Below are 49,199 nucleotides of genomic sequence, written 5' to 3'. Positions count from 1 at the left end.
ATAAATGTGGGCTATCTGATAACCCGTCAGGCTATGGAGCGCAAGGAGAGTCGTGGTCTGCATTATACCATTGATTATCCGCATCCAACAACAAAGAAGTAATGAAAAAATACAGCTCTCTTCTTTTCGTAAAACGGAAGAAGAGAAGCCTTACTCCAATAAAGACAAAGATGACAAACGAAACCTTTTTCCGTTTCCAGCAAGGGGATGAGACTGCATTCAAGACTCTTTTCTATGTATACAGTCCCAGCCTGCTCGCCTTTGCACGCCGTTTTGTGCAGGAAGAAGAAGTAGAAGATGTGGTACAGGATATCTTTATGCAGATATGGAATCATCGTCAGGAGTTCAAGAATCCGGAGGCGATAAGAACTTATCTGTTTACTTCGGTCAAGCATCGTTGTCTGAATATTCTTCGCAGTGAAGACACTCATCATACCTATCTGGAGTCTTTGTCAGAAGAAGACTTTTATGATCAGATGCTCGATGTGGAAGTATATACGTTACTGTATCGGGCCATTTCGGAATTGCCCGACAATTATAAGAAAGTGATAAATTACTCTCTTGACGGATACCACATTGATGAAATTGCCGAGCAGATGCATACGACAGTCGATGCAGTAAAGGCCTATAAGAAACGGGCAAAGGAACAGCTTCGCAAAAAGATGGGAACCTTATCTGGTTCAAGTTTTACGGCAATGCTGCTTCTGGATGTTTTTCTGGAGAAACTTTGATGGATAACTTTTCATTTGTTCTACCTCAACTGTTTGTTCATCAGTGCATAGAATATATTTTACTGTTTCTGTATGTATGTTTGCTTGTTCGATTAACTGTTTAGAAAATACTTCTTGTGTATAAGTTTTCTATTTTCTTTTGTATTGCTACTGTTTATCAATTGATTAATATTTTTTTAATTGCCGAAAAGTTGTCCAAAACGGGAAACTTTCCTCTGTATATGCTACCTTTGCTTGCAAATTTAGCATAATAGATAATTAGAAAAACAGTAGGAAATGATACAGACAGTAATCAAGCGTGACGGACGAATTGTGGGCTTTAACGAAGAGAAAATAGCCACTGCTATCCGTAAGGCAATGTTGCATACAGAAAAAGGAGAAGACTTCAGACTGATACATCAGATTACCGACCGTATCTCTTTTAATGGAGATGCACAGATGACCGTTGAGGCTATTCAGGATGCCGTGGAAATGGAACTGATGAAGAGTAGCCGAAAAGACGTGGCACAGAAATATATTGCTTACCGGAATCAGCGCAGTATAGCCCGTAAGGCAAAGACAAGAGATATTTTCCTGGAGATTATCAATATCAAATCGAATGATATTACCCGTGAAAATGCAAACATGAATGCCGATACACCGGCAGGAATGATGATGAAGTTTGCCAGCGAGACTACCAAACCGTTTGTTGACGACTATCTGCTTAGTGAAGACGTGCGCGAAGCCGTTGCGGGTAACTATCTGCACATACATGACAAGGATTATTATCCAACTAAAAGTCTTACCTGTGTGCAGCATCCGTTAGATCATATCCTTCAGAATGGTTTTTCGGCAGGACATGGAGAGTCCAGACCGGCCAAACGTATTGAAACAGCCAGCATATTGGGATGCATTTCGCTGGAGACTGCCCAGAATGAGATGCATGGCGGACAGGCTATTCCTGCCTTTGACTTTTATCTGGCTCCATATGTGCGCAGCAGTTACATTGAAGAAATAAAGAATCTGGAAGAACTTAACGGAGCAGACTATTCGCATCTGTATGCAGAAGAACTTTCAGACTATCTGCAAAAACCGCTTGACGGCCTGTCGGGCGACGAACGCATCGTGCAGCATGCCGTAAACAAGACGGTAGCCCGCGTGCATCAGGCTATGGAGGCATTCATACACAATATGAACACCATACATTCACGAGGAGGAAACCAGGTAGTGTTCAGTTCCATCAATTACGGTACGGATACTTCTGCTGAGGGACGCTGTATCATACGTGAGCTGTTGAGAACAACTTATCAGGGAGTGGGTAACGGTGAGACTGCCATTTTCCCTATTCAGATATGGAAAAAGAAAAGAGGAGTCAGCTATCTGTCGGAAGACCCCAATTATGACCTTTATGTACAGGCATGCAAGGTGACGGCACGACGCTTCTTCCCTAACTTCCTGAATCTGGATGCCACGTTCAATCAGAGTGAGGACTGGAAAGCCGATGACCCTCTGCGTTACCAGCACGAAGTGGCTACAATGGGTTGCCGTACGCGTGTGTTTGAAAACCGTTTCGGTCCGAAGACTTCGATAGGACGTGGAAACCTCTCATTCTCTACAATCAATATTGTCCGCCTGGCCATCGAGTGCATGCAAATAGAAGACAAGGAACAGCGCATAGCCCGTTTCTTTGCCAAACTCGATGCGATGCTTGAAGTTACGGCCCGTCAGCTGCATGAGCGTATGGAATTTCAGAAAACAGCTTTTGCCAAACAGTTCCCTCTTCTGATGTCGGCTTTGTGGATTGGTTGTGAGAAGCTGAAACCCAACGATACGATAGCTCTTGTTATCAATCAGGGAACATTGGGTATAGGGTTTATCGGACTGGCTGAGTGTCTGGTGGCACTGGTGGGCAAACATCACGGTGAGTCGGAAGAAGCTCAGGAACTGGGATTGAAGATTGTAACCTATATGCGTGACAGAGTGAACCAGTTCTCTGAACAGTATCAGCATAATTACAGTGTGCTGGCTACGCCGGCCGAAGGTCTTTCGGGCAAGTTTACACGCGTTGACCGCAAGGATTTCGGAATCTTGCCCGGTATAACCGACCGTGACTATTATACCAATTCCAATCATGTGCCCGTATATTATAAGTGCAGTGCCCGTCATAAGGCTGAGATAGAGGCTCCTTATCATGACCTGACACGTGGAGGCCACATCTTCTACGTAGAGATTGACGGAGATGCCACACACAATCCCGAAGCCATTATGCGTGTGGTGGATATGATGGACCGTTACAACATAGGTTATGGCTCGGTAAACCATAACCGTAACCGCTGTCTGGACTGTGGTTATGAGAATGCCGACCCCCATATGGAAGAATGTCCCAAGTGCGGAAGCAGGCACATTGACAAGCTTCAGCGCATAACCGGATATCTGGTGGGAACAACCGACCGATGGAATCAGGCCAAACTGGCAGAACTGAATGACCGTGTAATACATAATTAAGCGTAATCATCATGTTATCTATCCTTGATATTCTTGAAGATACGACGGTAGACGGACCGGGATTCCGCACCGCTATCTATGCCGCCGGATGTCCTAACGGATGTCCCGGCTGTCATAATCCCGAATCTTGGGATATTAATCGCGGACATTGGATGAGTACGGACGAAATTCTTCAAAAAGTTCTGGCTGACGAGTTTGCCGACGTAACCTTTAGCGGCGGTGACCCGATGTTTCAGCCTGAAGGCTTTGCCGAGCTGGCTTGTGCCATCAAGCATCAAAGCAATAAGAGCATATGGTGCTACACGGGGTATACGTTTGAAAATCTGTTGAATAATCCAAAACAGGTTCGTTTGTTGAAATACATAGACGTACTGGTAGACGGCCGTTTCAAAAAGGAACTGAAAGACGAAAGCCTTTGTTTCAGAGGAAGCAGCAACCAACGGCTTATTGATGTGCAGGCTTCACTGAAAAGCAAGCAGACTGTAGTTTATTCATACAGTCACTAACTGATAATCTGCTTTTATACAGGTTGGAAAGTTTATCCTTAGGCTGAGTACATGTATCTTTAACTTAAGTACATATATCTTTAGGCTAAAGATAAACTTTTTGTTGGGTATCAATAAATTATGGAGCCAGTAGAAAGTGACTTTATTCAAGGAGGCTGATAAGCATACAACCCGATTGCAGGACCTCTGCAGTCGGGTTGCTTGTTGTATATACTTACTGATTGTCTGTCAGTTAGTAATCATCTTATTTTACTTCTTTATTTTAGCTGTTCCAGCATTTCTTTTGTCTGCGGATTGCTGGGGCGGGTAGCATCAATGTTCATGAGCTTGCCTTCTTTATCATACAGAAGAAATCTTGGGATGGCATTTATATTCAGGAAGTTTGATATTTCATTGCCTTTGTTGAACCATTGGTTTCCGTGCAGATTCAGTTCTTCTATTTTCTTCTTCCAGTTCTTTTCATTCTGATCGATGGATACAGACAGGAACTTTACAGCCGGATTGTTCAGTTCTTTTTCCAACTTTTGCAGATGCGGAATTTCCTTACAGCACGGAACGCACCACGATGCCCAGATATCAATGTATACGTAATATCCCTTGAACTCTTCGAACGTATGCTCTTTTCCTTCAGAATCGTAAAAGGTTATGTCGGGAAATGGAGCCTTGTCTAGTATATATCTTCTTTTTTTGAAGTCATTTACATATTTTTCCGGAAGATTGTATTTGCTGACGCATTTTTCCAAGACGATCAGTCCGTTAGAAAAGTCTTTGTTGTAGTTGTAAGATGAGATATACTTTCTCAGAAGATATTCCGCTATACTCTTTTGCAGGTTTTTGTCTTCGGCTTTTTTATAGATATAGTCCATTTTTTCTTCAAGAGTCATTCCCTTAGGCATATTTGCGCAAAAGAACATCGGTGTTTCATTAAAGCATATCGCATACTTGTTGTTTAATAAAGCTGTTGCATTATTGGTTTCGTTGTCTAATTCTTTGGGAGTGGTTTTACCGTTTCTTCTATGCATAAATTGGATGTCGTTTATAGCTTTTGACTTTTCAATAAAGTTCCAGGTCCGTGCATATAATTCTACCTCTTTTGAAGGCTTGTACTGAGTCAACAGCTTGTTTAGTATGTTGTCATATTGATTTATAAGTTTCAAAGAGTTCTCAGGCAAGGGAGTGTTGGTCCATACTTCCTTGTTCATGACGTTTGCCTGATTATAATATTCTCCCAGAAAGGTATTGTCGTTGTCAAAGCCGTACTGTATCTTTTCATTGTCAATTTGTATGTCAAGGTTGTATATACGGATGGAGTCGGGCATATACAGCGGAATGTTGAAAGGATACTTGTTTGAATCTCCTTTTCGGACAATGATGTTAAGTTGGTAAAATCCGTTATTAGCCGATGTAAGCTTTATATTGAACTGATTGTTGTCAGCTTTTACAGGAGTGTATGATGAGTTTCCCATCATGATGTTGTTGATGGCTATTTCATGTATGCTGTCAGTTTCATTCTTTACTGTTATGTGACCTTTGACTGTTAACTGTGCATTCATGGTGCAGGCATAAATTAAAGCCAATAGAATAGCAATATGTAGTTTCATGACTGATGTTTAAATGGTTACTTGGTTTGTAATAGAATTAAATGGGAGTATGTTCTTCGCCAAGACATACCCCCATTGAAAGAAGAGAGAGGGTTAGTTTTTGTATCTTATATCAGAAATTTTATCTGTGCATTGTTTGAACTCGTATTTAGGCTCAAATTTATCGCTGGTCAGATCTTCTGTGCTGTAGATATATACATTTCCACGTTTTGTATCATTACTGTAAGTACCTACGTATAAATCCTGAGTTGCTTCATTGTAACCTATACAGGTAATCTCTTCATTAGGATAAGAAATAATGGGTTTTGTAGGAAGTTGGGGTGATGCGTTGAAAAGGTAGTAAGCGTACAAATCTCCTCCAATACCATAAAATGCTACTTGACTACTTCTGGCAAGAGTGAGTCTTGTTCCTTGTGAAGGAATTCCCTGTGTGTCCGTTACTTCATAAGAAGTTTCTTTACTGCTTTCATAAATATATGTCCAATCAGGATATTCACCTACAGTATTTGAAGAGATAGTATATTGTGAAATTTTGTTAGGATTGGCTTTGTCTTTTGTTACAACATAAATGTCTCCACTATTTTGTTGTGTGTTATGAACAAGCATCAGTATATCCTTATCTTTGAACAAGTCGCCTGATGTAGCCATACCATTACTAGAATAAGCTTGGAACTTGATAATTTCAGAAGTACTGTAGTTTACGAATACTGGTGTCGTACTCCACGAATTTATACTTGCCATATAGTTATATCCGGGAATAACGTCTTCATAGCTTTGCTGATAGAATTCATGCGGATATTCGTACAGATACCAATAAGCCTTTTGGAAATGTATAGAATGTTTGGAATTTACATCATATACAAAGGGGTATGATGCATATCCGTCATTCGAGAGAAAATGGGTAGCCTTAAATCCTTCGAAGATGCTTGAATACTCAGAAGAAGATATGATTTCGAAAGTTGTAGAGTTTACAAAGAAACATTTGTCTTCCAAGGCGACAATCATTATCGGAGTTTGTTCATAAGGGCTGGTTGCAGCATTGGTACGGTCTGCTCCGATAAGTTTCGTCATTTGAATATCAGGGTTCATTTGTTCTAGGCAATGTTCTTCTACCTTGTATTCCATTCCAGATGCAATATCTTCCGGAGTGAGGTCTTTGATAAATCCCAGATTTCCTTTTCCGTCTTCCGAGTTGGCTATGACCAATATTCCCTTTTCAAAGTAATCGTTTACATTTACCTGATATTCCATTACATCTCCAACGATATCATCGGTAACGGTAAGATGTATGTAATATGTACCTTTCTTTTCAAAAGAATAATTCAGTATCGGTTCTGAACTGATTTTGGTAAGTTCTCCTTTTGAATCGGATGTGGTATTATATTCTCCTACAGACCATTCATATTTCAGGTTTTTGGATGTAGCTTTTACCTTTGGATCTATTACCAAAGATTCCGTTCCGAAATAGACGTTGTAAACAGGCATCTTTTCAGAATCGCTGCCTTCTATTGACAGTTCTGGCAGCAGCTTGTTTGCATCTCGTGAATCATCGTTGATGCATGATGTGAGAGCAAAGAATAAAAAAATGGTATATATTATATTCTTCATATCTTTATTTTTATAACGGTTAGATATAATTACATAGCGGATGGTTTTTCCCATCCTTCAATGGCTGATGGGTCATGTACTTCATAATATTCGTATAAGGGTATCAGTACATATTTGTTCATGAAGCTTGAATACATAGATAACGGACCCATCATGCTGCTGGCATTTACGAAATAATCTCCGTATTGTGTTACCATCTCGTCTATAACAGCGGGATTAACATCTTTCATTGCATAGAAAAGCTCAAAAAACTTTTGTGCTACATCATATCTGTAGGGTGGCATAGCCCATGATACCCACCAGCTAGGAGCATATTCTGGGTGTATGTCAGAGTAAGTGATGCTGAATTTATTCTGTCCTACTACGGCAAGGTCTTCAGACTCTTTTAGAATCAGGTTTAAAGTGAATTCCTTTTGTTGCAGTTCAGGATCATTGTTGCGCAAAAGCGTGATTTTCACTTTTGTCTCGATTCCATTGGCTGGAATAGACATAGCTTCCTTATCAATAGTATAATGCACTCCTTCCTGCATGGTAGTACCTTCTGTCGGTTCAAGAGTGAAAGTACGTGCTTTGTCCGATGTCATTCCCATAAGTTTTACAGGTAGCTCTACAACGTATTCTGTAGCGATGTCAAATCCAAAACTATAGGAAACCGAAGTTGCTATTTCATCTTTGTCATTGATATATTCAATGAACGCAGAATCTTTTTGGGTCGTATCATAGAGCTGGTAGTCTTCATTTGTGCAGGCTGTTCCTGCTATGCACAATAGAGCGAGCAAGGCTTGTTTGATATATATTGTTTTCATACTGTACACATTTACTTGTTGTCATTTCTATATTCATATTCACTGTCTGGTATTGGAACTACATAATATGTGTCACTGGCCGGTAATACACGGTCAAGGCTATTGCATATGATGTCTTTGTTCAGGCGTTTCATATTATACCATATTTGTCCCTCGCCAAAGAGTTCCTTACAATATTCATTGTAAATGTTTTCTTTGGTAAGTTGTTTGCCCTGAACTGCAAATCCTCTTAATCCGCGTGAGGTAAGTTCTGCGTCAAAGTAGCTGACTGCCAGATCGTAATTTGTTTCCAGAAGTGCTTCTGCCGCAATCAGATACATTTCAGAAACGTGCATCAGGGTAAATCCGGAATATCGGGCGTCCCATCCGCTAGGACCACTTTCTCCTTTCAGTGTATAATAATCTATGATTTTTCTCCAAAGTCTGTTGTCCAGTTGTTGCATGCGGTAATCGGCTGCAGTGTTGTCATTGTCCAGTGCATAGATATCTTCGAAGGTTCGTAAATCATTGCCACCTGATGATTCCAGATAAGGTTGGAATGATACAAATGAGGTTTGATTGAATATAAGAGCACGTACAGATTCAAGATACGAGTTAGAATAAACTCCGAAAATCGTTTCTTTTTCAGATAACTTTCCTGCCAGATAGTCTGCCATTTCCTGTCTGTATGCGAGCGGGAATTTCTCGCTTTTTATTACTTTTTCGGCATAAATAGCAGCATTGGCCATATCGCCTCTTGTCCAATATACACGTGCCTTAAGTGCCCATATGGCATAAAGATTGAAATGTGTAGTGCGGTAGTTCAGGAAGTTGCGCAGGTTGTTGTCTGTTCTCGGATAGTCCATGCTGTTTTCTTCTTCGGCAAGAAGACTTTCAGCTTCGTTCAGGTCTTTGAGAATCTTGTCATATACTTCTCCTACCTTATAAAAAGGTTTCACATCGTATGAATAAGTTTCTACGTAAGGAATACCTTCTTTGGTTTCGTCAGTAGGAGCAAACAGGCGCAGAAGGTCAAAATGCAGGAAAGCTCTCATTGCAAGCATTTCACCTCTATAGTAATTGTAAAGGGTCATGGAGTTTCTTCCTTCCAGGTTTTCAAGAATATTGTTTATGTATCCGATATTCTTGTATGCTTCTTCCCACATGTTGGCTATTACTTCCTTTACGGCATCTGCTTCGTAATCAAGTTCAGAAAGAGGCTGTCCTATTTCTGCCTGATCCTGGTAGCATGCAAGGTTCTGTGCAAGTACTTCAGTAAATCCCCAATACATGAAACGTCCGTATGAATAGGTATTCTGAAGTTCACCGTAAACTCCGTATATGGCATCTTCAAATCCTTGTGCGTCTTTAAACTGCTCGTTTTCTACCTTCTCAGATTTTGGGCGTACATCCAGGAAATCGTCGCATGCATTGAAAAGGAGCAAGGAACATAGTCCGTAACAAATGTATATTAGTTTTTTCATCTTATTCATGTTTTAAAGTGTAATATTGAATGACATATTAATGCTGCGGCTATAAGGATAAGAGGTACCTCTTTCATAGCGTACAGTTGACAGACGGAATAAGTCTGAGGCTCCAAGAGTCAGTCGCAAGCGTTGTATTCCCCATGATTGGATCAATGATTGTGGAAACTCATAGGCAAAGTTGATGCTCGACAACCATATTTCATTCTCGTTTTCAACAAATCGGCTGGAGTGTACGAACTGTTGTCCACCAGTTGCACTGAGGTTCAGGTAAGGTACCAAGTCACCCGGTTGTTTCCATCTTTCGGTGAATGCTCTTACGTCTGCATTGTATTGCGGATTGATGTTTTCAATCTTGGCTGCACGGGTTGAGTTATAGATATCTCCTCCGAAAGTATAGCTGAAGTTTACACCCAGATAGAAATTCTTATACATGAAGTCTGTTGAGAAGTTACCTTCAACATCCGGATTGGTATCTCCTACTACGACTTTGTCTTTTACGTCATATGTATAAGTGTAGGTTCCATCTTTCTTAATGTATATTTCTTTTCCTGATGCAGGGTCGATTCCGGCAGAACGTACGGCATAGATTGCTGTAGGAGAACCGCCCTCTTCGTAAAGTATACGTGGAACTGATTCATCAGATACGGCATTGTTTTCATCATTCTTGCGTTGCAATGCTTCAGAGATATTCTTGATGACGGTCTTTGAATGAAGTCCGTTTACAGAAACCGTCCAGCTGAAGTCTTTAGTAACGATAGGTTTACCCCATACGGCAAATTCGATACCGTTGCTTTCCTGTGCGCCGTAGTTATCTTTTACAGTGCTGGCTCCGGATGATGGGGGTAATGATATGTCGATAAGCATATCGTCGGTATATTCGTTATAGTAGTCAAAGTTGACATTCAGTCGTTCATCAAAGAATGAAGAAGTGATACCTACATTCAGCTTCTTGGTAGTCTGCCAGGTTAGATCTGGATTAGGCATGGCCATAGGCACTGCACCTACGCCTCCAAGGTGGATATTACTAATGTAATATTTATAAGTAGAGATAGCCTGATATGGTGAGAATTTTACGCTACCTGTATATCCGTAACTTCCTCTCAGACGTAACATATCTACCCATCCTAGCTGTTTGATGAATTCTTCGTTATGCAAGTTATATCCGGCACCTACTGACCAGAACGGTGCATATTTGTTGTTCTCTCCAAACTTGGAAGAACCAGACATACGGTATGAACCATCAATGATGTAGCGGTTTTTCCATGTAAAGTTTGCTGCAGCGAAGGCACCTACGCTGGTGGCAAGGTCTTCACTTCCGTATGGGGTAGTGTCAGAGTAAGATGCTGCGTATCCGAAATCGGTCAGGTTATCAGACAAGAAACCTGAAGCGATGCTTGTGCGTGAAGAACTGTTCTCTTTTTTGATTTCACCTCCCACGTTCAATGTAAACAGTGTACCGTCATTATCGAAGCTGTGTATCCAGTTACCGACTACTTTGAACGAATAATTGTCTTCGTCATTGTTGGTTAATGTATAGCTTCCTTTTTTCAACGGGTCTGTTACGTCTTTGAACTGCATGGAAAGAGGAGATACAAAATCATCGGCCGTACCTTTTGCCGTGAGCAATGAACCTTGTGCCGTGATGTACAAATTCGGTTTGAAGTTATAACGTGCACTCAAAGACAGGTTCTGAGTACGGGTTTCTTCAGTAGAGAAGCTACTTAGTGATGCCTCATAAAGAGGATTGGTCATATCCCATGACAATAATGAACGGAGTTCTCCGTTTTCATCGTAAGGAGAGTCATAAGGATTCATTTGCAACCATGTGTCATAACTTCCGTATTTGGAGTTGCGGATATTGGTTTGCTGGTGGCTGGCTCTTAAGGTAAGCACCAGTTTTTCTTTGAGACGGTATGCCAGGTAGAGCTCGAGACCATAATTCTTTCGTCCGTCATCTTTCATGACACCGTTCTTGTCGGTAAAGTTTCCGGTAATGTTATATTCAATGCTTCCTCCACGTCCTGATACAGAGAGCGAATGAGTCTGTGAGAATCCTGTACGTATTGGTTTTGACTTCCAGTCGGTATTGATGCCGCTGCTTACCAGAGCCAGTTTCTCATAATAGGTATTATCCATGCTTCCGTTGCTGCTGTCGTATAATCCGGCCAGTCTTTCCAACTCCAGTTTTTGTTGTGAGTTGCATAAGTCATAACTTGACAGGTCAGCAAAACTGAAATCTGGAGTAAATGTATATCGGATACGTACTGGTGCCTGTTCCACTCTTTTACGTTCAATAACGATAACACCGTTTGCGGCATTTTCACCGTAAAGTGCGGTAGCTGAAGCATCTTTAAGGATATCTACACGCTCAATATCGTACATGTTGATATCGTATAAGTCCTGTAATGTAGATTCCACTCCGTCTATAACAATAAGAGGAGCATTCAGTCCGGCTTCATTGTCAGTAGCCAGTGATGTAGTACTACGTATTACAAGATCTGGAATATTGTTGGGGTTTGATCCCATTGCATTGTTCTTGTTTATTTTGATAGAAGGGTCAAGAACAGACAATGCCTGTAATACATTGTTGGGTGATATGCTCAACAACTGTTCAGAGGTTACAGTGCGTGCAGCACCTGTATAAGTTTGTTTGGAACGTGTAAAGAAACCGTTGACTACGACTTCATCCATCGTATTGGCATCCTCTTTCAACGCTACTTTTATATCGTTTCCTTCCGGACTGATTACTTGTTCGCTGTAACCGACGAACGAGAATTTAAGCTGAGCGCCACGGGGAATATTTACGCTGAACTTACCGTCGATGTCTGTAACTACGCCAGTAATCATTTTTCCACCTTTTATAACAGATACGTTGACACCAATCATAGGTTCACCGTTGCGCTCGTCAGTTACGATACCTTTTATTTCCCCGGCTTGTGTAGTAGGAGAGATGACGATTGTATTATCTTTTATAGTTGCAGAAAGCCCTGTATTTTTCAGGCATTGCTTTACTGCCTCAAGTACCTCCATGTCTTTTACATTGATGTTGACAGGCGGTATGTTTGCTATGTCCTCATCGCTGTAAATGAGCCGCATGCCCGTTTGTTCCTTGATAGTAGACAATACTTTCTCCAATTGGGCATTCTTTAACTGTAAAGTTATTCTTTTTATGTTCTGAGCCATTGCATTGCCTAAAGTCAATGAACCCAGAAGCAAACACGCAAAGAGCCTTTTGCTAAAGCCCGTTGCCCTGCCTTGTCGCAGGAAAAGATTCTCTCTGTTTTTCATCTCAGTCTGTATAAAATTAATAATATGATTACTTTTGTTCTTCTATAATTATACCGTTTCGGTTAGCCTTGAAACGAATCATTTTTGTCAGTTCAAACATACCGGCAATATCAATAAAGTTGTCATAGCGTTTGACTTCACCCGTAAATGTTATGTTCTCAAGTTCTTTCTTTGCAAAACCGATAGGGATGTTATACCATCGTGAAAGGTCATTCATAATGGCCGAGAGCGGAGTTTGTCTGAAACTGTATATTCCGCTTTTCCATGATGTGTATATGCTGATATCTGTTTCTTCTGTAGTGATTTGCTGTTCGTCTACATGATAAGTAAGGAGCTGTCCCGGAGTTAGTACATAGGTGTCTTTATTGTGCAAGGGAGTAAAGTGTACACATCCGTTTTCGAGTGCTATTTGCAGTATCTTTTCGTTTTCATAACAACGGAGGTTGAATGATGTACCTTTTACTTCTACTGTTCCGAATTCTGTATGGATTATGAAGGGTTGCTGATTTTCCATTTTTGCAACGTTGAAGTAAGCTTCTCCCTTGAATGCCATTTCACGCTTGTCTACTCCATATTCGGGTGCAAACTGAATATCGGACTCTGAATTCAGATAAATATTGCTTTGGTCTTTTAAAACAACGTTGTATTCGCCGCCCCGTGGAACAATAATACGTTTTATATCATTCAGTTTGACAGCCGATTGTTGTATAATACCTTGCGGCTTGTCATTTTCATTATTCAGACTTTTATTGTTGTCCGGATAATTGATGATAACTTTTTCGGTTTGTTTAGGCATAACCGTTTCTTCATCTCCGGAATAAGTATACAAGGTAGCCTGTTGTGTTCCCGGTTTTAAATCAGCCAGGACAATAACATTTTGCTCTTGCCTGTAATTTGTATATACCTGATATAGAATAACAGACAATAACAGACATGCGGCAATAGCACCAGTCCATTTATACCATGCAATTCTCCGCTTGCGAGCCGGATGCATCTTTTTCTGAAGCTGTCTGTATAGTTCTGTTTCCTCTCCGGGAGTGTAGAGAGGTGTCATATCCTGTAGAAAGTCTTTTCCACTGTATTTTTGGTACAGGTTTTCATTATGCCGCGATGACGAACGCCATTGGCTAAGTTCTTTCTTTTCCTGTTCAGACAGGTCGGAAAGAATAGACTTTACTATCAGATATGCTATGTGTTTCATGTGCTTTATAAGTGTTATTACATTATAAAGACACACAGCGTTTGAAAAAGGGTCGCAGGAAATTAGATTTTTTTGCAGAAAAATTAATTTCTATTATTAAATAACGTGAGTTCGAAATAAAATCAAAAAATAGCAAGTTGTCCGTCATTGACAAAATTCACGTCAATGGCGGGCTTCTTTTCAAAAAAACAGTATGCCGCGATAGCCGACAAGGAGTTGGCTATAAAGTTATTGAATGAACGATGTCTTGAGTGTTCAATCTGTGCTATGTTCTTCAGTTCGTCATTGACCGTTTCAATCAAGGCTCTTTTTCTGAGCAGAATCTTGTCAGCGACACTCATCAGTGAGTTCTTCATATTATTTTTAACTTTAGTGACAAGCTGTATGCCATTAAGGAAGAGGTTCTCAAATAAAGCCTGACCGATATATTCTTTGTCTGCGCATAGTTTTCCTTTGATGTTTTCCAGAAACTTTCCTTGTTTCAACGGTTCCCGGTCATCCACGTTTCCAGGCGTGAACATGAAATTGAGTATTTCCCCTTTATCATTGATAATCAGATGTAGTTTAAAGCCGAAGAACCATCCCATGGAACATTTGCCACGCTCGGCAAGCCCCTTAAAAGTCTTGTGAATCAATATACGTTGGTTACGGCATACACGCAGCGGAGTGGAATCCACGAAACTGATTCCGGTGCAAGTACCCAGCAAGACCTCTTTAATGAAAACGGTTAGTTGCAACAGCACTTCCTTTTCCAGTTCCACAAAACGGTTATAGGACACGCGTCTGGGAAAAAGGTGTATCAGATGCTTGCAGACATATTCCTGATAATAATGCTTGAAGCATCTGAAACCACCAGAATGGAACAAAATCAGGATGACCATGATTTCCGCATCACTCATCCGGTTCGGCTTATTCCGATGCTTATGTTTCCTGTCTTCAACCATATATTTTTCCTGCACCTTAGCAAATTCCTTACAAAAATCATCCGCCATACAATAAATCTCCGTAACTTTAGCCTCTGAGAACATAGTGGTAATCGCTTAAATGTTATACTTGGACACTATAAATTTAATGCTTTTATCGCTATGTTCCTAATTTTCAAACAACTAATTTAAGCTCTTATATCGAACTCACGTTAAATACGTTTTCTGAGCCTTGTTTTCAAGAAAATAAAAAAGGAAGTAAAGCCAAAGGAACATACAGTCTTAGTGATGAACTCTCTTACTTCCCAGGGCAAAGATGTGCAAACACAATAAAGGCTACGACGCATAGGACAATGATCGCTTATACGGACAGTGCTTTCTTTAAGGATTTCGGGTATTTGAAATAGAATTCAAAATGAACAGACCAGAAAACGGTATTATCTCTTTTTGGAAGAGATTTGCATCATCGGTACATCAATACCGAATATTTGATGGTCCGTTAAATTGCGAAATCACTGATTTCGTAATTGACTGTGATGGCCCATTGAATTGCGCAACTGCTGGTTGCGTAATTGAGGACATGGTATCTGTTACCATCGTCAGCTGTTGATAGAAGTTGCGTTCACGGCTCAATGTTGCGCTTTACCTGTCGATTGCCCTCTTGGCGAACTAACAAGAATTTCTTGTTAGTTGCCCCTGTGGAATGTTCTCCATCTTTATATATTATCTATATGTTGGATGATATTCTATTAGGTAGTACAATATATGTCCGCTAACTGACCTTGTGTCAGCCATAAATCTTCATCTGCAAAGATTGGCAAGAGTGAGGGTGACAAAGATAGAGGGTTCGTTCGGAACGCAGCAGGAGCACTATGGTTGGGAACGAATCAAGGCAAGGATGAGATTGACCGAGAGAGACCCTGTATATTTTCTTCGGCATCCCCACGGCGAATGTAGTGTCTCCAGTTGTGGTGGAAAATGAAAAAATCTGCTTCCCAATGAAGCCGATGATATAAAAAATGATGAGTTCAAACGGAAAAATACAGGGACTGTCTGCCGAATTACTCATAATGGTGGAATGAAATGATAGTTTATAAATAAATTGGCCGGCAGCAAATAAAAATGGTAGGAGATGGGGAATTATTACGGAATTTCTTACTTTTGTAGCTGGATGGAGTACGACTCCTTCCAAGACATATTGAAAATAAGAGGCGTTATGTCTTCTTCCTGCGTGTACAAAGCCTAGGAAACTTCAACCACGTAAACAGGAGAAGGTATGATGGTCTCCACGCATATGCGTTGGGCTGTTATTTCCACATCTGTTTACGAAGGTTTTCCTAGCACCTGTACACAAGGACGTGGCATTGCAGTTCCACGCATCTTCTTTTCATTCTAATCCCAACTTTTGCAAGTGCAAGTGATTGTTTACAAGGGGATGAGCGTCCGGTAAACAGGGTCCTTGTGAGGAATTGCCCATCGCGGTAATCCTGAGACGGAGACTTTCTCCCTTGCCTGCCAATGTCTTGTCAATTGCTGAGTTGTGTGCTTGTGTAATACTTAAGTAATAATATCGGGGAAATTTTGGCACACTTTTCGAAGGGGGTATAAAAAAAGCGCGACTTCCGGTTCAATCACGAATGGGAAGCCGCTAAGTTTAGTTTCAAGTCTCTTTAGGAGAATTTTTAATCATATGAAGTTGTGTGTATGTGGTCTTCACTAAGTTCACCAAATCGTATTGGTAGCAAAGGGGAGAAGCAGGGTCGGCTTCGTTCGGCACTCGTCCGTGTTTCACACGCTCACAATCGGTAGCAAGTGGTAAACGCAGTGTGATGAATGACCGTTTTAGTGGGGACGGCTTAAATATCTTTCAGTGCTGCGACTGTCAGCGTATTTCCTAGCCTGCCCTCCTCATGCTTGCCAGATACTTTCTGATGCTTTTTAGTTGTTTACGTAAGCAAGGTCCTGTCGGGGTATCCTTTTCAAGCCTCACTCGATAATTATATTGCAACCCATGTGCCAAAGCCGGACTTTGTGCCAACCTGTCAGTATAAAATACATATTTTTGGCTTCCGACTACGAAATATAGCTTCTTTTAGCTATTTGTCAGGCGCTTTGTCGGACCTGTAGTACTGTACTTGCGTTTTCTGTTTATTGAAAACTTCTAACAAAATAGCTGTCAGACTACTAAAAGTGTCCTGCTTCTTCCTGTCTTAAACCTTCCGCTTGTGAAAAGTTTTAAGAGATGCCCCATGAAGTGTCCCTGGAAATATAATTGTTGAGATATATTGTAAACGGATGTCAAGGAACATTGCTTTTTAAAGAATAGGAAGTCTTGCCAGTGGCACGCCTGTACGGCAGTGTGGAAAAGTGTGGAAAGTGTGGAATAATGTGTGGAATTATTCTACACTTTCATTCCGCACGGACGGTGATTACAAGGATTCGAGCATGCGTTTCAGGACGACAGTAGCCGAAATTTCGCGGTTGGCGGCTTCGGGAATGACAATCGACTGCGGACTCTCGATGACCTCGTCGGTGACAATCATGTTGCGGCGTACAGGGAGGCAGTGCATGAAGTAGGCATTGTCCGTCACTGCCATCTGACGTTCGCTCACGGTCCATGAGCGGTCGGTGCTCAGGATTTTTCCGTAGTTATCGCCGCTGTAGGCTGCCCAGTTCTTGGCATAGATGAAGTCGGCGCCCTCGAAAGCTTTCATCTGGTCATATTCCACCCGTGCCTTGCCCACAAATTCGGGTGCCAGCTCGTAGCCTTCCGGATGGGTGATCACAAACTCATAGTCGGTGGCGTTCATCCATTCGGCGAAGGAGTTTGGAACAGCCTGGGGAAGTGGACGGGGATGGGGCGCCCATGTCATGACGACCTTGGGACGTTCCTTCTTCTTGTACTCCTCGATGGTGATGAGGTCGGCAAAGCTCTGCAACGGATGGCGGGTAGCTGCCTCCATGGAGAACACCGGACGTCCGGAATATTTGATGAACTGGTTCAGGATGACCTCGTTGTAGTCATAGTCCCGATTCTCGAAGCGGGCAAACGAACGCACACCGATGATGTCGCAGTAGCAACCCATCACGGGGATGGCTTCGAGCAGATGTTCGGGTTTGTCGCCGTCCATGATGACGCCACGTTCGGTCTCCAGCTTCCACGCGCCTTGGGCGATGTCGAGCACAATGACGTTCATGCCCAGGTTGAGCGCCGCCTTCTGTGTGCTCAGGCGGGTGCGGAGGCTGCTGTTGAAGAAAATCATCAGCAGGGTCTTGTTACGTCCGAGTGCGACGTGTTTGAAGCGGTCTTTCTTCACTTCGAAAGCTTCGCGGAGGGCACTGTCCAGAGGCCCCAGGTCTTGTACGCATGTAAAGTTTCTCATGTCGTTTCTTAGTTTATGTTGGTGTGAATAGTTATCTGTTCGGGTGGGGCGTTCATCGCGGACGTATCTGTCCGTTGCCGCGTATCACCCATTTATAGGTGGTGAGCGCCTCCAGTCCCATGGGACCGCGGGCGTGCATCTTCTGCGTGCTGATGCCTATTTCCGCTCCCAGTCCGAACTGTGCCCCGTCGGTGAAGGCGGTTGACACATTGGTGTAGACACAGGCTGCGTCGGTCTCGCGGATGAAGCGTTCGGCGGAAGCTGCGTCTTCGGTGACGATGCACTCGCTGTGGTGCGAGCCGTAGCGGCGGATGTGTGCCAGTGCTTCATCCAGCGAGGCGACGGTGTGCACCGCCATCTTGTAGTCGAGGAATTCCGTGCCATAGCTGTCGGGCGTTGCCGGTCGCAGCAGGTCGGCAGGATAATGTCCTGCAAGGGCGGCTGTGGCCTGTCCGTCAGCATAAAGCACCACCCGGCTCTCGGCAAGCGGACGGCAGAGCTCCGGCAGGTCGGCGAGGCGTTCGCGGTGAACCAGCAGGCAGTCCAGTGCATTGCAGACGCTCACCCGGCGGGTCTTGGCATTGCAGACGATGGCTGCCCCTTTGGCAGTGTCACCGGCACGGTCGAAGTAGGTATGGCAGACGCCTGCACCGGTCTCGATGACCGGGACTGTGGCATGCTCGCGTACGTGGCGGATGAGTCCGGCACTTCCGCGCGGGATGAGCAGGTCCACGCAGTCATTGGCACGCAGCAGGGCGTCGGCGCTCTCGCGGTCGGGAGGAAGCAGGGTCACCAGGTGGGGCGGCAGTCCTTGCCGACGGAGCACATTGCCGATGAGCGACACGGCTGCCGTGTTCGAATCCCGGGCATCGCTCCCTCCCTTCAGTACGCAGGCACTACCGGCCTTCAGGCAGAGGGAGAACACATCGAAGGTCACATTGGGTCGCGCCTCGTAGATGATGCCGATGACGCCGAAGGGGACGCTCACCCGTGTCAGCTCCATGCCGTTGGGGCGGACGCTGTGTTGCAGGATGCGTCCCAGCGGAGAGGGGAGAGAGGCGACCGTACGCATGTCGTCGGCTATGCCTTGCAGGCGTTCTGCCGTGAGCTTCAGCCGGTCGTATTTCGGGTCGTCGGGGTTCATGCGTGCCAGGTCGCTGCGGTTGGCGGCGAGGAGGGCGTCAGTCTGTGTCTCAATCTCGTCGGCGGTTAGGCGCAGGGTCTCGTTGACGAGTGCTTCGTCCTGTATGCCGGGGTTGAAGGAGGCGTCTTTAGCGGAAGCCAATAGGGAATGTATGTCCATGTGGGTTCTTTTGTTAGCGGGTTCTTGTGTGTGAGGGTTGCCTTCCTGTCAGCAGACGGAGCTTTCCACGTAGAGGAAGTCATAGTGCACCACGGGTTTCTTGTCCTTGCAGCCCAGTTCCCGTCGCAGGGTCGTGGCATCACAGTCGGCTTTTCCCACTCCGACGCGCTGTCCGTCGGCGCCGATGATGCGGATGAGGTCGTCCTCCTCGAAGTCTCCCTCTACCCGGGTGATGCCTACAGGCAGGATGCTTGCCACCTGCCCTTCCGTCAGCCGGCGGGTGGCTTCCTCGTCGAGCTGGATTTCTCCCTTGCAGAAGTCGTCGCTGTGGGCAATCCACTTCTTGACGCTCGACGGGGCGACGGGTGAGGGGACGAACCGGGTGCAGGGTGTCGTGTCCGGATGAGCCATGAGGTCAGGCAGGATCCGCTCACGCTTGCCATTGGCTATCCACACGGCGATGCCCTCCTCGGCAACCTTGCGGGCGATGCGGGTCTTGGTAATCATGCCGCCGCGTCCGAAGCCTGACTTCTCTTGCCGGATGTACTCTGACAGGTCCTCTCCCGGCCTGATGTCGCGGAGCAGCACGCTGTCCGGCTCGGATGGCGGACCGGTATAGACGCCGTCGATGTTGCTCAGGATGAAGAGGGCGGATGCATCCATCATGGTGGCGATGAGTCCCGAGAGCTCGTCGTTGTCCGTGAACATCAGTTCGGTCACGGAGATGGTATCATTCTCGTTGACGATGGGGAGCACTCCGTTGCGTAGCATCACCTCCATGCAGGCACGTTGGTTCAGGTAATGCTGGCGGGTGCCAAAGCTCTCCTTGGTGGTGAGTACCTGTCCGACGGCGATGCCGTGTTCGCGGAACAGCTCGTAGTAGCGGTTGATGAGTTTGGCTTGTCCCACGGCGGAGAACAGTTGTCGGCTTGCCACGCTGTCGAGTCTTCCCGAAGGATGCACCTCGCTGCGTCCTGCCGCCACGGCACCCGAAGAGACCAGAATCACCTCCGTACCGTCCCGGCGCAATTCCGCCACCTGGTCGACCAGTGCCGACATGCGGGTGACGTCAAGTGTCCCGTCAGTCCGGGTGAGCACGTTGCTGCCCACCTTGACCACGATGCGTGTATGGTTGTCCTTGCTCATAGTCGTATCTTTGGATGATATGTGTCAAGGCAAATGTAGGCATATTTAATCTTTATGCCACGCTAAAACGCCTTTTTATGACAAAAAGGAGCGAATAAACCGCCTCTGACGTATAAATATGTATGCCGTATGAGACGGGCCCGCCGGCGGGAAACGAAAGAAGGTGTGCCCCTGCGGTTCTTGCCGGGCACACCTTCCAGTCTCTTTCCGACCCGAACAGGGTCAACGGTTCTCCAACTTGGGCTTGTTCTCTCGGATGATTTTCTCCGCGAACACCTGTTCCTCGTGGTTCACCAGGACGACAACGCCTTGTCCGCCGCTATTGTACGGACCGGTAACCAGACCGACCGATTCGTCCTTTGTCATGGCTTGTACACCATTTGCTGCCAAGAAGCCTTTCACCAGTTCTGCCTCCCAAAGGTCGCCTCTGAAGACTTCGACCAATGAGCCGTAATCTTTTGTTGTTGCCATAGGTTTGAGCTTTTAAGTTTGTATGTGGTTCCGTGGATGTGCGGCGGGGCAGGGGAGCTTCCGCCTGAACACACTCACGCTTGTCTCTTTTTCGCTTCGTTCTGACGGATTTCCACGCGCCGTATCTTTCCGCTGATGGTCTTCGGCAGTTCGTCGACAAACTCGATGACGCGGGGATACTTGTAGGGGGCGGTGACGCGCTTCACGTGGTTCTGCAGTTCCTTGACGAGCGCATCGCCGGCGCGGTCCTTGTAGTCCTTGGCAAGGACGATGGTCGCCTTCACCACCTGTCCGCGGATTTCGTCCGGAACTCCAGTGATGGCGCATTCGACCACAGCCGGGTGGGTCATCAGGGCACTTTCCACTTCGAAGGGGCCGATGCGGTAGCCCGAGCTCTTGATGACGTCGTCGGCACGGCCTACGAACCAGTAGTAGCCGTCCTCGTCGCGCCATGCCACATCGCCGGTGTAGTAGATTCCGTCGTGCCATGCTTCACGCGTCAGCTGCTCGTTGCGGTAGTACTCCTTGAAGAGTCCCAACGGCTTGCCTTGGTCGGTGTAGACCACAATCTGTCCCTGTTCGCCGTCTTCTGCCGGGCGTCCGTCGGGAGTGAGCAGCCCGATGTGGTATTGCGGGTTGGGGACACCCATGCTGCCGGGCTTCGGTTCCATCCACGGGAAGGTGGCGAGGGTCAGTGTCGTCTCGGTCTGTCCGAATCCCTCCATCAGGCGGATGCCCGTGAGGCGTTTGAACGTGTCGTAGACGGCCGAGTTGAGCGCTTCGCCTGCTGTCGTGCAGTACTCCAGCGACGAGAGGTCGTACTTCGTCAGGTCTTCACGGATGAGGAAGCGGTAGATGGTCGGCGGTGCGCAGAGCGACGTGATGTGGTATTCGTGTATCTTTTCCAGAATGTCTGCCGGGGTAAACTTCTCGTGGTCGTAGACAAAGACGTTGGCTCCGGCAATCATCTGCCCGTAGAGCTTGCCCCACACCGCCTTGCCCCAACCGGTGTCGGCGATGGTCAGATGGAGGCTGTCCTCGTGGAGGTTGTGCCAGAAGCTTCCCGTGGCGATGTGCCCCAGCGGGTAGGTGAAGTCATGCGCCACCATTTTCGGCTCGCCCGTGGTGCCCGACGTGAAGTACATCAGCGAGATGTCGTCGTTCGTGTTGACGTGTGCCGGACGGACGAACGGGGCGGCATGGTCGATGCCTTGATGGAAATCCTCGAATCCGTCGGGGATGTGCGGTCCCGTGCTGACGAGCCGTTCCACGGTGGGTGACTCGGGCATGGCATCAATGATGTGTTGCAGCACCACGTCGTCGCCCGCAGCCACAATCATCTTGATGCTTGCGGCGTTGCAGCGGTAGACGATGTCCTTCTTCGTGAGCAGGTGTGTGGCAGGGATTGCTACCGCACCCAGCTTGTGAAGGGCTATGATGGCGTACCAGAACTCATAGTGTCGTTTGAGGATGAGCATGACCATGTCTCCGTGGCCGATGCCCAGGCTCTGGAAGTACGATGCCGTACGGTCGGTCTTCTCCTTCAGTTCGGCGTAAGTGTATTGGTGGTGCTCTCCGCGGTCGTTGGTCCAGAGGAGGGCGTTCTTATCGGGTTGTTCAGCAGCCCATGCATCCACCACGTCATAGCCGAAGTTGAAGTTCTCCGGCACCCGCACGTGGAAGTGCTTGATAAAGTCTTCTTGCGAAGTGAAGCTCGTCTGTGTAATGAATCTTTCTACCATTGTATTTGTTACATGATTATAGCCAAGAATTTCACCGGCTTGCCGTCGAGGGCAAGCATCCCGTGGGGCAGTGCTGAATTGAAGTAAAGGCTGTCGCCGGGATTGAGGAAGAGTTCCTTGCCGTTGATGTTGAGCAACAGCCGTCCTTCGATGACGAGGTTGAACTCCTGTCCCTGGTGTGAGTTGAACTGTACGGGTGTCCCTTCCGGCTTGGGCTCGACGGTCACGATGAACGGGTCTGCGATGCGTCCGCGGAATCCCGATGCCAGCGACTGGTACTTGTAGGCTTTGCGCCGTTCGACCGAGATGCCCGTTCCGGCGCGTGTCAGGAAGTAGGAGCTCATCTTGGGCTCTTCGCCGAACATGAGCACGTCGAGTGCAATGCCGTAGTTGCGTGATATCTTTTGCAGGGTGCTTACCGAGAGGTCGCGTGTGCCGGCTTCCATTTCGCGGTATTCCTCCACGTCGAGCTGGCAGGCATCGGCTACCTCCTGCTCCGTGAGTTCCAGCACATCGCGCAACCCACGGAGCCGTGCAGCAATTTGTTTGATTTGTTCGCTCATAGTTCTTAGATTGTTAGTTTGTTCTTTACCTGCTTGCCTTCAGTGCGCGTATGATGGCGGAAGTGAAGCCGGCGTGTTCGAGTTCGTTCAGTCCCTTGATGGTGATACCGCCGGGAGTCGTCACCTTGTCTATTTCCACGGAGGGGTGCGTGTCCTGCTCCAGCAGGATGGAAGCCGCGCCGGTGAGCGTCTGTGCCACCATGCACATGGAATTTCTGGGTGAGATACCCATCTCGATGCCTGCCTGCATGGCAGCCTGCACATATTTCAGCACAAAGGCGATGCCGCACGACGAGAGCGAGGTGGCTGCTTCCAGCTGTTCCTCTTTCACCATCATGGCAAGTCCCATCTCATTGAAGATGTCCAGCAACATCTGTGACTGTTCCTCCGTAGCATTCCGTCCGCAGACCAGCGTCATGCTGGCACGCACGGCAATGGCGGTGTTGGGGATGATGCGGAAGATAGGCATCTCGGGGTCGACATACTGGGCGAGTTGCTCCATCGTCACTCCGGCAGCGAGCGAGACGAGAATCTGCGGACGCTGCGGATGGATGGGCTTCAGCACCTCGCTGACTTTCCAGGGCTTCACTGCCACAATGATGATGTCCGCACCGCGTGCGGCCTCCTTGTTGTCGTTGGTCACCTGAATCTCCGGGAAGCGGGCCTGCAAAGCCTGCAGCTTCTCGTTGTGCGGGTTTGCCACGATGACTTCCCGTTTCTCAGCCTTGCGGCCCTGTACCAATCCGCATGCAATGGCTCCACCCATGTTGCCTGCGCCGATAATAGCTATTCTCATATCAGTAGCGTTTTAATGTGATAGGATGCTAGCAAAGTTAAGAAAGAAACGCTAACATAGGAATTAATTGGACAAGAATATTTCGTATTTTTGTAACATTGCCTCTTTAGTCAGGCCGGTTCATGGAATATAAAAAGACAATCGCTTTTCGAAGTTGCAGAGATTGCCAAGTTTACATGATGTATGCTTGAGAAACAAAAAAGGCACGAAAAGAGGGCATTTTACCGCGCGACATCGCGCACCTTCTTTTTGTGCCTTTTGCTTTGCTCTTACTCTCCGAGCGTGCCGTAACGGTTCACGGCGCGCACGCGCAATGCCTCGTCGCCAACAGGGGAAGACAGGGAGAGCAATGCCTCATCGGTGATGCCTACTATACGGTCGCCCGAGAGAACGACGTAGCCAATGGCTCCTTCCACCGGCTTCCACTCGACGGACTTGCCTTTGGCTTTCACATCCTGCGGGGCTGGCAGACGGTGCATCATCTCACGCGGATTCCAACCGTCAGTGCCGGGGATGATGTTTTCATAGACCATATTGTCGGCTTCGGCCTTTGTCACCGTCGTGGGGCAACTGCCGGTGGGCGGGTTGTCGCCACGGCTTTTGTAATAGGACTTGCGCCGGCTCAGGTCGACGGGATTACCCTGCGCGTCGCGGCTGTCATACTCGGCAAAGAGGGCGGGGATGGCACCCATGTCAGTCCATCCTTCGGGGGCGATGGGAATGCGCATCGTGGTGTGGATATAGACGGCGCGGGGTGAGTCGTGCCATGGGCGCCCCAGTTTGGTCTTGGCATCGCGGGCAGCCTCGGCATTGCCGTCGATGGTGCAATGGCGGAACACGTAGCCCCACTTCGCTGTCTTGTGGCAAGGAGCCACGATGACGGAACCCCGGCGCACGTTGTAGAGCGTGCAGTATTCGAGCAGCGCGTTGCCACCTCCGTAGAAGTAGTCCACGGCTCCCTCAATGAAGCAGTTTTTGATGTAATGGCGATAGGCATCTTTCTGGGTAGTCATCCACGTGTCTTGGAAGGAGCGGAAAGCGCAGTCGAAGAATGAGGCTCGGTCGCCCTGCGACTTCATGGCGAGAGCTTGCGGTCCGCTCTGGCTCTCCACGCCGAAATCATTGGTATAAGTGATGCCGGATGTGTAGAAATCGCTGGCTTTCACCGTCACTACGCTGCCCTCGGCCCTGTAGACCGGTGACTGCGGGTTGTGCACGGAGCAAGCCCAATAGGACGAGTCCTTGCCTGCTTCTGGCCGTCCGCCCACATTAAGGGCACGATGGATAGTGGTCGTTGCCTTGTCTTGTCCGATGAGATGAATGAAAGGCTTGTCGACTGGCACCGTGACCGATTCTTCATACGAGCCGCTTTTCACGAAGATGAGCCAGGGGGCTGTGCGCTCTGACGGAGCGGCGTCGATGGCCTGCTGCACGGAGGTGTAGTCGCCCGTGCCGTCGGCAGCTACCACGGCATGGAACACGTCGCCTCCCGCAGCCGGAAGTGTCAGACAGACGGCTAAGGCAGCCACGAGGAACGAGCTTCTTTTCTGTAATATATTTCTCATAAATAACTTATTCATTTGATGGTATCCAGTGTTAAGTTCTGTTCTATAAAAAGGAGGACTCAGAGTGAGGGAACTCTGTCCATTCCCAAAAAGTAGTTTTCGAGAAGGCAAGTGCGCCATGACAGGTAGCCGTGCTACGCGGCTACCTGTCATGGCTCTTTCTATTGAATTGCCTGAGAGGCTGTCAGCACATACGTGCCGCCAGTCGTGGTCGGAATGTCGTATTCATAATAAGTCCGGGCGGGCATTTCGTCCTTCGGAGCTTCTTTGCTGATGAGCGGCTTCTTGATGGCCTGTGCACGAAGCAACGGATTTGGACATTCACCTTTGGCAGGCTTTAATTCCTTGCCATCGAGTGTCAGGGGTACTGCACTGCGCACGCGCATCACACCGCCGATGGTGGAGCGGAGTGTGGCTGTCGCCAGTCGTCCGTCAGCCCACTGCATGTCTTCCAGCACGAAGCCACCCCGGCTACGCAAGCCCTTCACCTCACCTTTTGTCCAGACGGAAGGCAGGGCAGGGAGGAGATGCACGGCGTTGTCGTGGCTTTGGAGCAGCATTTCAGCAATACCTGATGTGGCTGCAAAGTTACCGTCAATTTGGAAAGGCGGGTGCGCGTCGAAGAGGTTGGGATAAAGACCGCCGTTTTGTCCTTTTTCTTCCAGAGCCATGTTGATAAGCTCGGAGATGAGCTTATAGGTATGGTCACCGTCGAGCAGGCGTGCCCAGAAATTGATTTTCCAGCCCATCGACCAGCCCGTGGAGTGGTCGCCGCGTCCGTTGAGCGTCTTTTCGGCGGCGGCCATCAAGGCACGCGAGTTGCTTGGGGTGATTTGTCGCCCGGGATACAATCCCCAAAGGTGTGATGTGTGCCGATGCCGGTCGCGCGGGTTGTCCCAGTCTTCCATCCACTCCTGTACCTGTCCCCAACGGCCTATCTGCATCGGAGGCAGTTGTTTGATAACGCGCTTCAGTTCTTTCACAAAAGCCCGGTCGTCGTCCATAAGTGTGGCGGCTTCAATTGTATTGCTGAAAAGGTCGCCTACCATCTGGTTATCCATCGTACAGCCTGCTATCACGCGGAAGGTGCGCTTGCCGTTTACATTGGGAGAGTTTTCAGGGGAATATGACGGGGCTACGACGAGCCATCCGTGTTGCGGTTCCTTGACAAGGAAGTCAAGGTAGAACTCGCAAGCCGCCTTCATGATGGGATAGACCGATGCCAAATAGTCCTGGTCTCCGGAGAAGAGGTAACGATCCCACAGATGCTGGCAGAACCAAGCGTTGCACGTAGGCCAGATGCCGTAGGCCGGGCCATCAACCGCACCCGTCGAACGCCAGATGTCGGTATTGTGATGGAGCGTCCAGCCCCTGCAGCCATACATTGCTGCGCTCTGTTTGCCTGTCTCGGCCACGTCGCGCACCAGTTGGATGAAAGGCTCGTGCATTTCAGGCAAGGCTGTAACTTCTGCTGGCCAATAATTCATTTCTACGTTGATGTCGGTGGTGTATTTGCCATCCCAAGGAGCGTTCTTCTTGTAGTTCCAGATACCTTGCAGGTTGGCAGCCTGCCCGCCTGGCTGTGAGGAACAGATGAGCAGGTAACGCCCGTACTGGAAGAGCAGCGCCGGAAGTTGTGGGTCAAAGAGCGTGTTGAATTCGCGCACCCGCATGTCGGTCGGTTTGTCGGCCTGCGCGTTGCGCCCCAAGTCGAGCGATACGCGGCGGAAATACTTCCGGTAGGTCGCCGTGTGCTTTTCCCGAGCTTGCTCGTAACCCGCCAACGAGGGACGGCCTTGCAAATAAGCCTCCGCCTTGGCCAAGGCATCGCCTGACACGTCTTTGTAGTTCTTGAAGTTCGTTCCTGTGGAGATGCAGAGCAGTGCGCTGTTGGCCCCTTCGACCACCAACGTCGTGTCGCCCACTATCTTCTGCTGCCCACCGTCGAGCTGGCATTGCAGCAGGGAGGCATAGCGCACCTTGCCTTCGATGCCTTCGTGGTCAGTGCCCTTGCCCTCAAGGAGGAGCAGTCCGTCGGATGTGACGCTGCGTCGTGTTCCCGGCATGGGCGAGGTGTAACGCGCACGGAAGGAGATGCTTCCGGGACGGGATGCCGTGAGGCGGAGCACGACCACGTCGTCGGTCAGCGAAGTGAACGCCTCGCGTACATAGTCCACTCCGCCCGAGGTGAAGCGCGTGGTGGCTACGGCGCGGTCAAGGTCGAGCTCACGGTAGTAATTGGCATAGCTGCGGAAGCCCCCGAAGTCGAGATGCAACGACCCCACGGTCTGGTAAGGCATGCCGTTGGCACGCGGCGAGCAAATGGTCGCTCCGCAGAGTTTCTGAGCCTCCAGATTCTTTCCTTCGAAAAGAAGCCGCCGTATCTCCGGCAAGGCATCCTTCGCCTTCGGGTTCGTGTTGTTGTAGGGCGAACCTCCCCACACGGTTTCTTCGTTGAGTTGGAGCTCGTCGTGCGTCGGGTCGCCAAAGACCATCGCTCCGAGCCGTCCGTTGCCCAAGGGTAAGGCTTCAATCCATTGCTCCGCAGGGCGGTCGTACCATAGTTTATACTCCGGCTGGGCCTGCACGCTTCCCGCGCAGGTTGCCAGCAGTCCAAAGATTAACAGGATGTGTTTCTTCATCAGTGTGTGAATTGTGTAGGTTATTCAGTTTTTTGATTGGTTGTGAGTTCTTCCACCAGACTGTTCAAATACATCTCCAGATTGGTATAGCCTTCGTCGCTCAGTTTCACCATGCGTCCGTCGCCGTCGGCGTTTGGGTTTAGTCCGTGGGCTTTTTCCCACTCGTCGGGTATGCCGTCGCCGTCGGTGTCAACGATAGCGTTAAGCTCCTCATCCGTGGCTGTCAGTGTGGGATAGCCGCCTACATCGTCAGGGGCGTTGATGAATCCTTTGCCCACGAAGCCTGTGCAAGTGCCATAGGTCGCTGTGCCATCTTGCACTTCTTGGAGAATACGTACATCTACGGCGTCACGCCGTTTTGCGCATCCGGCAAGGGACAACACTTGTCGATAGGCTTCCCCGGCTGTTTGGGTAGCCACAAGTTCTACGTTCAAAGGCTCAGTCAAGCGGATGGTGTCTTGCGTGCCTTCGGTGTAAAGTTCATCTACTTCCGGACCGTTTTCCACCTGTGCCAGGACACCTTCCGCCCAGTTGTCGGCAGTCACGTTTTCATTGCCTTCCATCACATTTCCGTCAATGAAGTATTTCCCCCATACATGTAGCATTGGATACCATGCATTTGGTTTGTCTGGTAAGGCGGTACCGGTCTCTTCATCTGTTTCAAAACAATCGGTCTCAGTACGTACGTCAGGTGCAAAGATACGATGCTGCACAGTTTCGGGAATCAAAGCAGTGGCTGGACCTGGTTTGTAGTAATTGTTCACAAGGTTGGCCATCATGCCTTCACCGCCGCAAGCTCCATTCTCACCCCAATTATAGAACACATTGTTGCGCACATCCACTCGTTCGTTTTTTTGTGTCCATTCTCCTGGAGCAAGCCGGGGCATACAGTCCATGCAGTGGGCCATGAGGTTATGATGGAATGATGCACCCGACCCACCCCAAAGCGTGCCGTAGCCGTGCAGACCATCAGCGTGTTCGGTTTCGTGCAAGGCTTCAGCGATCAGGCACCATTGCACCGTGGTGTTTCGATTGTTGTACATGGCAAGGCATTTGTTGGCGGCCCAACTAAAGGAACAATGGTCGATGATGATGTCTTGCTGTCCCTTGCCGGCCAAGCCGTCAAAGGAAACAGGGTTGCCCGTAGCAGGGTCCAGATAGGTCAAGTCGTTGCCTGGACGGAAACGCAAGTAACGGATAATGATATTGGAAGCGTTTATCCGCACCTCGGCACCGGCGATGCAGACACCGTCGCCCGGGGCTGATTGTCCGGCTATCGTAAGGTCGCCATTGGTGATGTCGAGCGGTGAGGCCAGGTGAATCGTCCCGGCTACATCGAAGACAATGGTGCGTGCACCCGTCTGGCCGACGGCGTAGCGCAGACTTCCACTCGCGTTTGTGTCGTCCAATGTTGTCACATGGTAGACATCGCCGCCGCGTCCGCCGGTAGCATGACGTCCGTAGCCTTCTGCTCCGGGGAAGGCTATCAAGTCTTCAGGTACGGGAAGCCAAGGTATTGATTCTCGGCTAAAGTCGTTGTTGGTTTCGTCGCAACCGGTCACGGTCAGGCCGAAGCCTAACAATGCCGCTGCAATTATCGCATGATAGAGTTTCATTTCTTTATGGTTTTATCAGAGATTCTACATAACAGTAATCCAAGTCTCATTGCCAACGCGGGTCTCCGGCACTCTTGACTCCGGCAGGAATGGTAGCCGAGGGGTTGAAATGAAAATCGCCATTTTCCGGATTGGTGAACAAGTTGGCAGACGAGAGGTCCAGCACATTGATGGCTTCGAAGCGAGAACCGCCAGTGGGCACATCGGAAGTGAGGTAGCAGTTGTCCGAATAGTCGAAGTAGTCGTAATTGCTGCGTCCGGCATTCAGTGTAGTATCTCCATTCGGGCCGGCAATGATGAGGTTGCCCACCTTGACACTGCCTGGAGAAGCCGGTGATTTGTTCCAGTTGTCGAAACGGAAGAGTTGGCTCAATGCCTTTTGTGTTTCGGCCGGCTGATAAAGAGTGTTGTTAGTGAAGATCACTTCGCCGATTCCGCCGTCAATGTCCATCAGTTGGTCGCCCATATCTACCAAGGTTGAGTTGGTCACCTCAATGCGGTTTATCGTATTATCTCCGGAGATGTTGATAAGTCCATAACCATTCCACCCGATGTGTTGCATGATGGAGTTGCTGATGGTGATGTTTGTCATGTTCAGTGCACCGCTGGTGCGGAAGAGGCTTCGCTTGATGTTGCGGATGAGGCATCCTTCGAAGGTAAGGGAACCGATGTTCATTGAGCCTGGCTGGAAGAAGTAGGCCGCGTTGTCGCTCTGTCCGTCAAGTGTAACATATTGGAAGGCAAGCGATTGCATTGAAGATGAAAGACTGATTTGCGGAAGATTGATGACCGGACGGTCGCTCTGGTCTGTCGTAATACTCGTGAGGAGCAAATTGTCTACTGAAGGCATTGTCCAGGCATTGATGTTGTAGGTCTTGCCCGGCTCAAACTCAAGCGTGAGGTTTGACGTGCCTTGCACCTCGTATTTCTCCATCAAGGCGTTCATGTCAATCACAGCAGTTTCCGACTCCCAAGGCACACGGATGACAATTCCTTCGCCCAGGCCCAGCGTTTTGAAAGTGTATTCGCCGCGCACTTCCTCGTTGTAACAAATCTGTACTTTATAGTTCGTACCACTTTCCAGTCCTTCCAGTGTCTTGGAGGAAGCGGCGATGTCATTCGCTGTCAGTTCAATGGGCTCGTCGCGCACAACGTATTCCCAACGGGGAGTTGAACCAGGATTCTCAGCTACATTCACATAGTCGAACAGTAGCATGTGTGTCACGCGGTCAGTCGGTGTCCAAGTGAACGTGACAGACTCGGTGGTCGGTGTGGCGCTCTCGAACAATTGCTCGCGTGGGGTCTCGAAAGCCACGCCTAGGTATCCGCTTGCCTTGCCGTTTTCATCTATCCCTCTCATGCGGACGCTGTATTGCGTTGAACCGGCCAGCTCTCCAAACAGGGTAGCATATTCTACCTTGGCTGGAGCCGAGTCGTCCTTGTAGATGGTGAGCGTGTCGGCATAGATGGTGTCGGCGCGGTAGAAGTTTTCCGGCAGGTATTCCAAACTGTCCTTGTAGAACTCAAACACGTAGCGAGTGGCTGTTACCACTTGCGAATAGTGCATTTGCACGCTGGTGGGCGAGACTTGCATGGTCTCATAGACCAAGGGAGCGAAAAGGCGGTCGTGAGAAGCATCGACCCCCCAATCGTTCACATCGTCGCACGACGAAAGGCTTCCTGCACAGCAGGTCATCAGAACCGCGCAAAGGGCATTCCGGGTTTTTATATATTGCGTTTTCATAAGTGTCTTTATTTCTTTTAGACGAAGCGTTACAACCGACTTATGGAGGACTACGATCCGGAGAGTCCGTCATGTGTGCGGATGTAGGCGTTCATCAATGCTTTAGTTTCTGAATCCGTATGAGTTAGAGAGCCATCCTTGTGACTCGAATACGCTTTCGTAGTCGATGGCAAAGACGTGGCGGTAGTTGCATGTGCGGTTGCCTACTGAATATTTGGAAAACTCAGCCTGTGCTTCGCTGCCCCAATAGAGTTTGCTGAAGAGTGCGGAGTAGTCGTAAGAAGCATTCAGTCCCGTTCCGATGACCAAGATCTTGCAGATGGTCTCCGCGTAGTTCTTGTTCACTTCATCGGGCCGACGTCCATTCTGGTCGATGCCTACCTGCATGGGTACCCAGTTGACGTAATATTCGCCTTTGCTTTCATTTGGGTCGTAGATTCCCAAGTCCTGGTTCAGGTTGAGTGAGGATAGATCGATGTAGTCCGGACGGTCGGCTTCATACTTGTAGTAGACGCGGCGAGGAATGTCGTTCTGCGTGAGTTCCTTGTCGAACACCTTGATGGGAAAAGTCCAGTCGTACATCAGGCACAGGGCCTCTTTCATGGCTTCCACCTTGTCTACAATCAGTCCCCAGCGAATCAGGTCTTGCTTGCGGATGCATTCGCAGCCGAATTCCCATGCACGCTCATTGATGATGGCGTTGAAGAAGGCTTCCTTGCTACTGCCGTCGTAGTCTTTCACCTTAGCCGAGCCTGCACCGAATGCGCGGGTACGCACCACCTCAAGGGCCGCAGCTGCTGACAGCCCGGTGCGGGCCTCCACTTCCGTGGGACCGTGAAGCTCGTTTTGTGCCTCGGCGAACATCAGGTAAATGTCGGGGTAGCGCATCAGAATCCAGTTGATGCCGGTCGAGATACGCGAGGTCGCCACTTCAAGACGTTGGAGATACTCGTCAGTCATCCAATACCAACGCCATTTGCCGCACGATACGCCCAACGGGTTCAAACGCATGGTTTCCTTGGCCACGCCATCGACCATCTCGTAGCTCGGGAAAGCACAAGTTACATCGCGGCGTTTATCTTCGGGGTCGAACGAATAGAAGTAGTAGAGGGTGGTCGAGGCGTAACCAGTTCCTCCCATACCGCGGCTAGCGTTGATTACGCCGTTGCCCAGCGTATAGCCCATCGTGGCACCTACATCGCCGCTCTGCCCCTCGCCAAAGGCCACCTCAAAGAGATTTTCGTTGTAGGGGTTCAGTTCCAGGTGGTTCACCTTTTCCCAAACCTCTTCGAAGTCGGGGTCGAGCTGGTGTGGGTTCTCCGGGTCGGCAAGTAAGTCCGCACAAGCATCAAGAGCTATCTGGTAGTAGTCCTGGTAATTCTTGGGACGCCCCACAAAGAATCCGTTCATTTCCGCGATGGTGGGATGGTGCTCCAGTTTCAGGTCGGGGAATGTATTGCCGTCGCGCACTGACCATCCGCCGGCAAAGAGGGCAACTCTAGCCAAAAGTCCATAGGCAAATCCTTTGGTGACGCGCTCAGCGTTGTAGGTTCCTTTGCCTTGCCAAGGCAGGTATCCGATGGCTTCTTTCAGGTCGGCAATGATATGGTTGTAGATGGTGTCTTTGTCGCATTTTCCGATATAGACATTAGATAAGTCACTGCTGGCTGCGTTTTCCTTGAAAGGTACGTCGCCCCACCAACGCACCAACTCGAAATAGCCCAATGCACGCAGGGTCAAGGCTTCACCCAAGTAGGCTAACATGGTTTCTCTGTCTTCGGTTTCCATTGCCGGAGATTTGCGGATACCATCGACTGCGGTCGTGGCCTGTTCGGTAAAAGTCCAGATGTCGTTCCACTTGGTCGTTGTGTTATAGGGGTCATCGTAGAAGTTCATGCCGCCCGTATCACCATTTGTCTGGTTATAGTCATCCAGATTGAAAGCATTGGAGCCCACTTCTACGTCGCTTACACCCTGCCAGTTGACACATAGCTTCTGTCCGTACATCATGGAGGCCGTCATGGACGAGTAGACACCCATGAGAGCGGCTTCCGTCATGACCGGGGTATCGAAAACGTTCTCGCTGCTGGCCTTCGAAGGACTTTCCGTATCCAGGAAATTATCCATGCAGGAGCTTAGGAGTACAGTTGCTGAAAGTGCAACCACAAAGATATGTTTTATCATGTTCCGTTATCTTTTGTTTGTTGTTTTTTAAAACGTTACGTTTATGCCAAATACATAGTTACGCGCCTTCGGGTAGGCGGAGTAGTCCACGTTAGGTGTCATGGGCGTGCTGCGCTGTGTGCTTACTTCCGGGTCTTGGCCGGAATATTTTGTCCAGCAGAAAAGGTTGGAGGCCGTAGCATAGATGCGTAGGTTGCGTACACCGAACTTCTGTGTCAGCGAGACGGGCAGTGTATAGCCAATGGTCAAGTTGCTGAAACGCAGGAAAGAGTTGTCCTCCACAGCCCAGTCAGTCACCACCGTGCGACCCATCAAGGGCGACCAAATGGACGCATTTTGGTTGATTTCGCGGAAACGTTGTGGGTCGGCCAGGTTACCATACATTACGTTGGCCCCCGTTTCAGGGTCGATAATTGTCCAACGCTTGTCCAAGCTCATCTCTGTGGAGATGTTGTTGTAACGGCGGTTGGTATAAGTGGATGCTAGAATCTTCATCGCGTTGTAGACTTTTCCGCCATACGACCAGTTGAACATGGCTGCCATGTCGAATCCGAGCCATTGTGCATTTAGCCCGAAACCTCCGTAATGTTTGGGTTGTGTGCATCCCAGTAACACTCGGTCGTTGTCGGCGTCAATTACACCATCTCCGTTCTGATCTTTGAGTTTGATATAACCGGGACCGAAATTATCCGGACCAGCCATCAGGTCAAAGTCGCTGGCCACGCCGTCATTGAGCACCCATTTGTTGGTGGCATGGTCGAAGGTAAAATCGTCGAACGTATAAAAACCTTCGACTTCAAAACCATAGATTTGCCCGATAGGCTCACCCACGAAAACGCGATAGTCGTCGCGGCCTACGTCGGGCGCCCAGCCGGATTGAGCAATCATGGAGGTAGCTGTGCCGTCAAGCTTTTCCACCACGTTCTTGTTGAACGCAATGTTGAAGTTGGCCGAGAGGTAAAAGTCCTTGGTGTTGACCAGTGTCCCGTTCAGGGTTAGTTCCACGCCCTTGTTGCTCGTGCGCCCTAAGTTCTGGTATTGGTATTGATAGCCTGAATAGGAAGGCAAGTCCATACGCAGAATCAAGTCCTTGGTTACGTCTTTATACAGTTCCAGCGTGGCGTTCAATCGTCCACCGAAAAACGTGGCATCAAGGCCGATGTTTGATGAGAGCTTGGTTTCCCACGTCAGGTTCTCATTGCGTAGGGTGTTACCTGGCTTCATTCCTGTCTGTACTGTTTCGTTCAGGTAATATTGCTTATTGGCCGAGGTTTCAATGGAATAGTCTTGTCGCCAATAGGAACTAACGCGTGCGTTGCCCACGGCACCGTAGCTGACGCGTAGCTTCAGGTTGTCGAGCCAGTTGCGCGTAGATTCCATGAATTCCTCGTCGGAAATGCGCCAGGCTGCAGCCACACCTGGGAAGAAACCCCAACGCTGGTCGGGGGCCAACACGTTCGTGCCGTCGGCACGAGCTGTAAAGGAAAGCGTGTAGCGGTCGTTGTAAGTGTAGTTTACACGGCCGAAGTAGGATGCCGTACGCGAAGGCTCGCCGATGGTGGTATAGGTGGGCTGCGGCGTACCGTAGTTCCACATTGAGAGCACTTGGTCGGCTGTGAAGTCAATAGGATAATACTTTGACATCACCTGCATATTGTTTGTCTGCCGGCTCACCATTTCCTGACCTACCATCGCGTTGAAGTCGTGTTTGTCTTTGCGGAAACGGTAACTCAGTGTGTTCTGTATGCTCCAGCTCTGCCCCTTTTCGTCGGTGCGTTTGGCAACCGGTTGACCGCCGTTGGAACTGGACTCCCCGGTTTTGTTGAGCCAGATATTGTCCGTGTAGTTGTTGTCGAAGTCGTAGCTGCCGCGGAACTGGTAATCCAGTCCTTTGACGATATTCCACTTTATGCCCATGTTATACGTCTGGCGTAACTTGTTTTGCTTTTTGTACTCATTGACCGTATTGTAATAGGGATCATTCAATGAAGAAAGTTGTGCTTCGTCCGTCTTGTCGGCATCAGCCCCCAAATCTCCTTCGTCCATCGCTTGCATACTGTCAATGGGAGAGAAGCGTATCGCATCCTTCAGCTTCCCACCGTTGGTACCCGCACCCATGATAGTGGTTTTGGTGAGGCGGCCCGTAAGCTCCAGTTCCAGCTTTTTGCCCAACTTCTTGTTGAGGCGCACTTGGAGATTGTCGCGCAGGTAATCGGAGTTTACCATGACGTAATCTTCGTCGTCGCGAGTGTAGCTGATGCTGAAGCGCATGTCTTCCGATCCACCTTGTACACCGATGTTGTAGCTTTGTTTGATGCCCGTGTCACCGTACATGATGTCCTGCCAGTCGTTGCCGGGGACGGACAGGTAGATGTCGCGGTCTTCCCAACGGCCATACATGGAGAAGAGACCGGCGTTTTCTGCCGGGTCTACTTCGCGCTGGAAGAGATAGTACTCATATGGAGAAAGTACATTGGTCATGTTATACACTTTGTTGAAGCCGACGTGCGAGTTGAATGTAACTTCCGTGCGGCCTGCTTTGCCGCTCTTGGTCGTGACGAGGATGACGCCGTTCGCGCCCTTCGCACCGTAGATGGCCGTGGAAGAGGCATCCTTGAGCACGTCGATGCTTTGGATGTCGTTCACGGGAATGTCGTTGATGTTGTCCACTTGGAAACCATCGACAATGTAGAGTGGGGAGTTGTCTTGTGTAATACTGCCGCCGCCGCGCACCAATATCTGTACGTCTGCATCAGGCGAACCGTCGGTTGTCGTGACAAGCACTCCGGCCAGCTTTCCGGTGATGGCCTGCGCTGCCGAAGTCAGTGGAATATCGCGTAACACCTTTTCGTTCACGGAGGAGATGGCACCTGTCAGGTCGCCGCGGCGTGATGTGCCGTAGCCGATGACCACCACCTCGTCGAGGTCTTGCGTGCTTTCACGCAACGTCACCACCACGTCTTTGCCGCTCGTGGCCGACACTTCCATCGTCTCCATACTAAGGAAAGAAATCACCAGGCGGGCTTTGCGCTCGCCGATGTCGAGCTTGAAGTTACCGTCCAGGTCGGTTACCACGCCTATCTTCTGGTCGCCTTTCAGCTTGACCGTGGCGCCGATGACAGGCTCTCCCTGTTCGTCGAGCACCTTGCCCGTGATGGTGTATCCCTGCTGCTGTTGCTCTTGGGCCGCCACGTCGGCGGGAGTCCAGCCCAACAAGGCCGCTAGAGCTAGGCAGTAGGTGCCTGCTTTCATAAAGGTCTTTTTCATGATAACTGTTGTTTATGTAGGTTTGATATTTGTTCGTGTGGTATTCGTACAAGCAAAAATGGGGCTTTGCGAAAGGGTTATCCTAATACCTGTTCTTGCTTGAGGTTCACATCCGTCTCGCCTCGTGAGGCTGGGCGGCTTCGTCCAGATAGACTTCCAGATTGGTGTATCCCGCGCTGTTCAGGGTGGAAGCACGTCCGTCGGCGGCATTGTGGGGATCGAGTCCGTGTGTCTGCTCCCATGTGTCGGGCATCCCGTCGCCGTCGGTGTCACGCAGGGCCATGATTTCTTCAGTCGTGGCTGTAAGGGAAGGGTATCCGCCTACATCGGAAGGGAGGTCGATGAGGCCGCGGCGCGTGGAAGCGTTGGGCGTGACAGAACCGATGTAGGTGGCCGTACCCGTGAGCGTCTCTTCCACGATGCGGCTGTCGATGGTGTCGCGCCGTTTCGAGCATCCCGCTCCGGCCAGCACCAGACGAAAAGCTTCCTGCGCCGTGTGCGTCGTCACTTCTTCATGAGGCAGGGGCGAACGTAGGCGGATGGAGTCGCGCACAGCCTCATCCCAAAGGCCGTCGTTGGCCTTGCCGTTCACTTGCTCGTAGATACCGCGCGTCCAGTTGTCGGCTGTGGTCTCTGGGTCGTCTTCCACCACGTTTCCGGTAACGTAGAACTTGCCCCACACGTGCTCCATCGGGGCCCACGAGTTCGGATTCCCGTTTTTGCCGTGGCAGTACTTCGTGGTGCGGATACCGGGTGCGAAGATGCGGTGGGCGATGGGTCTGTCTTTTGGTGTGGCTGGTCCAGGCTTATAATAGTTGTTGACAATGTTTATATGCATTCCTTCGCCTCCGTAGCAGCCGTTGCCCGCCCAATTATAGAAAACATTGCAACGCATGTCGACCAGCTCGTCCTTTTGCGTACCGGGGCGCGATCCGAGGCGGGGCACACGGCTTTCATGGTGTGCCAGCAGGTTGTGGTGGAACGACATGCGCCGTCCGCCCACGATAGCGCCGTAGCCATGGCGACCTTTCTTGTGGCCGGCTGTGCGGAGGCTTTCGCTGACGAGGCACCACTGCACAGTGGCATCGGTGTTGCCGTAGATGGAGCACGTTTCATCAACCGACCAGCTGACGGTGCAGTGGTCGATGATGATATCTCGATGGTCGGACCCGCCTAAGCCGTCAGGCTCGCCTCCGCCTTCATTACCCACGCGGAAGCGCAGGTAGCGTATGACGACGTTGTCTGCCGCTACGTTCACTGGATGACGGGCGATGCAGATGCCCTGTCCGGGAGCTGTCTGCCCGGCAAGGGTGATGCTGTCGTTGGTAATGCGTAAGGGACTGTCGAGAAAGATGGTTCCGGCTATGTCGAACACCACGGTACGTGCCCCTTTTTGGCGGATGGCATGGCGTAGGGTGCCGGGTTGGTCGCCGTCGGCCAATGTGGTGACGTGATAGACTTGTCCGCCACGTCCACCCGTGGCATACCGTCCGAAGCCTTCAGCACCGGGAAAGGCCGGGAGCCTGTCGGCTGCCATAGTCGGCATTCCGCACAAGAGGAGAACCAGCAATAAAATACAGCTAAAAGGAATGGAAATGTTTTTCATGATACATGCGTTAGCGAAGCAGACGTTTGCTTCACAACGGCAAATATAAAAGGATTGAAACGCCTGTAAAATAGGCTGAAAGAGATACGCCAAAATCTGAACCCTTTATGTCAAAAAACGAACTCCGGAGGCTTATTTCCCGCCTTTTGCGTCCGCTACTTTCCTTTCCCTGTATTCGCTGGGCGTACATCCGGTGGCTTTTTTGAAGACGGTGCTGAAATACTTCGGTGACTTGAAGCCCGTCATATAGGCCACTTGGGAAATGGAAAGGTCGGCTTGTTCCATGAAACGGATGGCACGCTTGAGGCGCAGTTCACCCACGAAGGCTACGGGTGTGAGACCGGTGATGGACTTCAGTTTGCGGTAGAACACCGTGCGGCAGACGTTGAGGTGTTCGGCCAGCTGTTCTATCTCGAAGTCGGGGTTGGTCATGTTCTGTTCCACGCAATCGGTCACCTGCTTCATGAACTGGGCGTCATAGGGTTCCAAGCGGGGCGAATCGGGTACTTCAGGTACAGGCTCCTTGGTTGGGGACGTTTGCAAGCGCGCCATGTACAGCTCCTGCAATTCGCGCCGCTGGCGCAGCAGGGAGGCAATGCGCGTTTTGAGGTAAGCCGAGCTGAACGGCTTGGCCAGATAGTCGTCGATGCCATGCTCCAGTCCTTCGATGCGGTCGTCAAGCGAGGACTTGGCGGAAAGCACCACGATGGGGATATGACAGATGCGGCGGTCGGCTTTCACGTGCCTTACCATCTCCAGTCCATCCATTACGGGCATCATCACATCCGTGACTATAAGGTCGGGGACATGTTCTGCAGCCAGCTCCAGGCCTTGTTTCCCGTCGGAGGCTTCGAGTACATGATACGTCCCGGAAAGAATCTCGCGCAAGAAAGAACGCAGCTCGTCGTTGTCTTCCACCACGAGGAGGGTCGGACGCTCGTCGCCGGTTTCGGGAACAGCCTCCTCCCGGACGGGTGAGGCAGACAAAAGCCCGTCGTTCAGGATAAACTCGGTCTGCCTGTCGTGTTCATATACCGTGCGGTTGAGTGGGAGGGTGACGGTGAAACGGCTTCCCTCTCCGAGGCGGCTCTCCACGTCGATGTGCCCGTGGTGCAAATCCACCAGTTCTTTTACCAGCGACAAACCGATACCCGAGGAAGGGTGCATCATGTCGCTATGGCCAAACGTCTCAAAACGTTGGAACAGTGTCTTTCGGTGTTGCTCGTCGATGCCGATGCCCTTGTCGGCTACGCTGACGCGCACTTCCGTGTCGGCAAGTTCTACTTCCACTGTGACTGTTTTTTCTGCAGGGGTATACTTGAACGCATTGGAGAGGAGGTTGAAGAATACCTTCTCCACCTTGTCTACGTCCAGCCACATCGGGAGTTTCTCCACGGGGGTAGAAAGGCTGAAGTCCATATGTTTCTCGCCCGCCACTGCTTGGAAGTGGGCCATCACCTGGCGGAGTAGTGCGACGAGGTCGGCCTCCTCGAGCACCAGCTTCATCTTGTGGTTCTGAAGCCGGCGGAAGTCGAGAATCTGGTTCATCATGCGGAGCATCCGCCGGATGTTTACGTGTACGAGCGACAGGTGCTTCCGGTCTTGTTCCGAGAGTGTCCGGCTCTGGAGCATTTCGTCCACCGGGGCGGAGATGAGCGTGAGCGGCGTGCGCAACTCGTGGGAGATGTCGGTGAAGAAACGCAACTTGATGTCGGCCAACTGTTGTTCCGTATCAATGCGGTGGCGCAAGCGGTAGATGTAGAACAGCACATAGCACACTGTCCCGACGAGCAGCAGGAACAGCCCGGCATAGAGCACCCAGGCCCAGGCCGTCTCGGAGAACTTCGGCTCTACAATGAGCCGCAGGCTACGCACGTTGTCCATCCACACGCCGTTGTTGTTGGTGGAACGTATCTCCAGCGTGTATTCGCCCGCGGGGAGGTTCATATAGCTGGCGGAGCGGGCATTCTCCACTTTGTTCCATGTGTCGTCCAGCCCGCGGAGCCTGTAAGCATACTGGATGGTGGAGGGACTGACGAAATCCACGGCGGCAAAGCGGAAGGAAATGTTGCGCTGGCTGGGGGAGAGAGTAAGCGATTTCATCCGGTTCACGTCGCCCGTGAGCGGATTTCCCTGCACGCGCATCTCGGTGAGCAACACGGGTGGAACGTAGGCATCGTGGGGCAACTTGGAAAGGTCGAGTTTCAGTACGCCCAGATTGGTACCCAAGAAGAGCGTATCGCCCATAACCAGGGGAACGGTCTCGGCAAAGCGTAAACCCGCCCGGAAGCGGTCGCAGGGATAGTTCACGCTCTGCCCGGTCAGAGGGTCGAGGCAGGAAAGGCCGTTCTCCGTCGTTACCCAATAGTGTCCCCGCCCATCTTCTGCCATCGAATGCACCAAGTTGGAGATAAGTCCGTCTTGCACGGTGTAGTGATGGAAAGTGGTCCGGGAGTGCAACAGGGAATCGGGCGAAACCAGATTGAGTCCGCCACTGAACCCCAGGCAGTATACTTGTTCCGTGCCGCGAGGCTGGAAGATGTCCATGATGTGGTTGCTGTTGAGCGAAGCATCGTCGCCCGAGACATGCCTGTGGTGATGAAACACAATCTCTTCCGGGCGGGCGAACGATGTACGAAAAGCCAACAGACCATCGGTGGTGCCCGCAAGCAGGATGCCATCCGGAGTTTCCGCCAGGCAGCGGATGCGGACTCCGACATCCGCTGGAAAGCTTTTCAACCTGTTGCCAGCGTGGATGAAACGTGCGCTTCCGCTTTCGGGGTTGCGCTCCACCAGGTTCAGCCCGCCGCCGAAGGTGCCCACCCAGAGATGCCCGCGGCAGTCTTCATGGAGATCGAAAATACGGTTGGAGCTCAGGCTATAGGCATCGGCGCTGTCGGATGTATAATGATGGAGGGTAAAGCGGTGGTCATCCGCGGGGTGCAGACGGAAAAGTCCGTCTTCACGTGTGCCTAGCCAGATGTCGCCATCGCGTGTCTGCAGCATGGCATATACCTTGGGCCCAAAGGCGCATTTCTCCGTGACGAGCTTCCCGCTGGAAGACAGGTAGAGCACAGGTCCGCCGTCCTGCTGTCTGACGCGCACCACCCCGCTCTTCGAACCGGCCCACAAACGGCCTTTGTTGTCAGCGAGAAAGGCACGGATGTCCATGTTCTTCTCCATGAGGTGAAATGTGAAGAAGTGGGGCTGGAAAGAGAGCCGTGCCAGACCCATGTCCAAAGCCAGCCACAAGTTGCCCTGCCTGTCCATAAGGTAGCCTTGGAAAGTGGGTACGTAGAATGACGTCGGGTTGTCGGCATCACGCAGATAGGGAAGGAAGCGGTCGGTTGTCTCGTCATAGTAACACAACGGACCGTATTTGGCGATGGCCCACAGCGTCCCGTTGTGGTCGGAAAACAGCAGACTGCGACTCCGCAGGTCGGTATCGGAGAGGGAAGACGGGGGAAGTCTGTAGAGGCGGGCTTCCAGCGTGGAGGGATTCAGCCGTACCATCTCGCCTCGTTCCAGCATGAGCCAATAGTGGTGCCGGCTGTCTGTGCACATTGCCGTAATCTTCTCCTCTGCACGGCCGATGTCCGACATGCGGAAGGTGGCTGCCGTACGACTCTTGCAGGCGTAGAAAGTAACCGAGTGGCTTGTCTGTAACACGAGTGTGTCGCGACCCGCACTTTCCATCCAATGGATGGCACCTTGGTAACCGGACACGTTGAGCTTCTCGAAGTCGCCCTGCTCCCGGCGATAACGGTAAAGCTTGTTGGCCTCCGACACCAGATAGAACTGTCCGGCGCACTCGCAGACATAGCGGAACGCCGGACCTCCGGCCTTGACACGTTTCAGTCCCACCACATCCACGCCTTTGTGCGTAAGCGCCCACTCGTCGCCTTCACGGTCTTCGTAGATGCGGTAAATGCGGTTGCTCTTCAGCGGATGACCGTCGGTGGCATAGTGCTCCACGCCATTGGTCCCGGTCTTGAACGCCCGTCCGTCGATGCGGAACACTTCTCCACTGCGGGTCGTGAGCCACGCCACGCCTTTGGAAAGCACTTGGTAGGAATCTACGGTCAGGGGCTTCCGGAGGGAAGTCTCCAAAGGAGTCAGCACGTCGATGAAAGCCTGCTCCTTCTGGTTGAAGAGGAATAGCCGATTGTCATAGGTCTGACACCAGAGGTCGTCCTCACCGCCGAGCTGTATGTCTATGATACGGTTCGTGCTTAATGCCTTTCCGCCCGGCGAGGCCATGTTGTAGGAGACGAACGTCGTGCCGTCGTAGCTGTTCAGTCCGTCCCATGTGCAGAACCACAGCCGCCCGTCAGCAGACTGGACAAGACGCTGCACGACGCTTTGCGAAAGTCCGTCGCTGAAAGAGTAATGGCGGATGTCGCAACGCGGCTGTGCCTGCAGGACCGCCCCGCAAGTGAGGAGCAGGAGAAGTGCGGCACACATGAGCCTGTATGATAGGATAAGGTGTCTCATTCTTTCCCTTTGGAACGAACAGTGGGCAAACTTACAAAAAAATTTGTTTGTTTGTAAGTTCTTCCGCTTTTGCGCCTGAAAACACGGACGCCGGATACGCCGTCGGGGGAGTGGCACGGAGAGAGGCACACGTCCTGACGGTATATCCGGCGTCTGGATGCGGATGGAAGAGGGGCTAGTTCCCGGCGAGGGCTGCCTTCAGTTTCTCCACGAACTCGTCGGCTTCCCCGACGGTGAGGCAGAGAGGGGGCAGCAGGCGGATGACGTTCGTCCCGCTGGCTCCGGTGAACACGTGATGGTCGTAGATGAGGCGGTTGCGCAGCTCCTTCACCGGACGGTCGAACTCCATGCCGAGCATCAGGCCCTTGCCGCGCACTTCACGGATGCCGGGCAGGGTACGTAGCTCCTGCAGCAGGTACTCGCCCACACGGGCGGCGTTCTCCACGAGGTGTTCGCTCTCCATCACGTCGAGCACGGCGAGGGCGGCGGCACAGCCCAGGTGGTTGCCGCCGAACGTCGTGCCCAGCTGACCGTAGGAGGGGGTGAACTTCGGGCTGATGAGCACTCCGCCCATCGGGAAGCCATTGGCGATACCTTTTGCCACGGTGATGAGGTCGGGGCGGATGCCGGCGTGCTGGTGGGCAAAGAACCGTCCGCTACGTCCGTAACCCGACTGGATCTCGTCGAGGATGAGGAGGGTGCCGGTCTCGTCGCACAAGCGGCGCAGGCCTTGCAGGAAGGCGGCGTCGGGGATGCGGATGCCGCCCACGCCCTGAATGCCCTCGATGATGACGGCACACACGTCTCCCTTCTCCAGCTCGGTGCGGGCGCCCTCAAGGTCGTTCAGCTCGAGGAAGGTCACATGCCCGTTGGCGTTGATGGGGGCGATGATGGAGGGGTTCTGCGTCGCTTCCACGGCGAGCGAGGTCCGTCCGTGGAACGCCTTGGCGAAGGACACCACGCGCGTCCGTCCGTTGTGGAACGAGGCGAGCTTGAGTGCGTTCTCGTTGGCCTCCGCTCCGGAATTGATGAGGAAGAGGCTGTAGTCTTCGTAGCCGGACGCCTTGCCGAGTCGCTCGGCAAGCTGGCGTTGCAGCAGGTTGACGACGGAGTTGGAGTAGAAACCCAACATGCCCGCCTGGCGGCTCACTGCCTCCACATAGTGCGGGTGGGCGTGACCGATGGAGATGACGGCATGGCCGCCGTAGAGGTCCAGGTACTCCGTGCCCCGGTCGTCCCAGACACGGCAGCCCTTGCCCTTGACGATGTTGATGTCAAACAGGGGATATACGTCGAACAGATTCATAGTCTTCGGATAATGACGGGTAAATGGTTTGTGTCAGAAGGCGCTGGGCTTCAGCCGCAGCCCCACGGTCTCCTCCAGGTTGAACAGCAGGTTCATGTTGTGGACCGCCTGTCCGCTGGCGCCCTTCAGGAGGTTGTCGATGCAGGAGATGATGAGCAGCTTGTTGCCGTGCTTCTCCAGGTGGATGAGGCACTTGTTGGTGTTGACCACCTGCTTCAGGTCGATATTCTCCTTCACGATGTGGACGAAGGAGTCCTTGGCGTAGTACTCCTCGTAGATGCGTTCGAGCTCCTCAAGCGCCACTTGCGTCTTCACCACCAGCGTGGCGAAGATGCCGCGGGGGAAGTCGCCCCGGTAGGGGATGAAGTCAATCTCCGCGTTGAAGCTGTTCTGCAGCTGGCGGAGCGACTGCTTGATTTCCGGCACGTGCTGGTGGGCGAAAGCCTTGTAGACGCTGATGTTGTTGTTGCGCCAGCTGAAGTGGCTCGTCGCGCCCGGTTTCACGCCTGCTCCCGTGCTGCCGGTGATGGCGTTCACCGAGATGTCGCTGTTGAGCAGGAGGTGTTTGGCTAGCGGAAGCAGTCCCAGCTGGATGCACGTGGCAAAGCAGCCCGGGTTCGCCACATGCTTGCTGTGGCAGATGGCGCGGCGGTTCAGCTCCGGCAGGCCGTAGACGAAGTCGTGGTCGTCCGCCTTGATGCGGTAGTCCATCGAGAGGTCGATGATGCGCAGTTCCTCGGGGATGTTGTGCGAGTCGATGAACTTCCGCGTGTCGCCGTGGGGGGTGCAGAAGAAGAGCACGTCGATGCTCTCCAGCGGCAGCGCGTCGGTGAATGTCAGGTCGGTCTCGCCGTAGAGTCCCTCGTGGACGTCAGTAATCTTGCGCCCCGCCTGGCTGTTGCTGTGGACGAACACAATCTCCGCGTCGGGGTGGTTGATGAGCAGACGGATGAGCTCCCCCGCGGTGTAGCCCGCTCCGCCTATGATTCCTACTTTTATCATGGTGTCTGTGTTTGGGTCAGGAAATGAGAGTCCGGGTCACACGTCTTCCTCGTCCTTGTGGACGCTGTAGTAGGCGCGCAGCGGCGTGGAGAGCACCTTGATGAATCCCTTGGCGTCTTCTGCCGTCCAGCCTTTCTGCATCTCGCCGTACTCGCCGAACTTGTTCTTCACCAGGTCGTCGGGTGAGTCCACACCGACGGTGGAGAAGGAGAGCGGGCGCAGCTCGAGGATGACCGTGCCGTTGACGTTGCGCTGCGACTCGGCGAGCATCGCCTCGATGTCGCGCATCACCGGCTCCAGGTACTGGCTCTCATGCAGGAACATGCCGTACCAGTTGGCAACCTGGTCCTTCCAGTACTGTTGCCACTTGCTGAGCGTATATTTCTCCAGGAAGCGGTGCGCGCCGATGATGAGCATCGGGGCGGCAGCTTCGAATCCGACGCGCCCCTTGATGCCTATGATGGTGTCGCCCACGTGCATGTCGCGGCCGATGCCATAGGCAGCGCCAATCTCCTCCACCTTCTGGATGGCGGCGATGGGGTCGGTGAACACTTCGCCGTTGACGGCATGCAGCTCGCCCTTCTTGAACTCCAGCCGCAGCTCCTCGCTGCCCTGGCGGGTCACTTGTTTGAGGTAGGCGCTCTCGGGCAGTCCCTGGCGCGAGTCGAGAATCTCGCCGCCGCAAATCGACGTGCCCCACAGGCCGACGTTGTAGGAGTACTTCAGCTTGGTGAAGTCAGCCTCGAAGCCGTGCTCCTTCAGGTAATTGATTTCATACTCGCGGCTGAGCGCCATGTCGCGCGTCAGGGTGATGATCTCCACCCCCGGTGCCAGCACGAGGAAGGTCATGTCGAAGCGTACCTGGTCGTTGCCGGCGCCTGTCGAACCGTGTGCGATGGCGTGCGCACCGATTTCGTTGGCGTAGCGGGCGATGGCGAGTGCCTGGAAGATACGTTCCGAGCTGACGGAGATGGGGTAGGTCCCGTTGCGTAGCACGTTGCCGTAGACCATGTACTTCAGGCTTTTCTCATAATATTCGCGGGTGACGTCGAGCGTCACGTATGCCTTGGCACCCAGCTTGTAGGCGTTCGCCTCGTTCTGCTTCAGCTGTTCGTCACTGAATCCGCCGGTGTTGGCACAGGCGGCATAGACCTCGTAGCCCTTCTCTTTGGCGAGGTACATCACGGTGAACGATGTGTCCAGTCCACCGCTGAACGCCACCACTACTTTCTTTTTCTCTTCCATTGTATTTGGTTTTTAAGTTTGTTTGTCTGGAGGTCGAGTTCCGTCCCGCCTCATTTGTGTTTCTCGGGGTCATAGAGCATCGCGGTGCAGATGCAGTAGCGCCGTCCCGTGCGTTCGAGCACGTCGTGGTTGCAGCACCCTTCGCAACCCTTCCAGAACGCCTCGTCGTCCGTCAGCTGGGCGAAGGTCACGGGGACGTAGCCCAGCTCCGTATTGATTTTCATGACGGCTGCCCCGCTGGTGAGGCCGAAGAGTTTGGCGTGCGGCCAGCGCAGACGGGAGAGCGTGAACGCCGCCTGCTTGATGCGCTTGGCAAGTCCCTGTCCGCGGAACTTCTCCACGACGATGAGTCCCGAGTTTGCCACGTACTGCTTGTTGCCCCAGCTCTCGATGTAGCAGAATCCGGCGAACTCGTCGCCGTGGAGCGCGATGATGGCTTTTCCCTCCTTCATTTTCTGCGCCACATATTCGTGGGTACGCTTGGCGATACCCGTTCCTCTGACTTGTGCGGCGGCTGTAATCGTTTCCAATATCGTGTCGACATAGACCTCGTGTGAGGCATCGGCAACCATAACGTCAATTTCGTCCATTTGTCTCGATAGTAAAAAAGTCGCTTGTGTATATGTCTTTTGTAAGTCGTCTAGTCTGTTTCAGCCGGTTCTCAGAAGTGCACGTTGGGGATGACCTTGCGGAGCGCCTTCACCATGTCCGTACGGGTCACGCCCTCGTTGATGACCATCATGATGGTGTCGTCGCCCGCGATGGTCCCGATGATTTCGTGGATGTTCCCGTTGTCGATGTCGTAGGCGATGCTGCTGGCATAGCCCGGACGGGTGCGGATGACGGCGATGTTGCCTGAGATACGGAGCGAGATGAACCCGTTGGAGATGGGGTACTCCACTTTCGGCCGGGATTCTGCCACCCTTTTATATAAGGTGTTGTTCGGCAGCACGTAGATGTACTTGCCGCCCGGGCTTGCCGCCTTGGCGACTTTCAGTTGCTTCAGGTCGCGCGAGAGCGTGGCTTGCGTCAGTGTGTATCCTTCGATCTCCAGTTCGCGCAGGAGTTCCTCCTGGCTCCCGATTTCCTTGGTTGAGATGATGATCTTGATCGAATCAAGTCGGCTGCTTTTTGTTCTCATAGTGTATATTTATTCCTAAGACGCTGCAAAGGTACGTATATTTTCGTGTTCACTGCATAAATTCACCGTAAATTTCATGTTTATGCAGAATATTTATTCATTCGGACGATGCCGGCGGTCCGTCCCCTGCGGTGTGTGGGTGCGGCGGGACGCTGCTGTCAGATTGTCAAAATGTCAAATGAATCGCGCGAGAAGGGCCTTCCTTGCGCCCAAATACGAGTTGGTGACCGGCGAGGGCCTTCTCGGACGATTCGCGAAATGCACGCTGTCGCCCTTTCCGCATTCTTTCTTTCTTTTCTTTCTGCGGAAGCGCGATTTTGTGGACCGGATGATGCTGGAAGATGCAAAGCGACGTCCGAATGACAGATGAAAAATGTGCGCCTCCTTCCGTCTGAAAATGAAAACAGGTAAAGGAAACGGACAAAATCAAGGCCTTTTTTCGTGCGGACGCGTCCGTACGACGGTGCGGACGAACGACTACGGTGGTACGGACGCGTCCGTACGAAAGTGAAAATGGGTTGGAATGACGGTGCGAAGGGGTTCGCAGCTCCGTTTTTGTGTTAATGGAATGAAAATAGGGGCCTGTCCGGACGTCCGTGTCTTAAAAAGTGTATTCAACTGCGCGCTGAAAGGGACAAAATTGCGAAAGTATGCGTCAGCTGAAAACGCCGAATCGAGAAAAAATGTCGCCCTTTTCCCTGTTTTGCTTTCTTTCTGACGACAGGCGGACGGGGAGGAGGGAGGCACCGCGCTGCCCCGTTCCGTTGCCGTCCGCCGGACACCCGACGGGCACCGGACGGACGTGCCGGGGGAGGCAGCCGGCGGTGCTGCTTCCGCCTTCCGGCAGGTAAAATCCAATAAAACCAAAATATTTGCTGAAAAGGACAGGCGGATAGGAAATAAATATATACATTTGTTTCATTGTTAACCGGAGGGTGCCGCAAGGTGCTCTCATGAAGCTTTACAGATTATGGAAAACATGAACTTTTTCGCTGTCGACCTGGGCGCCACGAGTGGACGCACCATCCTGGGTACGGTCTCCGGCGGAAAGATAGAACTGACGGAACTGACACGTTTCCCGAACCACATCATCGAGACGGGCGGACACTTCTACTGGGACATCTACGCCCTCTACCTCGAAATCATCAACGGACTCAAGAAGGTGGCACAGGAGAACATTCCCATCCGCTCCATCGGCATAGACACATGGGGCGTCGACTTCGTGATGTTCGGCCGCGACGGAGGCATCCTGCGCAGTCCCTACTGTTACCGCGACCCGCACACGGAGGGCGCCCCCGAGGAATTCTTTACCCACATCCCCCGTGAACGCGTGTACGACATCACAGGCATCCAAATCATGAACTTCAAC

The 49,199-nt window shown here is 51.0% G+C and carries 33 protein-coding genes and 1 pseudogene (1 of these 34 running past the window's edge); 5 read left to right on the top strand and 29 right to left on the bottom strand.

The window, feature by feature from the left end:
• The 4 genes from M3087_RS14320 to nrdG all read left to right on the top strand — a co-directional run.
• A partial coding sequence (locus M3087_RS14320) for a hypothetical protein (protein WP_262918883.1) occupies positions 1 to 102 on the top strand: 102 nt, incomplete at its 5' end.
• Positions 102 to 731 (top strand): RNA polymerase sigma factor, encoded by a 630-nt coding sequence (locus M3087_RS05095; RefSeq protein WP_249094155.1) that lies wholly within the window; start codon positions 102 to 104, stop codon positions 729 to 731. The genes M3087_RS14320 and M3087_RS05095, both read left to right, overlap by 1 nt.
• A gap of 276 nt (positions 732 to 1,007) precedes the next feature.
• Positions 1,008 to 3,215 carry an anaerobic ribonucleoside triphosphate reductase gene (locus M3087_RS05090; protein ID WP_106483755.1) on the top strand — a complete coding sequence of 736 codons (2,208 nt, stop codon included), beginning with the start codon at positions 1,008 to 1,010 and terminating at the stop codon, positions 3,213 to 3,215.
• 11 nt (positions 3,216 to 3,226) lie between these two features.
• Positions 3,227 to 3,721: an anaerobic ribonucleoside-triphosphate reductase activating protein gene (nrdG, locus tag M3087_RS05085; protein ID WP_106483754.1), complete on the top strand. Its 495-nt coding sequence runs from the start codon at positions 3,227 to 3,229 to the stop codon at positions 3,719 to 3,721.
• Positions 3,722 to 3,978: 257 nt separating this feature from the next.
• Here the strand turns inward: nrdG and M3087_RS05080 are convergent, their stop codons facing one another.
• The 29 genes and pseudogenes from M3087_RS05080 to M3087_RS04940 all read right to left on the bottom strand — a co-directional run bounded on the left by M3087_RS05080 (position 3,979) and on the right by M3087_RS04940 (position 48,743).
• Positions 3,979 to 5,322, bottom strand: a complete 1,344-nt coding sequence (locus M3087_RS05080; protein ID WP_106483753.1) for a TlpA family protein disulfide reductase — start codon at positions 5,320 to 5,322, stop codon at positions 3,979 to 3,981.
• Positions 5,323 to 5,415: 93 nt separating this feature from the next.
• Positions 5,416 to 6,930 (bottom strand): PKD domain-containing protein, encoded by a 1,515-nt coding sequence (locus M3087_RS05075; protein ID WP_249094153.1) that lies wholly within the window; start codon positions 6,928 to 6,930, stop codon positions 5,416 to 5,418.
• Positions 6,931 to 6,959: 29 nt separating this feature from the next.
• Complete coding sequence (locus M3087_RS05070) at positions 6,960 to 7,736, bottom strand: DUF4843 domain-containing protein (RefSeq protein WP_106483751.1); 777 nt, start codon at positions 7,734 to 7,736, stop codon at positions 6,960 to 6,962.
• 11 nt (positions 7,737 to 7,747) lie between these two features.
• Positions 7,748 to 9,199: a RagB/SusD family nutrient uptake outer membrane protein gene (locus tag M3087_RS05065; RefSeq protein ID WP_234395677.1), complete on the bottom strand. Its 1,452-nt coding sequence runs from the start codon at positions 9,197 to 9,199 to the stop codon at positions 7,748 to 7,750.
• 12 nt (positions 9,200 to 9,211) lie between these two features.
• Positions 9,212 to 12,490 carry a SusC/RagA family TonB-linked outer membrane protein gene (locus M3087_RS05060; protein WP_249094151.1) on the bottom strand — a complete coding sequence of 1,093 codons (3,279 nt, stop codon included), beginning with the start codon at positions 12,488 to 12,490 and terminating at the stop codon, positions 9,212 to 9,214.
• A 28-nt stretch (positions 12,491 to 12,518) separates the two neighbouring features.
• Positions 12,519 to 13,691 (bottom strand): FecR family protein, encoded by a 1,173-nt coding sequence (locus tag M3087_RS05055; RefSeq protein WP_106483748.1) that lies wholly within the window; start codon positions 13,689 to 13,691, stop codon positions 12,519 to 12,521.
• 122 nt (positions 13,692 to 13,813) lie between these two features.
• Positions 13,814 to 14,719 carry an IS982 family transposase gene (locus tag M3087_RS05050; RefSeq protein ID WP_249094148.1) on the bottom strand — a complete coding sequence of 302 codons (906 nt, stop codon included), beginning with the start codon at positions 14,717 to 14,719 and terminating at the stop codon, positions 13,814 to 13,816.
• A gap of 523 nt (positions 14,720 to 15,242) precedes the next feature.
• Positions 15,243 to 15,426 (bottom strand): annotated as a pseudogene (locus M3087_RS05045) (cell filamentation protein Fic); the annotation flags it as partial.
• Between the two features lie 1,617 nt (positions 15,427 to 17,043).
• Positions 17,044 to 17,997: a hypothetical protein gene (locus M3087_RS05040; RefSeq protein WP_022385063.1), complete on the bottom strand. Its 954-nt coding sequence runs from the start codon at positions 17,995 to 17,997 to the stop codon at positions 17,044 to 17,046.
• A gap of 52 nt (positions 17,998 to 18,049) precedes the next feature.
• On the bottom strand, positions 18,050 to 19,300 hold the full coding sequence (locus M3087_RS05035; RefSeq protein WP_249094146.1) for a glutamate-5-semialdehyde dehydrogenase: 1,251 nt from the start codon (positions 19,298 to 19,300) through the stop codon (positions 18,050 to 18,052).
• A 48-nt stretch (positions 19,301 to 19,348) separates the two neighbouring features.
• Positions 19,349 to 20,446 (bottom strand): glutamate 5-kinase, encoded by a 1,098-nt coding sequence (gene proB / locus M3087_RS05030; protein ID WP_022385061.1) that lies wholly within the window; start codon positions 20,444 to 20,446, stop codon positions 19,349 to 19,351.
• 222 nt (positions 20,447 to 20,668) lie between these two features.
• Complete coding sequence (locus M3087_RS05025; protein WP_022385060.1) at positions 20,669 to 20,917, bottom strand: DUF2007-related protein; 249 nt, start codon at positions 20,915 to 20,917, stop codon at positions 20,669 to 20,671.
• Positions 20,918 to 20,991: 74 nt separating this feature from the next.
• Positions 20,992 to 22,659, bottom strand: coding sequence for an AMP-binding protein (locus M3087_RS05020; RefSeq protein WP_106483739.1), 1,668 nt, complete (start codon positions 22,657 to 22,659; stop codon positions 20,992 to 20,994).
• An 8-nt stretch (positions 22,660 to 22,667) separates the two neighbouring features.
• Complete coding sequence (locus M3087_RS05015) at positions 22,668 to 23,222, bottom strand: helix-turn-helix domain-containing protein (RefSeq protein ID WP_106483738.1); 555 nt, start codon at positions 23,220 to 23,222, stop codon at positions 22,668 to 22,670.
• Positions 23,223 to 23,247: 25 nt separating this feature from the next.
• Entirely contained in the window at positions 23,248 to 24,018 is a 771-nt protein-coding gene (proC, locus tag M3087_RS05010; protein ID WP_249094144.1) for a pyrroline-5-carboxylate reductase, read from the bottom strand.
• 269 nt (positions 24,019 to 24,287) lie between these two features.
• Entirely contained in the window at positions 24,288 to 25,583 is a 1,296-nt protein-coding gene (locus tag M3087_RS05005; RefSeq protein ID WP_249094142.1) for a pectinesterase family protein, read from the bottom strand.
• Positions 25,584 to 25,744: 161 nt separating this feature from the next.
• Positions 25,745 to 28,225 carry a glycosyl hydrolase family 95 catalytic domain-containing protein gene (locus M3087_RS05000; RefSeq protein WP_249094140.1) on the bottom strand — a complete coding sequence of 827 codons (2,481 nt, stop codon included), beginning with the start codon at positions 28,223 to 28,225 and terminating at the stop codon, positions 25,745 to 25,747.
• Positions 28,226 to 28,245: 20 nt separating this feature from the next.
• A complete protein-coding gene (locus tag M3087_RS04995) occupies positions 28,246 to 29,808 on the bottom strand; it encodes a pectate lyase (protein WP_249094139.1) in 1,563 nt (520 codons plus the stop codon).
• Positions 29,809 to 29,887: 79 nt separating this feature from the next.
• The gene (locus M3087_RS04990) at positions 29,888 to 31,585 is read right to left on the bottom strand and encodes a DUF5123 domain-containing protein (RefSeq protein ID WP_249094137.1); all 1,698 of its coding nucleotides are present in this window, start codon (positions 31,583 to 31,585) and stop codon (positions 29,888 to 29,890) included.
• 102 nt (positions 31,586 to 31,687) lie between these two features.
• Positions 31,688 to 33,769 carry a RagB/SusD family nutrient uptake outer membrane protein gene (locus M3087_RS04985; protein ID WP_249094135.1) on the bottom strand — a complete coding sequence of 694 codons (2,082 nt, stop codon included), beginning with the start codon at positions 33,767 to 33,769 and terminating at the stop codon, positions 31,688 to 31,690.
• Positions 33,770 to 33,796: 27 nt separating this feature from the next.
• A complete protein-coding gene (locus tag M3087_RS04980; protein ID WP_410796858.1) occupies positions 33,797 to 37,021 on the bottom strand; it encodes a SusC/RagA family TonB-linked outer membrane protein in 3,225 nt (1,074 codons plus the stop codon).
• A 121-nt stretch (positions 37,022 to 37,142) separates the two neighbouring features.
• On the bottom strand, positions 37,143 to 38,582 hold the full coding sequence (locus tag M3087_RS04975; RefSeq protein ID WP_249094160.1) for a pectate lyase: 1,440 nt from the start codon (positions 38,580 to 38,582) through the stop codon (positions 37,143 to 37,145).
• Positions 38,583 to 38,774: 192 nt separating this feature from the next.
• Positions 38,775 to 43,106 (bottom strand): two-component regulator propeller domain-containing protein, encoded by a 4,332-nt coding sequence (locus tag M3087_RS04970; RefSeq protein ID WP_249094130.1) that lies wholly within the window; start codon positions 43,104 to 43,106, stop codon positions 38,775 to 38,777.
• 205 nt (positions 43,107 to 43,311) lie between these two features.
• The gene (locus M3087_RS04965) at positions 43,312 to 44,442 is read right to left on the bottom strand and encodes an aspartate aminotransferase family protein (RefSeq protein ID WP_249094128.1); all 1,131 of its coding nucleotides are present in this window, start codon (positions 44,440 to 44,442) and stop codon (positions 43,312 to 43,314) included.
• A 33-nt stretch (positions 44,443 to 44,475) separates the two neighbouring features.
• Positions 44,476 to 45,444 (bottom strand): N-acetyl-gamma-glutamyl-phosphate reductase, encoded by a 969-nt coding sequence (gene argC / locus M3087_RS04960; protein WP_249094126.1) that lies wholly within the window; start codon positions 45,442 to 45,444, stop codon positions 44,476 to 44,478.
• Positions 45,445 to 45,480: 36 nt separating this feature from the next.
• Positions 45,481 to 46,689 carry an argininosuccinate synthase gene (locus M3087_RS04955; protein ID WP_022385046.1) on the bottom strand — a complete coding sequence of 403 codons (1,209 nt, stop codon included), beginning with the start codon at positions 46,687 to 46,689 and terminating at the stop codon, positions 45,481 to 45,483.
• Positions 46,690 to 46,739: 50 nt separating this feature from the next.
• Positions 46,740 to 47,279 carry a GNAT family N-acetyltransferase gene (locus M3087_RS04950; RefSeq protein ID WP_106483735.1) on the bottom strand — a complete coding sequence of 180 codons (540 nt, stop codon included), beginning with the start codon at positions 47,277 to 47,279 and terminating at the stop codon, positions 46,740 to 46,742.
• Positions 47,280 to 47,350: 71 nt separating this feature from the next.
• A complete protein-coding gene (locus M3087_RS04945; RefSeq protein ID WP_022385044.1) occupies positions 47,351 to 47,830 on the bottom strand; it encodes an arginine repressor in 480 nt (159 codons plus the stop codon).
• Positions 47,831 to 48,485: 655 nt separating this feature from the next.
• The gene (locus M3087_RS04940; protein WP_249094124.1) at positions 48,486 to 48,743 is read right to left on the bottom strand and encodes a hypothetical protein; all 258 of its coding nucleotides are present in this window, start codon (positions 48,741 to 48,743) and stop codon (positions 48,486 to 48,488) included.
• Positions 48,744 to 48,800: 57 nt separating this feature from the next.
• Here M3087_RS04940 and M3087_RS04935 point away from each other — a divergent pair, with 57 nt between their 5' ends.
• On the top strand, positions 48,801 to 49,199 hold the 5' end (the start) of the coding sequence (locus M3087_RS04935; protein ID WP_106483733.1) for a rhamnulokinase. The gene runs 1,080 nt beyond the window's last position; only the first 399 of its 1,479 coding nucleotides appear in the window; the start codon lies at positions 48,801 to 48,803; the stop codon falls past the right edge of the window.

Source organism: Mediterranea sp. ET5 (assembly GCF_023337025.1).
Taxonomy (GTDB): domain Bacteria; phylum Bacteroidota; class Bacteroidia; order Bacteroidales; family Bacteroidaceae; genus Phocaeicola_A.
Note: the sequence above shows the minus strand (reverse complement) of the source record. Positions and strands in the feature narration are given on the sequence as shown.

Coding starts and splice junctions, on each gene's coding strand:
- M3087_RS05040 (WP_022385063.1), bottom strand. CDS start 17,997: ATGAGAAACTTTACATGCGTACAAGACCTGGGGCCTCTGGACAGTGCC.
- M3087_RS04965 (WP_249094128.1), bottom strand. CDS start 44,442: ATGAATCTGTTCGACGTATATCCCCTGTTTGACATCAACATCGTCAAG.
- M3087_RS04990 (WP_249094137.1), bottom strand. CDS start 31,585: ATGAAAACGCAATATATAAAAACCCGGAATGCCCTTTGCGCGGTTCTG.
- M3087_RS04955 (WP_022385046.1), bottom strand. CDS start 46,689: ATGGAAGAGAAAAAGAAAGTAGTGGTGGCGTTCAGCGGTGGACTGGAC.
- M3087_RS05055 (WP_106483748.1), bottom strand. CDS start 13,691: ATGAAACACATAGCATATCTGATAGTAAAGTCTATTCTTTCCGACCTG.
- M3087_RS05060 (WP_249094151.1), bottom strand. CDS start 12,490: ATGAAAAACAGAGAGAATCTTTTCCTGCGACAAGGCAGGGCAACGGGC.
- M3087_RS04975 (WP_249094160.1), bottom strand. CDS start 38,582: ATGCCGACTATGGCAGCCGACAGGCTCCCGGCCTTTCCCGGTGCTGAA.
- M3087_RS05095 (WP_249094155.1), top strand. CDS start 102: ATGAAAAAATACAGCTCTCTTCTTTTCGTAAAACGGAAGAAGAGAAGC.
- M3087_RS05090 (WP_106483755.1), top strand. CDS start 1,008: ATGATACAGACAGTAATCAAGCGTGACGGACGAATTGTGGGCTTTAAC.
- M3087_RS04970 (WP_249094130.1), bottom strand. CDS start 43,106: ATGTGTGCCGCACTTCTCCTGCTCCTCACTTGCGGGGCGGTCCTGCAG.
- proC (WP_249094144.1), bottom strand. CDS start 24,018: ATGAGAATAGCTATTATCGGCGCAGGCAACATGGGTGGAGCCATTGCA.
- nrdG (WP_106483754.1), top strand. CDS start 3,227: ATGTTATCTATCCTTGATATTCTTGAAGATACGACGGTAGACGGACCG.
- M3087_RS04980 (WP_410796858.1), bottom strand. CDS start 37,021: ATGAAAGCAGGCACCTACTGCCTAGCTCTAGCGGCCTTGTTGGGCTGG.
- M3087_RS04945 (WP_022385044.1), bottom strand. CDS start 47,830: ATGAGAACAAAAAGCAGCCGACTTGATTCGATCAAGATCATCATCTCA.
- M3087_RS05035 (WP_249094146.1), bottom strand. CDS start 19,300: ATGGACATACATTCCCTATTGGCTTCCGCTAAAGACGCCTCCTTCAAC.
- M3087_RS05015 (WP_106483738.1), bottom strand. CDS start 23,222: ATGAGCGAACAAATCAAACAAATTGCTGCACGGCTCCGTGGGTTGCGC.
- argC (WP_249094126.1), bottom strand. CDS start 45,444: ATGATAAAAGTAGGAATCATAGGCGGAGCGGGCTACACCGCGGGGGAG.
- M3087_RS05020 (WP_106483739.1), bottom strand. CDS start 22,659: ATGGTAGAAAGATTCATTACACAGACGAGCTTCACTTCGCAAGAAGAC.
- M3087_RS04985 (WP_249094135.1), bottom strand. CDS start 33,769: ATGATAAAACATATCTTTGTGGTTGCACTTTCAGCAACTGTACTCCTA.
- M3087_RS04940 (WP_249094124.1), bottom strand. CDS start 48,743: ATGTATATATTTATTTCCTATCCGCCTGTCCTTTTCAGCAAATATTTT.
- M3087_RS05070 (WP_106483751.1), bottom strand. CDS start 7,736: ATGAAAACAATATATATCAAACAAGCCTTGCTCGCTCTATTGTGCATA.
- M3087_RS05000 (WP_249094140.1), bottom strand. CDS start 28,225: ATGAAGAAACACATCCTGTTAATCTTTGGACTGCTGGCAACCTGCGCG.
- M3087_RS05075 (WP_249094153.1), bottom strand. CDS start 6,930: ATGAAGAATATAATATATACCATTTTTTTATTCTTTGCTCTCACATCA.
- M3087_RS05005 (WP_249094142.1), bottom strand. CDS start 25,583: ATGAGAAATATATTACAGAAAAGAAGCTCGTTCCTCGTGGCTGCCTTA.
- proB (WP_022385061.1), bottom strand. CDS start 20,446: ATGAGCAAGGACAACCATACACGCATCGTGGTCAAGGTGGGCAGCAAC.
- M3087_RS04950 (WP_106483735.1), bottom strand. CDS start 47,279: ATGGACGAAATTGACGTTATGGTTGCCGATGCCTCACACGAGGTCTAT.
- M3087_RS05050 (WP_249094148.1), bottom strand. CDS start 14,719: ATGTTCTCAGAGGCTAAAGTTACGGAGATTTATTGTATGGCGGATGAT.
- M3087_RS05065 (WP_234395677.1), bottom strand. CDS start 9,199: ATGAAAAAACTAATATACATTTGTTACGGACTATGTTCCTTGCTCCTT.
- M3087_RS05025 (WP_022385060.1), bottom strand. CDS start 20,917: ATGGCAACAACAAAAGATTACGGCTCATTGGTCGAAGTCTTCAGAGGC.
- M3087_RS05080 (WP_106483753.1), bottom strand. CDS start 5,322: ATGAAACTACATATTGCTATTCTATTGGCTTTAATTTATGCCTGCACC.